At 65.2% G+C, this 57,098-nt stretch carries 56 protein-coding genes and 1 tRNA gene (1 of these 57 running past the window's edge); 21 read left to right on the top strand and 36 right to left on the bottom strand.

Annotated features, from left to right (window positions below):
* The 12 genes from FS388_RS10590 to FS388_RS10535 form a co-directional block, all read right to left on the bottom strand.
* Positions 1-1,107 carry the 5' portion of a thymidine phosphorylase gene (locus tag FS388_RS10590; RefSeq protein WP_146341386.1) on the bottom strand. Its footprint begins 210 nt before the window's first position, so 1,107 of the gene's 1,317 nt are visible here — the first part of the coding sequence; it begins with the start codon at positions 1,105-1,107; the stop codon falls past the left edge of the window.
* A complete protein-coding gene (locus FS388_RS10585; RefSeq protein ID WP_146341385.1) occupies positions 1,104-1,502 on the bottom strand; it encodes a cytidine deaminase in 399 nt (132 codons plus the stop codon). The genes FS388_RS10590 and FS388_RS10585 overlap by 4 nt, the downstream gene beginning before the upstream one ends.
* A complete protein-coding gene (locus FS388_RS10580) occupies positions 1,495-2,691 on the bottom strand; it encodes an amidohydrolase (RefSeq protein ID WP_146341384.1) in 1,197 nt (398 codons plus the stop codon). The genes FS388_RS10585 and FS388_RS10580 overlap by 8 nt, the downstream gene beginning before the upstream one ends.
* Complete coding sequence (locus tag FS388_RS10575) at positions 2,681-3,796, bottom strand: mannose-1-phosphate guanylyltransferase (RefSeq protein ID WP_146341383.1); 1,116 nt, start codon at positions 3,794-3,796, stop codon at positions 2,681-2,683. Before FS388_RS10575 ends, FS388_RS10580 begins: the two co-directional genes overlap by 11 nt.
* Positions 3,797-3,938: 142 nt before the next feature.
* A complete protein-coding gene (locus FS388_RS10570) occupies positions 3,939-4,727 on the bottom strand; it encodes a succinate dehydrogenase iron-sulfur subunit (RefSeq protein ID WP_146341382.1) in 789 nt (262 codons plus the stop codon).
* Positions 4,727-6,514, bottom strand: coding sequence for a succinate dehydrogenase flavoprotein subunit (sdhA, locus tag FS388_RS10565; RefSeq protein WP_146341381.1), 1,788 nt, complete (start codon positions 6,512-6,514; stop codon positions 4,727-4,729). The genes FS388_RS10570 and sdhA overlap by 1 nt, the downstream gene beginning before the upstream one ends.
* A gap of 58 nt (positions 6,515-6,572) precedes the next feature.
* On the bottom strand, positions 6,573-7,085 hold the full coding sequence (locus tag FS388_RS10560; protein WP_146341380.1) for a succinate dehydrogenase hydrophobic membrane anchor subunit: 513 nt from the start codon (positions 7,083-7,085) through the stop codon (positions 6,573-6,575).
* Positions 7,086-7,093: 8 nt separating this feature from the next.
* Positions 7,094-7,501: a succinate dehydrogenase, cytochrome b556 subunit gene (gene sdhC / locus FS388_RS10555; protein ID WP_256369549.1), complete on the bottom strand. Its 408-nt coding sequence runs from the start codon at positions 7,499-7,501 to the stop codon at positions 7,094-7,096.
* A gap of 168 nt (positions 7,502-7,669) precedes the next feature.
* The gene (locus FS388_RS10550; RefSeq protein WP_168198688.1) at positions 7,670-8,770 is read right to left on the bottom strand and encodes a YihY/virulence factor BrkB family protein; all 1,101 of its coding nucleotides are present in this window, start codon (positions 8,768-8,770) and stop codon (positions 7,670-7,672) included.
* 4 nt (positions 8,771-8,774) lie between these two features.
* On the bottom strand, positions 8,775-9,782 hold the full coding sequence (trpS, locus tag FS388_RS10545; RefSeq protein ID WP_146341378.1) for a tryptophan--tRNA ligase: 1,008 nt from the start codon (positions 9,780-9,782) through the stop codon (positions 8,775-8,777).
* Entirely contained in the window at positions 9,779-10,675 is an 897-nt protein-coding gene (locus FS388_RS10540) for an exodeoxyribonuclease III (protein WP_146341377.1), read from the bottom strand. Before FS388_RS10540 ends, trpS begins: the two co-directional genes overlap by 4 nt.
* On the bottom strand, positions 10,672-11,262 hold the full coding sequence (locus FS388_RS10535) for a hypothetical protein (protein WP_146341376.1): 591 nt from the start codon (positions 11,260-11,262) through the stop codon (positions 10,672-10,674). Before FS388_RS10535 ends, FS388_RS10540 begins: the two co-directional genes overlap by 4 nt.
* A 42-nt stretch (positions 11,263-11,304) precedes the next feature.
* On the opposite strand from FS388_RS10535, the gene FS388_RS10530 reads away from it, so the two are divergent.
* Positions 11,305-11,646 carry a hypothetical protein gene (locus FS388_RS10530; protein WP_146341375.1) on the top strand — a complete coding sequence of 114 codons (342 nt, stop codon included), beginning with the start codon at positions 11,305-11,307 and terminating at the stop codon, positions 11,644-11,646.
* A 31-nt stretch (positions 11,647-11,677) separates the two neighbouring features.
* Here the strand turns inward: FS388_RS10530 and FS388_RS10525 are convergent, their stop codons facing one another.
* The 4 genes from FS388_RS10525 to FS388_RS10510 are packed head-to-tail and all read right to left on the bottom strand — an operon-like array spanning position 11,678 to position 15,745.
* Complete coding sequence (locus tag FS388_RS10525; protein ID WP_146341374.1) at positions 11,678-13,105, bottom strand: MFS transporter; 1,428 nt, start codon at positions 13,103-13,105, stop codon at positions 11,678-11,680.
* Positions 13,106-13,138: 33 nt separating this feature from the next.
* Positions 13,139-13,681 carry a hypothetical protein gene (locus FS388_RS10520; RefSeq protein ID WP_146341373.1) on the bottom strand — a complete coding sequence of 181 codons (543 nt, stop codon included), beginning with the start codon at positions 13,679-13,681 and terminating at the stop codon, positions 13,139-13,141.
* Between the two features lie 37 nt (positions 13,682-13,718).
* The gene (locus FS388_RS10515; protein ID WP_246836191.1) at positions 13,719-14,999 is read right to left on the bottom strand and encodes an ABC transporter permease; all 1,281 of its coding nucleotides are present in this window, start codon (positions 14,997-14,999) and stop codon (positions 13,719-13,721) included.
* The gene (locus FS388_RS10510; RefSeq protein ID WP_146341372.1) at positions 14,996-15,745 is read right to left on the bottom strand and encodes an ABC transporter ATP-binding protein; all 750 of its coding nucleotides are present in this window, start codon (positions 15,743-15,745) and stop codon (positions 14,996-14,998) included. Before FS388_RS10510 ends, FS388_RS10515 begins: the two co-directional genes overlap by 4 nt.
* A gap of 120 nt (positions 15,746-15,865) precedes the next feature.
* On the opposite strand from FS388_RS10510, the gene FS388_RS10505 reads away from it, so the two are divergent.
* Positions 15,866-16,837, top strand: coding sequence for an ABC transporter ATP-binding protein (locus FS388_RS10505; protein ID WP_246836371.1), 972 nt, complete (start codon positions 15,866-15,868; stop codon positions 16,835-16,837).
* The gene (locus FS388_RS10500) at positions 16,830-18,593 is read left to right on the top strand and encodes an ABC transporter permease (RefSeq protein ID WP_146341370.1); all 1,764 of its coding nucleotides are present in this window, start codon (positions 16,830-16,832) and stop codon (positions 18,591-18,593) included. The genes FS388_RS10505 and FS388_RS10500 overlap by 8 nt, the downstream gene beginning before the upstream one ends.
* Positions 18,594-18,616: 23 nt before the next feature.
* Here the strand turns inward: FS388_RS10500 and FS388_RS10495 are convergent, their stop codons facing one another.
* Genes FS388_RS10495 through glyA form a run of 4 tightly spaced genes read right to left on the bottom strand, consistent with a single transcriptional unit; the run spans position 18,617 to position 23,407 of the window.
* Positions 18,617-20,122, bottom strand: a complete 1,506-nt coding sequence (locus FS388_RS10495; protein ID WP_146341369.1) for a serine hydrolase — start codon at positions 20,120-20,122, stop codon at positions 18,617-18,619.
* Between the two features lie 52 nt (positions 20,123-20,174).
* A complete protein-coding gene (locus FS388_RS10490) occupies positions 20,175-21,200 on the bottom strand; it encodes an LLM class flavin-dependent oxidoreductase (protein ID WP_146341368.1) in 1,026 nt (341 codons plus the stop codon).
* Between the two features lie 42 nt (positions 21,201-21,242).
* On the bottom strand, positions 21,243-22,124 hold the full coding sequence (locus FS388_RS10485) for a bifunctional methylenetetrahydrofolate dehydrogenase/methenyltetrahydrofolate cyclohydrolase (protein ID WP_146341367.1): 882 nt from the start codon (positions 22,122-22,124) through the stop codon (positions 21,243-21,245).
* 8 nt (positions 22,125-22,132) lie between these two features.
* Positions 22,133-23,407: a serine hydroxymethyltransferase gene (gene glyA, locus FS388_RS10480; protein ID WP_305778814.1), complete on the bottom strand. Its 1,275-nt coding sequence runs from the start codon at positions 23,405-23,407 to the stop codon at positions 22,133-22,135.
* Between the two features lie 131 nt (positions 23,408-23,538).
* On the opposite strand from glyA, the gene FS388_RS10475 reads away from it, so the two are divergent.
* On the top strand, positions 23,539-23,964 hold the full coding sequence (locus tag FS388_RS10475; protein ID WP_146341365.1) for a Fur family transcriptional regulator: 426 nt from the start codon (positions 23,539-23,541) through the stop codon (positions 23,962-23,964).
* A gap of 142 nt (positions 23,965-24,106) precedes the next feature.
* Here the strand turns inward: FS388_RS10475 and FS388_RS10470 are convergent, their stop codons facing one another.
* The 12 genes from FS388_RS10470 to FS388_RS10415 form a co-directional block, all read right to left on the bottom strand.
* Positions 24,107-24,352 carry a hypothetical protein gene (locus FS388_RS10470; RefSeq protein ID WP_146341364.1) on the bottom strand — a complete coding sequence of 82 codons (246 nt, stop codon included), beginning with the start codon at positions 24,350-24,352 and terminating at the stop codon, positions 24,107-24,109.
* Positions 24,353-24,578: 226 nt separating this feature from the next.
* Positions 24,579-25,238 carry a hypothetical protein gene (locus FS388_RS10465; RefSeq protein WP_146341363.1) on the bottom strand — a complete coding sequence of 220 codons (660 nt, stop codon included), beginning with the start codon at positions 25,236-25,238 and terminating at the stop codon, positions 24,579-24,581.
* Positions 25,235-25,528, bottom strand: coding sequence for a hypothetical protein (locus tag FS388_RS10460; protein WP_146341362.1), 294 nt, complete (start codon positions 25,526-25,528; stop codon positions 25,235-25,237). The genes FS388_RS10465 and FS388_RS10460 overlap by 4 nt, the downstream gene beginning before the upstream one ends.
* Positions 25,529-25,562: 34 nt before the next feature.
* Positions 25,563-25,805, bottom strand: coding sequence for a hypothetical protein (locus FS388_RS10455; protein ID WP_146341361.1), 243 nt, complete (start codon positions 25,803-25,805; stop codon positions 25,563-25,565).
* An 83-nt stretch (positions 25,806-25,888) separates the two neighbouring features.
* A complete protein-coding gene (locus FS388_RS10450; RefSeq protein WP_146341360.1) occupies positions 25,889-26,437 on the bottom strand; it encodes a hypothetical protein in 549 nt (182 codons plus the stop codon).
* A gap of 134 nt (positions 26,438-26,571) precedes the next feature.
* Positions 26,572-28,263 carry an alpha-amylase family protein gene (locus tag FS388_RS10445; RefSeq protein ID WP_146341359.1) on the bottom strand — a complete coding sequence of 564 codons (1,692 nt, stop codon included), beginning with the start codon at positions 28,261-28,263 and terminating at the stop codon, positions 26,572-26,574.
* Entirely contained in the window at positions 28,263-29,225 is a 963-nt protein-coding gene (locus FS388_RS10440) for a TIGR03557 family F420-dependent LLM class oxidoreductase (protein WP_146341358.1), read from the bottom strand. Before FS388_RS10440 ends, FS388_RS10445 begins: the two co-directional genes overlap by 1 nt.
* A 116-nt stretch (positions 29,226-29,341) precedes the next feature.
* Complete coding sequence (locus FS388_RS10435; RefSeq protein ID WP_146341357.1) at positions 29,342-31,561, bottom strand: NADP-dependent isocitrate dehydrogenase; 2,220 nt, start codon at positions 31,559-31,561, stop codon at positions 29,342-29,344.
* A 118-nt stretch (positions 31,562-31,679) separates the two neighbouring features.
* A complete protein-coding gene (mgtE, locus tag FS388_RS10430; RefSeq protein WP_210410187.1) occupies positions 31,680-33,017 on the bottom strand; it encodes a magnesium transporter in 1,338 nt (445 codons plus the stop codon).
* Between the two features lie 32 nt (positions 33,018-33,049).
* Positions 33,050-34,687, bottom strand: a complete 1,638-nt coding sequence (gene purH, locus FS388_RS10425) for a bifunctional phosphoribosylaminoimidazolecarboxamide formyltransferase/IMP cyclohydrolase (protein WP_146341355.1) — start codon at positions 34,685-34,687, stop codon at positions 33,050-33,052.
* A gap of 41 nt (positions 34,688-34,728) precedes the next feature.
* Positions 34,729-35,409: a response regulator transcription factor gene (locus tag FS388_RS10420; protein WP_146341354.1), complete on the bottom strand. Its 681-nt coding sequence runs from the start codon at positions 35,407-35,409 to the stop codon at positions 34,729-34,731.
* Positions 35,406-36,665, bottom strand: a complete 1,260-nt coding sequence (locus tag FS388_RS10415; protein ID WP_246836369.1) for a cell wall metabolism sensor histidine kinase WalK — start codon at positions 36,663-36,665, stop codon at positions 35,406-35,408. The genes FS388_RS10420 and FS388_RS10415 overlap by 4 nt, the downstream gene beginning before the upstream one ends.
* Before the next feature lie 181 nt (positions 36,666-36,846).
* Here FS388_RS10415 and phoU point away from each other — a divergent pair, with 181 nt between their 5' ends.
* Positions 36,847-37,494, top strand: coding sequence for a phosphate signaling complex protein PhoU (gene phoU / locus FS388_RS10410; protein WP_146341353.1), 648 nt, complete (start codon positions 36,847-36,849; stop codon positions 37,492-37,494).
* Positions 37,495-37,533: 39 nt separating this feature from the next.
* On the opposite strand, the gene FS388_RS10405 is transcribed toward phoU, so the two are convergent.
* Together FS388_RS10405 and FS388_RS10400 are read right to left on the bottom strand one after the other, a co-directional pair.
* Positions 37,534-38,277, bottom strand: a complete 744-nt coding sequence (locus tag FS388_RS10405; protein ID WP_146341352.1) for a phosphoglyceromutase — start codon at positions 38,275-38,277, stop codon at positions 37,534-37,536.
* Positions 38,278-38,320: 43 nt separating this feature from the next.
* A complete protein-coding gene (locus tag FS388_RS10400; RefSeq protein ID WP_168198687.1) occupies positions 38,321-38,653 on the bottom strand; it encodes a DUF2516 family protein in 333 nt (110 codons plus the stop codon).
* A 51-nt stretch (positions 38,654-38,704) separates the two neighbouring features.
* Here FS388_RS10400 and tmk point away from each other — a divergent pair, with 51 nt between their 5' ends.
* The 7 genes from tmk to FS388_RS10365 all read left to right on the top strand — a co-directional run bounded on the left by tmk (position 38,705) and on the right by FS388_RS10365 (position 46,313).
* A complete protein-coding gene (tmk, locus tag FS388_RS10395) occupies positions 38,705-39,373 on the top strand; it encodes a dTMP kinase (protein ID WP_371708268.1) in 669 nt (222 codons plus the stop codon).
* Positions 39,366-40,553, top strand: a complete 1,188-nt coding sequence (locus FS388_RS10390) for a DNA polymerase III subunit delta' (protein WP_146341350.1) — start codon at positions 39,366-39,368, stop codon at positions 40,551-40,553. Before tmk ends, FS388_RS10390 begins: the two co-directional genes overlap by 8 nt.
* Positions 40,546-42,138 (top strand): alpha/beta hydrolase, encoded by a 1,593-nt coding sequence (locus FS388_RS10385; RefSeq protein ID WP_146341349.1) that lies wholly within the window; start codon positions 40,546-40,548, stop codon positions 42,136-42,138. Before FS388_RS10390 ends, FS388_RS10385 begins: the two co-directional genes overlap by 8 nt.
* 197 nt (positions 42,139-42,335) lie before the next feature.
* Positions 42,336-43,349 (top strand): universal stress protein, encoded by a 1,014-nt coding sequence (locus tag FS388_RS10380; RefSeq protein WP_246836190.1) that lies wholly within the window; start codon positions 42,336-42,338, stop codon positions 43,347-43,349.
* An 80-nt stretch (positions 43,350-43,429) separates the two neighbouring features.
* Positions 43,430-43,505, top strand: a tRNA-Thr gene (locus tag FS388_RS10375).
* 459 nt (positions 43,506-43,964) lie between these two features.
* Complete coding sequence (locus FS388_RS10370) at positions 43,965-45,230, top strand: FAD-dependent oxidoreductase (RefSeq protein WP_246836189.1); 1,266 nt, start codon at positions 43,965-43,967, stop codon at positions 45,228-45,230.
* Positions 45,231-45,371: 141 nt separating this feature from the next.
* Entirely contained in the window at positions 45,372-46,313 is a 942-nt protein-coding gene (locus tag FS388_RS10365; protein WP_146341347.1) for a cation diffusion facilitator family transporter, read from the top strand.
* Between the two features lie 22 nt (positions 46,314-46,335).
* Here FS388_RS10365 and FS388_RS10360 read toward each other — a convergent pair whose 3' ends face one another.
* Positions 46,336-46,707 (bottom strand): ArsR/SmtB family transcription factor, encoded by a 372-nt coding sequence (locus tag FS388_RS10360; protein WP_371708779.1) that lies wholly within the window; start codon positions 46,705-46,707, stop codon positions 46,336-46,338.
* 418 nt (positions 46,708-47,125) lie between these two features.
* On the opposite strand from FS388_RS10360, the gene FS388_RS10355 reads away from it, so the two are divergent.
* The 9 genes from FS388_RS10355 (at position 47,126) to FS388_RS10315 (ending at position 55,972) form a co-directional block, all read left to right on the top strand.
* Positions 47,126-48,217 (top strand): ABC transporter substrate-binding protein, encoded by a 1,092-nt coding sequence (locus FS388_RS10355; protein WP_146341345.1) that lies wholly within the window; start codon positions 47,126-47,128, stop codon positions 48,215-48,217.
* Between the two features lie 79 nt (positions 48,218-48,296).
* A complete protein-coding gene (locus FS388_RS10350; protein WP_146341344.1) occupies positions 48,297-49,130 on the top strand; it encodes an ABC transporter ATP-binding protein in 834 nt (277 codons plus the stop codon).
* A gap of 3 nt (positions 49,131-49,133) precedes the next feature.
* Entirely contained in the window at positions 49,134-49,934 is an 801-nt protein-coding gene (locus FS388_RS10345) for an ABC transporter permease (protein WP_146341343.1), read from the top strand.
* Between the two features lie 11 nt (positions 49,935-49,945).
* Complete coding sequence (locus FS388_RS10340; RefSeq protein WP_146341342.1) at positions 49,946-50,779, top strand: IclR family transcriptional regulator; 834 nt, start codon at positions 49,946-49,948, stop codon at positions 50,777-50,779.
* Positions 50,780-50,928: 149 nt separating this feature from the next.
* Complete coding sequence (locus FS388_RS10335; protein WP_146341341.1) at positions 50,929-51,468, top strand: UGSC family (seleno)protein; 540 nt, start codon at positions 50,929-50,931, stop codon at positions 51,466-51,468.
* 1 nt (position 51,469) lies between these two features.
* Entirely contained in the window at positions 51,470-52,579 is a 1,110-nt protein-coding gene (locus FS388_RS10330; RefSeq protein WP_146341340.1) for a hypothetical protein, read from the top strand.
* Complete coding sequence (locus FS388_RS13280) at positions 52,576-52,863, top strand: hypothetical protein (protein WP_146341339.1); 288 nt, start codon at positions 52,576-52,578, stop codon at positions 52,861-52,863. The genes FS388_RS10330 and FS388_RS13280 overlap by 4 nt, the downstream gene beginning before the upstream one ends.
* Before the next feature lie 32 nt (positions 52,864-52,895).
* Complete coding sequence (locus tag FS388_RS10320; RefSeq protein ID WP_146341338.1) at positions 52,896-54,638, top strand: dihydroxy-acid dehydratase; 1,743 nt, start codon at positions 52,896-52,898, stop codon at positions 54,636-54,638.
* On the top strand, positions 54,635-55,972 hold the full coding sequence (locus FS388_RS10315) for an FAD-dependent oxidoreductase (protein ID WP_146341337.1): 1,338 nt from the start codon (positions 54,635-54,637) through the stop codon (positions 55,970-55,972). Before FS388_RS10320 ends, FS388_RS10315 begins: the two co-directional genes overlap by 4 nt.
* Positions 55,973-56,027: 55 nt before the next feature.
* Here FS388_RS10315 and FS388_RS10310 read toward each other — a convergent pair whose 3' ends face one another.
* Positions 56,028-57,071 (bottom strand): universal stress protein, encoded by a 1,044-nt coding sequence (locus FS388_RS10310; protein WP_146341336.1) that lies wholly within the window; start codon positions 57,069-57,071, stop codon positions 56,028-56,030.
* Between the last annotated feature and the right edge of the window lie 27 nt (positions 57,072-57,098).

The raw sequence follows: 57,098 nt of genomic DNA, 5'->3' as shown, positions 1-57,098 counted from the left end.
CTCCTTGCGGGCTCTCCCGGCGCCGAGCCTCCAGGCTGCAACGCCCACGGAGTAGGCGTCGAGGCGCGCCAACACCCCTGACTCTGAGGCGGTGACGGTGTGGGAATGCTTGGCCTGCGGCAGCGGGCTCTCCGGGTCGCCTCCCTGAGCGCGGATCATCTGCTTCCAGGAATCCATGGCCCGGCCGTTGAAGAGGTGCTCCGCAGGATCCGCGTCGACTCCCGCGCTCAGCAGCATCTCTCGGGCCAGTGCGAGCGTGAGCTCCACGACATCTGCCGGCCCTCCCCCGGCGAGCACCTCGACGGACTCCTCCACCTCCACGGCGTTGCCGGCGGTCAGGCCCAGAGGCGTGTCCATGCGCGTGATCAGGGCAGTGGTTCTCACGCCGGCATCGGTGCCCAGCGCGACCATCGTGCGTGCGAGCTCCTGCGCGTCGTCGCGAGTCTTCATGAACGCTCCAGCTCCGGTCTTCACGTCCAGGACCAGAGCATCCGTGCCCTCGGCGATCTTCTTGGACATGATGGAGCTGGCGATCAGTGGGATCGACTCTACGGTGCCGGTGACGTCGCGGAGGGCGTAGAGCTTCTTGTCCGCTGGAGCCAGGCCTGAGCCTGCGGCGCAGATGACCGCACCCACCTGATCCAGCTGATCGTTGATCTCCTCGTTGGTCAGGTGGGCCCGCCACCCGGGAATGGACTCCAGCTTGTCCAGAGTGCCTCCGGTGTGGCCGAGCCCGCGCCCGGAGAGCTGCGGGACAGGAACGCCGAAGCTGGCGACCAGCGGGGCCAGGGGCAGTGTGATCTTGTCCCCTACGCCGCCGGTGGAGTGCTTGTCGGCGGTGAGCCGACGTGTGCCGTCGGCCGCCCGCAGTCCGCTGAAGTCCATACGCTCGCCGGACGCGATCATGGCGCCGGTCCACTGGGATATCTCAGCGCGGCTCATCCCGCGCAGCAGGACGGCCATGGCTAGGGCGCTCATCTGCTCATCCGCCACCGTCCCGTCGGTGTATGCGCGGATCAGCCAGCTGATCTGCTCGCCGGTCAGGGTGCCGCCGTCGCGTTTGGCGCGGATCAGGTCAACAGCGTCGTGCTGATCGTGGGCAGTCAATGCGTCTCCTCCAGGTCTGCGGGGCCGAACGGCTGGGGCAGGACCTGCTCCCAGGAGCGCACTCCCCGCGGGGTAAGAATGCGCAGGCTGGGCGCGGCGAACTCATTGAGGAGCTGCCTGCACCGCCCGCACGGCATGATGATCTCTCCGGCGCTGTTGACGCAGACGAAGGCGACGATCCTTCCGCCGCCGCTGAGCTGGAGCTGACCGACCAGGGTGCACTCGGCGCACAGACCGACGCCGTAGCTGGCGTTCTCCACGTTGCAGCCCGTCACCACCTGGCCGCTGTCGGTCAGGGCTGCGGCTCCGACCGGGTAGCGCGAGTAGGGGGCGTAGGCGGCGCTCATCGCTTCTTGGGCGGCTTGGACCAGGCCCTCAAACTCCACGTCAGCCACGATCCTGCTCCTCCATGGAGGCCTGAGCGGCTCCGACCATGACGCGCAGGCCCGCTCCGATGGCCCGCTCATCGGGGGCGTAGTCCCCGCGGTGGAGGTCGTAGAGCTCGCCCTCGGGAGTCATGGTGCCCAGCCTGAACATGGATCCGGGGACGGCTTGGGTCATCCATCCGAAGTCTTCCCCTCCCATGGACTGTTCGGCGAGGGTGAGTCCGGCGTCTCCGAGGACCTCTTTGGCGACGCGGTCCAGCAGCGCCGTCTCCGCCTCAGCGTTCTGCACGGGCGGGACGCCGCGGACGTGATCGAGGGAGACGTCCACGCCATAGGCCGCGGCGGCCTGCTGCACGATGGAGGCCAGCACACCGCCGGCCTCCCGCCAGGCCTCGACGTCCAGAATTCTCATCGTTCCGTGGAGGGCGCCGGTGGAGGGGATGGCGTTGGCCGCGCTGCCCGCTTCGATATGGCCCCACACCAGGGAGACCCCGGATCGGATGTCGATGCGTCGTGACAGCACGGCGGGCACGACGGTGGCGATGTGCCCGAGCGCCCCGATGACATCTTCGGTCAGGTGCGGACGTGAGGTGTGCCCTCCACGGCCTGAGACTTCGATGCGCACCAGATCCCCGGCTGAGGTGATGGGACCGATTCTGGTGCCGATGGCGCCCACCGTCAGCTTCGGGTCGCAGTGCAGGGCGAAGATGCGAGGAAGCGGCTCCAGCAGACCCTGCTTGACGATCTCCTGGGCTCCGCCGGGGAACTTCTCCTCGGCGGGCTGGAACAGCACCCGCACGCGGTGGGTGAGGCGGTCCTCGGCGTGGAGGCGCTTCAGGGCGAGGGCCAGGCCCACCATGACGGTGGCATGGATATCGTGCCCGCACGCGTGGGCGACGCCGTCCTCGGCAGAAGCGTAGGGCAGCTTGGTGGCCTCGGTGATGGGCAGCGCGTCGATGTCGCCGCGGAAGCCTGCGGCAAAGGGAGCGTCCGCGGGCCCGACGTCCACGTAGAGCCCGGTGGTCTCCGGCAGGAGCTGCGGGGAGAGACCTGCCGCCTCGAGCGTTCCGCGAATCTGGGCAGTGGTGCGCACTTCCTTCCACGACAGCTCCGGGTGGGCATGGAGGTCCCGGCGAAAGCTGATGAGCTGCGGCTCGAGCTCCTCGATGATCGCTTCGGCGCTGGTCTCAGAGGACATCGGAGTCTCCCTTGTCCTTGAGCGCCTGCACTGCTTGCTTCACGTTCTGCGCATGGCTGGTGTTCGTCACAAGGAGGGCATCGCCGGTGTCGACCACGACGATGTCCTCCACCCCGATGAGGGCGACGACCCGGTTGGTGTCCGCCACCACGATCCCGGTGGAGTCCTCGGAGTAGACCCGGGCCTTGGCGCCGATCACTGTCATGCCCTCTTGGTGGCTGGCGGGGTTCAGGCGGGCGATGGCCGCGAAGTCCCCCACGTCGTCCCAGGTGAAGTCTCCGGGGATGACCGCCACGTCGCCGGCGGCGGAGGCCGGTTCGGCGACGGCATAGTCGATGGCGATCTTCGGCAGTGTGGGCCAGACCCGGGCGAGGGCGAGGTCCTGGGCTTCGGTGTTCCACGCTGCGGCGATGCGCGTCAGCCCTGCGTGCAGCTCAGGCTCGGCATCCTTCAGGTGCTGCAGCAGCAGACCGACCGGCGCCACAAACATGCCGGCGTTCCAGAGGTAGTCCCCGGAGGCTACGTACTCATCGGCGAGATGCTGCTCGGGCTTCTCCACGAATTCCGCCACATGGTGGGCGTGAGGGGCTCCCTCCACTGGGTAGGCGGGTCCCTGACGGATGTATCCGAAGCCTGTTGAGGGGTGGGTGGGCTTGATCCCGATGGTGACGATCTTTCCCGTGGCTGCCGTCGTCACCGCCTCGCGCACTGCGTCCTGGAAGTCATCGACCGGGGCGATGACCTGGTCTGCGGCGAAGGAGCCCATGATGATGTTGGGATCGCGCTGGGCGAGGATCGCTGCGGCGAGGCCGATGGCGGCCGCGGAGTCTTTGGGCTCAGGCTCCAGCACCAGATCGTTGCTCTGCAGCTCCGGAATCTGGCGGGTGACGGCCTCGGCGTGCTTGAGCCCGGTGACGACCATGACCCGGTCTTTCGCCAATGGGCTCAGCCGCTCGTAGGTGGAGCGGATGAGCGTGGTTCCGGAGCCGGTCAGGTCGTGGAGGAACTTGGGCGCGTCCGCCCGAGAGAGCGGCCACAGCCGTGTGCCCACCCCGCCGGCGGGGATCACGGCATGGAACCGGGAGAGAGGATCTGTCGAAGTCACGCCCACTAGCGTATCCCCCGAGACGGCTCCCCGATGCAGATGAAGGGGAGCACCTCCGGCGAGGTGCTCCCCTTCATCTGTGCTTCACGCGCTCTGCAGCTCGGATGCGGCGATCAGGCGGTGTCGCAGCCTGCTGCCGTGACTAGAGGCTCCTGGTGATGACGGCGGTCTTCACCTCTTGGATCGCTTTGGTCACTTCGATGCCGCGAGGACATGCGTCCGTGCAGTTGAACGTGGTGCGGCAGCGCCACACGCCCTCTTTGTCGTTGAGGACCTCGAGGCGCATATCGCCGGCGTCGTCGCGAGAGTCGAAGATGAATCGGTGCGCATTCACGATCGCTGCGGGGCCGAAGTACTGGCCGTCGGTCCAGAACACAGGGCAGGAGCTCGTGCAGGCGGCGCAGAGGATGCACTTGGTGGTGTCGTCGAAGCGCTGACGCTCTTCGGGCGACTGCAGGCGCTCCGCCGTGGGCGCGGGGGTGTTCGCCACCAGGAAGGGCATGACCTCGCGGTAGGACTGGAAGAAGGGCTCCATGTCCACGATCAGGTCCTTCTCCACCGGGAGGCCCTTGATGGGCTCCACGATGACCGGCTTGGACGTGTCGAGATCCTTCAGAAGGGTCTTGCACGCCAGCCGGTTGCGTCCGTTGATCCGCATGGCGTCGGATCCGCAGATGCCGTGGGCGCATGAGCGGCGGAACGTCAGCGAACCGTCGATCTCCCACTTGACCTTGTGGAGGGCGTCCAGCACACGGTCGGTGCCGTGCATGGTGACTTCCCAGGTGTCCCAACGGGCATCCTCTGAGAATTCGGGGTCGTAGCGGCGGACTTGAAGGTTGACGGTGAACGATTCGACGGCACCAGCGCCGCCGGCGGATTCGCCGAGCTCTACCTTGCTTGCTGGTTCCTGCTCAACAGTGGGAGTGCTCATCAGTACTTACGCTCCATCGGCTCATAGCGGGTGAAGGTCACGGGTTTGGTGTCGAAGCGCATGCCCTTGACTCCCTCGGTCTCAGCCTCGGGATCCTTGTAGAGCATGGTGTGCTTCATGAAGTTGTCGTCGTCGCGCTCGGGAAAGTCTTCGCGGTAGTGGCCGCCGCGGGACTCCTTGCGGTGCAGCGCCGCCACGGCCGTGACCTCGGCCATGTCGAGCAGGAAGCCAAGCTCCAGGGCCTCGAGGAGGTCGAGGTTGAACCGGCGTCCCTTGTCCTGCACGGTGATGCGCTCGTAGCGCTCCCTGAGCTTCACGATGTCCGCAAGAGCCGTCTTGATGGTGTCCTCGGACCGGAACACCTGAAGGTTCGCGTCCATGGTCTCCTGGAGCTCGGAGCGGATCGCTGCGACCCGTTCCGTCCCGCTGGAGTCGCGGAGCATGCTCAGCTGATCCGTCACGAAGGTCTCCGGAGTCTCCGGCAGCTCGACGAAGTCGGCTCCGCTTGCGTACTCAGCTGCGTAGAGGCCGGCGCGCTTTCCGAAGACGTTGATGTCCAGCAGGGAGTTCGTGCCGAGGCGGTTTGAGCCGTGGACCGAGACGCAGGCAACCTCACCGGCGGCGTAGAGGCCAGGGACGATGGTGTCGTTGTCCTGGAGGACCTCCGCCTTGATGTTGGTGGGGATGCCGCCCATGGCGTAGTGGCAGGTCGGGAAGACCGGCACAGGCTCGGTGTAGGGCTCAACGCCGAGATACGTGCGAGCGAACTCCGTGATGTCCGGGAGCTTCGCGTCGATGTGCTCCGGCTCGAGGTGGGTGAGGTCCAGGTAGACGTAGTCCTTGTTCGGACCCGCGCCTCGTCCCTCCCGCACCTCGTTGGCCATGGATCGGGCGACGATGTCGCGCGGCGCGAGGTCCTTGATGGTGGGGGCGTAGCGCTCCATGAACCGCTCACCCTCGCTGTTGCGCAGGATGCCGCCTTCGCCTCGCGCAGCCTCCGACAGCAGGATTCCCAGCCCGGCGAGGCCGGTGGGATGGAATTGGACGAACTCCATGTCCTCGAGCGGAATGCCGGCGCGGTAGGCGATGGCCATGCCGTCGGCGGTGAGGGTGTGGGCGTTGGACGTGGTCTTGTAGATCTTGCCCAGGCCGCCGGTGGCGAAGACCACGGACTTGGCCTGGAAGATGTGAATCTCACCTGAGGCGAGGTCGTAGGTGACGACGCCTGCAACGCGCTTCTGCTTGTAGGAGGTGCCATCCTCGCGGACTGCGTCCTCCTCGACGGTGATGAGGTCCAGCACGTAGTACTCGTTGTAGAACTCGACGTTGTGCTTCACGCAGTTCTGGTACAGCGTCTGGAGAATCATGTGACCGGTGCGGTCAGCGGCGTAGCAGGAGCGGCGCACGGCGGCCTTGCCGTGGTCTCGAGTGTGCCCGCCGAAGCGCCTCTGGTCGATCTTCCCCTCGGGCGTCCGGTTGAACGGCAGGCCCATCTTCTCGAGGTCCAGGACCGCGTCGATGGCTTCTTTGGCCATCACCTCAGCTGCGTCCTGGTCGACCAGGTAGTCACCGCCCTTGACGGTGTCGAAGGTGTGCCATTCCCAGTTGTCCTCCTCCACGTTCGCCAGCGCGGCGCACATGCCGCCCTGGGCGGCGCCGGTGTGGGAGCGGGTGGGGTAGAGCTTGGTCAGGACTGCGGTGTGCGCCCGCTGGCCCGATTCGATGGCAGCGCGCATGCCGGCGCCGCCGGCGCCGACGATGACGACGTCGTACTTATGAACCTGCATAGTGAGGCTGGCTCTCTTTTCGTGGTGCGTAGGTGATCAGGGATGCGTGCGCAGTCGGTCAGTTCACGACGTTCTGGCAGAAGCTCGGAGCGTGCTCCAGCAGCTGGCCCGAGTCGTCGACCAGGCAGGGCTCGAAGGTGAAGATCACCATGGTGCCCAGAATGATGATGACCGTGGTGGAGACATACAGGATGGACTTCAGCCACATGCGAGTGGTGTCCTTCTCCGCATAGTCGTTCACGATGGTGCGCATTCCGTTGGTGCCGTGGAGCATGGCCAGCCAGAGCATGGTCAGGTCCCAGAACTGCCAAACGGGGTTGGCCCACTTTCCGGCGACGAAGGCGAAGTCGATCTGGTGGATCCCCTGACCGACCATCAGGTTGGTGTAGAGGTGCACGAAGATCAGAACGACCAGTGCCACGCCGGAGACGCGCATGAAGACCCATGTGACCATCTCGAAGTTGCCGCGCGAGGAGCCCTTGCGCAGATACTTCGGGTCGACCTTGCCGGAGCGCGGCGCTTCGATGCCCTGCGCCGGGAGGATTGCTTCAGAGTTAGGTGCTGCGGTCATTGGCGCATTCACTCCCCACCGATGAAAAGCATGAGGTGGCGAGCGGAGAACGCCACCATGGTCACGAGCCAGAGGACCAGCACCACATACAGCATCTGCTTGTGGTAACGGGTCCCCTGCTTCCAGAAGTCCACCAGTATGATGCGCAGGCCGTTGAACGCGTGGAAGACGATCGCTCCGACGAGTCCGATCTCACCGGCAATCATGATCGGGTGCTTGTACGCTCCGATCACCGCGTTGTACGCCTCAGGAGAGACGCGCACCAAGGAGGTGTCGAGGACGTGGACCAGAAGGAAGAAGAAGATCCCGACGCCGGTGATGCGGTGACCGACCCAAGACCACATCCCCTCACGTCCCTTGTAGAGGGTGCCTCGCTTGGCGAGCGCCCCCCCTTTCGTTTCAGCTGTCTGTGTCACCGGTGGTGAACCTCCATGGATGACGCGGCGACGTCTCTGTCGCGTGCTTGGGTGCGAAATGTTTCCTGCTCATCTTAGCTGTAATTCATCTGCAAGGACGAATAGTTAACTTCTACACGCTGTAGAAAAAGACGGTTCGTGCGCAGTGCTGATGAGCCTTCCGGCAGCTCACGCCAGGCGCCTCCTGCGCTCGGCATGCTCAGCCGCCGCAATGGCCCCCCAGCTTGCGGCCAGGAGATAGACGAGGCTGAAGAGATAGAAGTAGAAGAACAGTCCGACGACGGTGGCGAACGGGCCCAGGAGCGGGTTCTCCGCCTCGCCTCCCAGCGCAATGAGCTCGGCGGCGCCAAGACGCAGCACAGACGCACCGATGCCGGCGATGAGCATTGACTGCCACAGCACCCCCACCGGAATGACAAGCCGCGAAGCGACCCGCATCAGAAGAAATGCGACGACCATGTCGAGTCCGAACACGATGGCGAGTGTGGCTCCGCGGGAAAGCCAATACGTGGCGCCCGCGGCGTCCCAGTCCAGAACGTCGAAGATCTCGTCGATGAAGCCGTGGCTGATGACGCCGATCACCGCCGAGGAGAGAACGACGACGACAAGGAGGATCATCATGCCCAGATCACGAATCTTGACCAGCACGACGTTTTCCGCCATGATCGGCCGGTCCCAGATGCTTCGTATCCCTGCCCGCAGTCCGTGCACCCAGGACAGCGAAGTGACGACCGCCGCCAGCAGAGAGAGCGTCACGGCGACATTCAGACCTTCGGTGCTGAAGAGCTCCGCGGGAGCAGCGAGCCCGCCCTCTCCCGTGTCGAGTACGCCCGGAACCGCATTGTCGACGCCGCGGACGATCAGCTCCTGATACTCCTCGTTGCCTCCGATGACGAGTCCGGCGATGCCGAAGCCTGCGAAGAGAACGGCAGCCACCGAGAAGAACATCATGTAGGCGGCCCCGGCGGCCATGACCGTGCCGTAGTGGAAGAGGAAGAGATTCAGACACCGCATGAGCCGTGTTCGCTCAAGCACCGCGAGCCTCCACACGGCCCACAGCCCTGCACGGGTCAGGACTCCCGAGGAGCGCTTGGCGCCGATGTACGCCGCACGCGCCCTCAGTTCGTCCTTCTTCAGCGCCTCGAGGTCGATCGGGTCGATCTTAGGCGTTGCCTCCTCGCCCTCATCGAGCTTGGTGACCTTCTTACGTGCGGCGTCCAGCAGCGAGGAGACGTGCGACGCTTCACTGCGGTCGTCGGAGGATGCCATCTCGCTAACCCGGGGCGGCGGGAAGGAACCCCACCTTCTGGTACACCTCGGCGAGGACCGGCTCAGCGGCCGAGCGCGCCTTCTGCGCCCCGCGGGCGAGGAGAGCATCCAGCTCCCCCGGATCCTCGAGAAGCTCCAGGGCGCGGTCACGAACGGGGCCGAGCCGCTCGACGACGAGCTCGGCCAGCTCCACTTTGAGGTGGCCGTACATTCTGCCGGCGTACTCCTCCTCAAGCTCCGAGGGAGCCTTCCCGGACAGGGCCGAATGAATGCTCAGCAGATTGGAGATTCCGGGCTTGGCTGCACGGTCGAACCGGATCTCGGAACCGTCATCGGTGACCGCGGACCTGATCTTCTTCGCCATCTTCTTATCGGTGTCCATGAGGTTGAGCAGACCGTTGGGCGACTCCCCGGACTTCGACATCTTCGCGGTGGGGTTCTGAAGATCATAGATCCTTGCCCCGGACGCAGGCACAGCGAGCTCAGGCACACGAAAGGTCTCCCCATACCGGTGGTTGAACCGCTGAGCAAGATTTCGAGTGAGCTCGACGTGCTGCTTCTGGTCCTCGCCGACCGGCACCGAGTGCGGCTGGTACAGCAGAATGTCCGCAGCCTGCAGCATGGGGTATGTGAAGAGCCCGACCCCGGCGTGCTCGCTGCCGGACTTGGCGGCCTTGTCCTTGAACTGCGTCATGCGGCCGGCCTCACCCATGCCGGTCTGGCAGATCATCACCCATGCGAGCTGGGCATGCTGCGGCACGTGCGACTGCACGAAGAGGGTGGACCGCTCCGGATCGATTCCGCACGCAATGTACTGCGCAGCCGTCCGGCGCACCCGCTCAGCCAGATCGGCAGGATCCTGGGCCACCGTGATCGCATGCATGTCCGGGATGAAGAAGAAGGCGTCGTAGGACTCCTGCAGCTGAACCCAGTTGACCATCGCACCGAGATAGTTGCCCAGGTGCAGCGAATCGGCAGAAGGCTGCATGCCTGACAGCACGCGCTCAGTCATTTCGGCTCCTTGTAGTCGATGATCAGCGGGGCATGGTCCGACCACCGCAGCGAGTAGTCGGACGCCCGGTCCACCGCGGCCTTCTCCGCTCGATCCGCCAGGCTTGGGGTGGTCATCTGATAGTCGATGCGCCAGCCGGTGTCATTGTCGAAGGCCTTTCCGCGGTAGGACCACCACGTGTACGGCCCCTCGACCTCTCCCGCGAGGCGGCGGGCGACATCGACGTATCCCGCCTCTCCGAAGAACTGGTCGAAGAAGGCGCGCTCCTCCGGAAGGAAGCCGGAGTTCTTCCGGTTGCCCTTCCAATTCTTGATGTCGAGCTCAGTGTGGCCCACGTTGAGGTCGCCCAGCACAGCCACGTGGTCGCTGCGCTCAGCCAGTCGGGGCAGATATTCGAGCATGTCCTGCAGGAAGCGCATCTTGTGATCCTGGCGCTCCGTGCCGACCTCCCCGGAGTGCACGTACACGCTGACGACGGTCAGTGTGGTTCCATCGGCGAGCTCGTAGTCTGCCTCCAGCCACCGGCCCTCGTCCTCCGGGCGACCCTCCCCGATGCCTGTGCGCGTGGCCGTCGGAGCGTGGCGGGAGAGGATGGCAACCCCTGCCCGGCCCTTCTGGGCGGCTTCGTGCTCGTGAATGTGCCAGGCCGACTCTGGGTCCGCCTCACCGGCCTCCTCCGCCATCTTGCGGACGACCTTGGTGAGCGTGTCCGGGTCCGCCCGGACCTCCTGCAGAGCGAGGATGTCGATCTCTCGGTGGGCGAGCCACTCCCCCATCCCCTTGCGCTCGGCAGCACGGATGCCGTTGACGTTGACGCTTCCGATCCGCAGGGCCCCAGCCGCTTTGGAGTCAGTGATGATGTGGGGGCTCTGGGCCTCTTCCGCGGCGCTCATCGGATCACGTCCCCCTCGATGGTTCCTGGGTTCTCGTCCGAGGCGCCGCGGCCGCCGTCCGGGGACCCCTCGTCGGGCTGCCTGCCCGTCACATCGGAGAGCATGTCGCGACCGTTGTGCGCTGTGAACTGGATGGTCTGCAGGGCGCGGTCGACGATCTCCATGTCAGCCTGCTCTCCGCGGGAGATCTTTCCGATCTCGGCGGCCACCACGCGACGCTGCACCTGCACGATCTTGAAGGAGTGGTCCAGCTTCAGGTTGCGGGAGTGAGTGTCCTCATCGACCACAGCCGTGCCGCCTGCAGCCTCGGAGTTCCTTGCCGCAGCGTCGGCCCGGGCCGAGTCGACCGCGTCCCCGAACTTCTGGGCGCCGCGGCGGAAGGTCACGATGAGGATGATGGCGAGGAGGAGCCACGCCGAAGAGATCGCCACCAGAATCCATCCGATGATGTCGTTCTCGTTGGCTGCGAAGAGGAGGGCCACCAGCAGGACAGTCACCATGACGGCGAAGACGATGCCGGTGCCGCGCCGGCCGGCATTGGCCATGGCGGCCTCGGCGCGAGTCGAGGAGGGCAGAGATTGGCTCATGATCCTCGATTGTGTCAGAGCCTCGGGAGTAGCATGAAACCCATGACTGAGCTTCCTGAGGGCATTGCGCCGGACACCGCCAAGGACCGCACGACGTGGATGCGCCGCTACACGCTTGAGCCGGCGCTCGCCGAGCAGTTCGTAGAGTTTCTGCGCACCAAGGTCATTCCGGCTCGGGAGGACCGAGGATTCACGGTGGAGTCCATGTGGCTCGACGATGAGAAGACCGAGCTCACCTGGTTCGTCTCACGCCCCGGGAGCGCGGAGGACTTCGCCGCTGCGGAGAGGGAGTGGGAGGCCTCCGATGAACGGGCCGAGATCTTCGCAGGCACTCCGAACTACGTCACCTCCAAGGACCTGCGGCAGGTCACGCGCCTGCGCTGACGCAGCTCCCGGCCCGGACCTCCGGGCCGGGCTATGTGCGGGACGCGCGGCGCGCGGCGAAGGCGGCGGCAAGCAGCGCTGCCGTCATGAGCGCGGTGAGGGCCGCAGCCGCTGCGAGCAGGCCGGCCTCCTGATCCCGCGCCGCCGCGACGGCGTAGTAGACGCCGGTGACACCGGCCAGGCCGATGGCGGTGACGATGCGCTGCGCGGTCTGGGTCACTCCTGCTGAGGCGCCGGCCACGTGCTCAGGCACCTCCTGCATAGACAGCGTCTGAGCAGACGGGATGATGAGCGCCTGGGCGAGCCCGTTGATCGTCATCCCGGCCACGATCCACCACACGGAGGAGACGGGTGTGCCCATCAGCAGCGCCGCCCCCATGAGTGCGGCCGCAGAGACGACCGCGGCCGTCGTGCCGGCGACCATCATGCGCGGCCCGAGCCGCTCCACCCGACGGCCCACCTGAGTGGACAGCGCCATGACCAGCACAGCCGACGGAAGCGTGACGAGTCCCGCGACCAGCGCGCTGTGGCCCATGCCCTGCTGGACATACACAGCGACCACCGCGCCCATAGCGGGCATTCCGGCGAAGTAGAGGATCAGCACCGAGGAGTTCCAGGTGAAGCTGGGAATGGCGAACAGCCGCAGATCCACCATAGGTGCGGCGGGATTCCGCTGAGCCATTCGTCTCTCCCACAGCACCCACACGCCCAGCAGCCCGAGGCCTGCGAGGGCCAGTGCCACACCTGCAGGACTCTGGAACTGGATGAAGGGCAGAAGGATCAGCAGGATCGACCCGGTGAGCAGGAGCGCCCCGACAGGATCCAGACGTGCTATTCCTCTGAGCTGCTGCTCCGAGGACGAACCGGAGGCGTCGCCCGCCGGGACCGGCAGCCACAGGTAGGCCAGCACCAGCGCCACCGCAACCACCGGGACGTTCACCGCCATGACGAGCCTCCAGGCGAAGTGATCGTCGCCCAGCTCCAGAAGCACTCCGGCCAGCAGGGGGCCGAGAGCCAGCCCGAGCCCGATGACGGTGCTCATCATGCCGTAGGCCCGCCCCCTGGCAGCGCCCGTGAAGAGCTGCTGGATGATTCCGATGACCTGCGGCACCAGCAGTGATGAGCCGAACCCCATGATGAACCGCATGAGGTTCAGCACCAGAGGGCTCGGCGCCAGAGCAGCGCCCAAGGAGGCGCACCCGAAGACGGCGACGCCCATGAGGAACATGCGGCGCCTGCCCCAGATGTCGCCGGCTCGCCCCGCAGGGACCATGCCCACGCCGAAGGCGAGCGCGTAGCCGGAGAGAACCCACTGGAGGTCCGATGGGGTGGCACCGAGGCCCTCTTCGATGGCGGGCAGAGCCACCATCACCGATGAGATGCTCAGCAGCGAGCCGAACATCGGCAGCATCAGTGCCGCCAGCACTCGCCGGTCAGGCGCTGCTGCTGGTTCAGTCACCTGCTCACACTAGCGCAGTCGACGGTGAGGCCTTCAGGCAAATCGGAGGTAGTGGGAGACCTCACGGCGGAAGGAGAGGACGAGCCACCACACGACGAGGACTGCGTGGAGCGCATACAGCCCCACGCTCAGCGCAAGGAGCGGGTCCAGGTCGAAGTACGGCACGAGCATCAGGCTGAACAGGCCCGTGGCCGCAGCCGAGACGATGCCGATGATGGCAAAGACGATGCCCAGGATCCGAGCCCAGTTTCGCTCGGCTCTGAGTCCGAAGTAGACGACGAGGTAGAGCCCAGCCATCAGTGCCGCGGAGACGATGGCACCTGCAGCTCCCCCTGCGCCGTCGGCAGCGGCTTCGGCCTCGTCTGCGGGGAGGCCGAAGTCCTCATACATGGCCAGCACCCCGTCGAGGTAGGCGTCGCTGAGCATCCATACCGTCATCAGTGCGTAGCTGGCCAGGCTCAGGGCCAGCATGGCCAGCACCAGCACCCTCAGGGTGCGCACCGCGTTCGGCTCGGTGAGGGCGCCGGTGCCGTAGGCGGCGTCGGGGTCATAGGGCTCAGTTCCGTATTTGCTCATGTCTCCCTCTCGTTGTGTCGTCATCCGGCCGGTGGGACTACTCGTAGCGAAGCGCCTCGATCGGGTCCTTGCGGGCGGCTCGCATGGCAGGAAGCGTCCCTGCGAGGAATGCGATCGCGATGATCAGGGCGAAGATGCCTCCGACCGCCATGAAGTTCAGGCCGAAGAGGCTCAGCTCGGCGAAGTCCCCCAGCGGTGGGTCCTCTCCTCCGGTCAGGGCAGCGTCGAGGGCGAACCCGACCACTAGGCCGGAGGCGATGCCGATGATGGATCCCATGAGGCCGATGACGACGGCTTCGAGCGAGAACAGGCCGAATACGCGCCCTGAAGACATGCCGAGCGCCTTCATCAGGCCGATCTCGCGGGTGCGCTCCTGGACGCTCATCAGAAGCGTGTTGACGATGCCGAAGCTCGCGGCGAGCAGGGCGATGAGGGCGAAGGCCGAAAGCACCCAGGTCACGGTGTCGATCACGGCTTCGAACATGGCGATCTGATCCTCGACGGTCAGGCCCATCATGCCCTCCTCGTCGAGCGCATCCTTGATGTCCTGCTCGTATGCCTCCAGGTCCGAGATCTGCAGCGCGGCCATCATGTAGCCCTCGGGCTGCTCTCCCTCGTAGCCTTCGGCGTTGATGTCAGCGATCTGCTCGGTGAGCTCCACGGAGGGGATGGGGGTGAACCCGACGCCTGCGAGGGAGCCCTGCGTGACGCCGACGATCTCCGCCTCGACATCCGACTGCTCGCCGATGGCGCTGCTGGCTGCGATCAGGACCGTCTGCCCGATGGCGTCCTCCGGAGAGTCGGTGTCGAAGATCGTCAGCCAGTCCTCGGGGATCGTGATCTCCGCTTCGTCGGAGGCTGGGATACTGCCTGCGGCGAGCTCGACCAGCGGGGCGTTGAGCGCGTCGTCCAGCTGCAGCTGGTACTGGTCTCCGCCCTGCGTCTCGAGGTAGTCGGCGTCTGCCGCGATGGAGGCGTCCACCCCAGTGACCCCGTCGAGGTCCTCGACGTATTCCATGTCCTCCCCCGTGAGGAGGCCCGAGCCGAACCCGGTGTCGGTGGCGGCGTCGGGGTCGTACTCAGCGGGGCCGTCCTGCTCCTCGGCATCCGCTTCGAAGGAGGGAATGACATAGATCGCGTCGTCTTCGCCGAAGCCCGCCACGATGCGATCGAGGGTCTGGTTGATCCCCGCTCCCAGACCCGAGGTCAGGGTGAGGGTGAAGGCGCCGATGACGATGGCGACGACGGTCAGGCCGGTGCGCATCTTGGCGCGGAGCGTGTTGCCGAAGGCTGCTCTGATCAGGTCGAAAGTCTTCACGCTGCTGCCTCCTGGGCGGTTCGGCCGGTCTCTTCGCGGACGATCTCGCCGTCCTGCATCATCAGCCGCCGCTGACACTTGGCTGCGAGGTCCTCGTCGTGGGTCACCAGCACCAGAGTGATGCCGTGGTCGCGGTGGAGTCCGAAGAGGATGTCTTCGACGACGTCGCCTGTGGCTGAGTCGAGGTTGCCCGTGGGCTCATCGGCGAAGAGCACGCTGGGGCTGTTGATGAGGGCCCGTGCGATGCAGGCGCGCTGCTTCTGACCGCCCGACAGCGTGGTGGCCCTGTTCTTGGCCTTGGCGCCCATGTCCAGCTGCTCGAGGACGCGCATCCCCTGCTCGTTGCGCTCAGCTTTGCCCACTCCTGCGATCTTCAGGGGAAGGGTCACATTCTCGAGCACCGTCTGATGGGGGTTGAGGAAGAACTGCTGGAAGACGAAGCCGAAGGTTCTGTTCCTCAGCTGGGAAACCTCCTTGGCCTTGAGGCCGCTGACGGGCTCGCCGCGCAGGGCAACGACTCCCGCGCTGGGCTGGTCCAGCAGCGCCAGCAGGTGCATCAGGGTGGACTTGCCGGAGCCGGACTTGCCGACGATGGCGACGGACTCGCCCTGCTGAATGCCGAAGGTCAGGCCTTTCAGGGCGTCGAAGCGAGTCTCGCCGCGGCCGTACACCTTGACCAGATTCTCTGTTTCCAGGATGGGTTCGCCGTCTCGTGCGGAGTCGGTTCCAGGGAGGGTTTGCGTCATGCCTGTCAGTCTTCCGGATGAGGACCCTCTGCACATCACCCTCAAGGATGAACGTCCGCGACCGCTCCGCATATGAAGACGTCCTCCTCGCGACAGTGTCCCTCGGCCCTGCGCGCTAAGCTGGCGGGCGTGCCAGACTCAGCCTTCCCGTCGCCAGCCATCGCCGCCGAGAACCTGGTGAAGCGCTACGGCGACTTCACCGCAGTGGACGGCATCAGCTTCTCCGTGGCATCCGGCGAGTCATTCGGGCTCCTCGGTCCCAACGGAGCAGGGAAGTCCACCACCATGCGCATGATCGCCGCAGTGGCCTCCCGAACCTCCGGGTCCATGACGGTCGCCGGACTCGATCCGCAGCGTGAGGGCCCGCAGGTGCGGGCGCGCCTGGGCGTGATTCCCCAGCAGGACAACCTGGACGAGGAGCTGACGGTCCGAGAGAACATCATCATGTACGGCAGGTTCTTCGGACTGCCGCGCCGATACCTGACCTCCAAGGCGGACGAGCTGCTCGAGTTCGCCCAGCTCACGCGCAAAGCATCGTCCCGGGTCGAGGATCTCTCGGGAGGGATGAAGCGCCGCCTCACCATCGCCCGAGCACTGGTGAACGACCCCGACATCCTTCTGCTCGATGAGCCGACGACCGGCCTGGACCCGCAGGCGCGGCACGTGCTCTGGGACCGGCTCTTCCGGCTTCGCGAACGTGGGACCACCCTGGTGCTCACCACGCATCATATGGAGGAGGCGGAGCAGCTCTGCGAACGGCTCATCGTGGTGGACCACGGCCAGATCATGGCCGAGGGCTCCCCGCAGGGCCTCATCAGAGAGCATTCGACGCGAGAGGTCCTCGAGCTGCGGTTCGGCATGGATCGGAACAGCGAGCTCGCGGCCGAGCTCGAGCCCGTCCTGACGGACGCTGCGATCGGCTTCAGCCACATCGAAGTGCTCCCCGACCGCCTGCTGGCCTACGCCGCCGATGCGGAGGCTGCCCTCGAACGGATCCACAGCACCGGGCGCAGACCCGTGACCTCATTGATCCGACGGTCATCGCTGGAGGATGTCTTCCTGCGCCTGACGGGAAGGACGCTCGTTGACTGAGCGGCCGGTCCGGCCCCGCCAGGCTGAGCCGTCCCCGGCCGCGGACAAGGACGCCCTCGGCCGCGCCGCCTCGGTGCGCGGGGTGCTGTTCATGACCGAACGGGTGCTGCGTTCGATGCGGGCCTATGCGAGCGTGATCCTGTTCGCCTCCGTCGCCAACCCCATCATCTACATCGTTGCCATGGGCCTGGGGCTCGGCGCTCTGGTGGGCCAGGGAACCAGCTTCGCCGAATACGGCGCCGACTCCTATCTGATGTACATCGCACCGGGGATCCTCGCCGCCACGCTGATGATGTCCGGTGCCATCGAGATGACCTTCCCGGTGATGGAGGGGTTCAAGTGGCGCCGCGGGTACTACGCCGCGCAGGCTACTCCGCTCACTCCCCGTCAGATCGCCGCCGGCCACATCTGCGCCGTCTGCGTGAGGTTCCTGCTGCACTCGGCGGTGTTCCTGACTGTCATGCTCGCCTTCGGGGTGCTGGCCTCCCCGTGGGCATTCCTTCAGGTGCTGACCGCATCCATGGGCGGTCTGGCCCTCGGGCTGCCGATCATGGCCTACGTGGCGGCCCTTCGCGACGACAGGGGACGCATCGCACTCATTCAGCGCTTCGTCGTGATGCCGCTGTTCCTCTTCTCGGGAACGTTCTACCCGCTGACCAACCTGCCGCTGCCCCTTCAGATGCTGGGATGGCTCTCTCCCCTGTGGCATGCCAACGAGCTGGGACGGGTCCTGTCCTTCGGGCAGCCCACACCGGTGTGGCTCATCGTCGTCCACGCCGCGTACCTCGTCGTCATGATCCTGCTGGGCTGGCTGATCGTCCAGCGGGTCTACACCGCCCGCCTCGGCTACGACGAGTGGCGCGGCAGGGTCCCGGGGGCCGGCGCGGACGCCAAGCGTGAGGCCAAGGTCGCAGCCCAGGACCGGAGGGAGCAGGAGACCGGCGCAGCACCGACGGTCACCGTCCGCACCGGCTTCGCCTCCAACCTGTACTCCGGCAACGTCAGGGCGGTCTTCGAGCGGGGCCTCTCAGCCATCAGGAGCGGCCGGAAGCTGATCTTCTTCGCAGGCTTCCTCGAGCCGGTGCTCTTCCTGACCTCCTTCGGCCTCGGGGTCTCCCCGATGCTCGGCGAAGGGTTCGAGGTCAACGGGGAGACCGTCTCCTACGCCGCGTTCATCGCTCCCGCCCTGCTGGCGGTGTCAGCCATGAACGGCGCTGTGTTCGACTCGACGGTGAACGTGTTCTTCAAGCTTCGGATCACCAAGCTGTACCGGACCATGATCGCCACGTCCTTGGGCCCGCTGGACCTCACCCTGGGCGAGATTCTGCTCGCCCTGTTCCGGGGGGCGATCTACGCCGGCGGGTTCCTGGCGGTGCTGCTGGTCGCCGGGCTGGTCGATCCTCTGGCGGCGGTGCTGATGCTCGCAGCGTCGCTGCTCATCGCCCTCGGGTTCGCCGCTGTGGGCATGGCGGTCACCACCTTCATGACCCGCTTCCAGCAGCTCGACTGGCTCATGGTCCTCATGCTGCCCATGTTCCTATTCTCCGCAACCCTCTTCCCCATTGAGGTGTACCCGGAGCTCGCCCAGCGGCTCATCCAGGTGCTTCCGCTCTGGCACGGCGTGGAACTGATGCGCCACATCGCCTTCTGGGACTTCGGCCCCATGAGCCTGGTGCACGTGGGCTACTACCTGGCGATGATCGGGGTGGGGCTCACCGTGACGACCTACCGAATGCAGAAGCTCTTCCTGCGCTGAGCGGGGCCGCCTCAGGCTGAGGGTCAGTCCTGGTCCCCCTCATCCTCCTCATCCTCACCGTCAGGGTCCTCGGAGTCCGTGCCGATGGTCAGAGCGTCTTGGGCGAGCTGGAAGAACTCGCCGCGGTGCTCCCCGAGCGCCTCATCGTGCTGGGCGAGAAGGACAACCGTCCGGGTGGTTCCGTCCTCAGCCTCCGCGTGCCAGCTGCCGGTGAGCACTCCCGGCAGGCCGCCGCCCTTAAAGGCAAGGCTCTCCCACCATGGGTCCTCCACGGGTCCTGCCAGGCCCGGATTAGTGCCGAGAACAGGCCCCAGCTGCGGCTGCTGCTCGGCCAGGTCGGCCAGTTCCTCGTGCACCGCAGCGATGTCGTAGGCGCTGGCATGCCAGTCCACGTCGACGTCGACATCCTCGGGACCTGTGTCCTCGTAGGAGATGTCCAGCTCCTCGCCCTCGAGCTCTGCGAGCCGCTCCCGCTGATCCGCCTCGTCGAGAGATCCCCACCCCTCGCCGAGGTCGGGGAGCTGCCAGCGGAGCTGGAAGAGCTCCCGGGTGGTGAGGAACGGCTGGAGAAGCTCCGGCTGGGTGTGCCCGGAGTCGGCCACGGCATCCTCGACCGCGTCGCGCCCCAGCAGATCGATGAGCATATCCGTGCCCGTGTTGTCGGAGACTTCGATGGTCCGCTGCGCCACGTCGCTGATGGTCGTGGTGTACCCCGCGGGCTGATCCTGGAGCGTGCCGGAGGGGAGGCTCCGCAGATCCTCAGTGAGCTCGATCTCGTCGCCCCATTCCAGGCTCTCGTCCTCCTCGATGGCCTGGCCCAGGGCAAGCACCACGTACAGCTTGGACGTGGAGGCCAGCGGGGAGGCCTCGTGGGGACGGCCCAGCTCGAGGAGCGGCTCCCCGTCCTCCAGGACCAGCCCGTGCATCTCACCCGGAATCTCTCCCAGCCGCTCGGCGACCTCCTCGAACCCGTCGGCCGGCTCCGCCGGCTCAAAGGGCTCGGCGAAGAGCACCGTCTCAATCGTCTCTCCGTCATCCGAGAGCGCCACCTGAAGGTCCAGCTCGGCGCTGGGCGACTCCAGGCGGGTCGTCGACGACGTCTCGTCCCCCTCATAGTCTGCCGCGACCCACGGAGCGGACGGACGGAGATCCTCATTGAGGACCTCCGCGAAGTCGTCCGCGTCCACCTGGGAGGCGAACGTGTCGCTGAGCCGGCCCTCCCACTGCGAGGCCTCGGCGTCGCCCTCCGCATTGAGCGCCTCGACGATCTCCTCGGCAAGCTCACCGGCAGGGTCTTCTGGGAAGTCGATGTGCGGCGCCGGCGGGCCGGCATCCTGGGAATCGGCCTCGGCCTCTTGGGCCTCGTAGCCGTCGCCTCCATCCAGGGGCGTGGGCGGGCCCTCTCCAACCTCGCCTCCGCCGTTGTCCATGCAGGCAGTGAGGGTGAGGAGCCCTGCGCCGAGTGCGCCCAGGGCCGGGCGCATCAGGGACGTATGGGGGCGCGGCGATTCAGGCGCAGTGTGAGGCACGGATGAGATTGTGCCAGACAGCACCAACCCGAGGTGGGCACATTTCGTCCCTCTATTTCCACCCGAGGGGCTTCGCGACGTGCTCCATGATGCTCTCCAGCACGTGCGCGTTGTATTCGACGCCCAGCTGGTTGGGCACAGTGACCAGGAGGGTGTCGGCCTCTGCGACCGCGGTGTCCTCAGCGAGCGCCGTGACCAGCTGGTCCGGCTCCGCAGTGTAGGAGCGGCCGAAGACAGCGCGGGTCTTCTCATCGATCATTCCGAACTTGTCCTCAGAGTCTCGCTGGCCCAGGAAGTAGGCCCGATCCTGATCGTTGACGATCGGGATGATGGATCGGGACACGGAGACCCGAGGCTCGAAGCCGTGATGGTGCTGGGCGAATTCCTGGCGGAACTTCTGGATCTGGCGGGTCTGCTGCACATGCAGGGGCTCCCCCGACTCGTCGTCCTTGAGGGTGGAGCTCATCAGGTTCATGCCCATCCTGCCTGCCCACTCAGCGGTGGCGTCAGAGCCTGCGCCCCACCAGATCCGCTGACGCAGACCCTCGGAGTAGGGCTCGATGCGCAGCATGCCGGGCGGGTTGGGGAACATGGGGCGCGGATTGGGCTCCGCGAACTGACGGCCCTCCAGGACCTGCAGAGCCACCTCAGTGTGCTTGCGGGCCATATCCGCCGAGGTCTCCCCCTCGCCGGGCTGGTAGCCGAAGTACGTGAAGCCGTCGATGACCTGCTCGGGGGATCCCCGGGAGATGCCCAGCTGCAGACGCCCCTGCGCAATCAGATCAGCTGCGCCTGCATCCTCGGCGAAGTACATGGGGTTCTCGTACCGCATGTCGATGACGCCGGTGCCGATCTCAATGCTGCGGGTCCGAGCGCCCACCGCCGCAAGGAGCGGGAATGGACTGGCCAGCTGCCGGGCGAAGTGATGAATGCGGAAGTATGCGCCGTCCACCCCGAGCTCCTCCGCCGCGACGGAGAGGTCGATGCTCTGCAGCAGCGCGTCCTGCCCCGACTGGGTGTGCGAGTGCGGTGAGGGTGTCCAGTGGCCGAAGGAGAGGAAGCCGATCTTTTTCGCCATGCTCGGCTCAACTGATCATCGAGCCTTCGCATTCCGTCAGGATCAGCCGGCGGCGCGCTCCGCTGACTCCACCACGTTGGCGAGGAGCTCGACGCGCGTCATCGGCCCCACTCCCCCCGGATTGGGCGAGTAGTGGCTGGCGACCTCCTCGATGCCGGGACCGATGTCGCCGAAGATCGTGGCCTTGCCGGTCTGGGGGTCCACCTCACGGGTGACGCCCACATCGAGCACCACGACTCCCTGCTTCAGGTCAGCCGGGTCGATCATGTGCTTCACTCCCGCAGCCGCGACGACGACGTCAGCCTTCTTCAGGTGCGATGCGGTGTCCTTGGTGCCGGTGTGGCAGAGGGTCACCGTTGCGTTGACGTTCCGCCTCGTGAGCAGCAGGCCGATGGGCCGGCCGATCGTGACGCCGCGCCCCACCACCACGACGTGCTTGCCGTTGAGGTCGAGGCCGTAGTGCGTCAGCAGGTCCACACATCCTTTGGGAGTGCATGGAAGCGGCGAGGTGAGATCACCGGAGGTCGATGCGACCAGCCGCCCGAGGTTCATCGGGTGCAGACCATCGGCATCCTTGTTGGGATCGATGGCCTCCAGCACGGCCTGAGTGTCCAGGTGCTTCGGCAGGGGAAGCTGAACGATGTAGCCGGTGCACGCAGGGTCGCTGTTGAGCTTCTCCAGCTCAGCGAGCAGCTCCTCCTGCGTGATGCTCTCATCGAGCTGCACCTGGATGGAGTTGATGCCCACCTCGGAGCAGTCGCGGTGCTTGCCGGCCACGTAGGATTCGCTCGCCGGGTCGGAGCCGACGAGGACCGTCGCGAGGCCGGGCGTCACGCCTCGCTCCTTGAGCGCGGAGACCCGCTGAGCGAGGTCCTCCCTCATGGCCTTGGCGGTGGCCTTTCCGTCCAGTATCTGCGCTGTCATCGCTTCACTCACCAATCTTCCAGACCCTCATACAGCGGGAAGTCCGCTGCGAGCTTCTTGACCCGTTCTTCCAGCGCCTCCACATTCGGCTCCGGCTTCAGCGCCGCGGCGATGATGTCTGCCACTTCGCGGAACTCCTCGTCGCCGAATCCTCGCGACGCCAGCGCGGGGGTGCCGATGCGCAGTCCGGAGGTCGTCATGGGCGGGCGCGGGTCGTTCGGCACGGAGTTGCGGTTCACCGTGATGCCGATCTCGTGGAGGAGATCCTCGGCCTGCTTGCCGTCCAGATCCGAATTCCGCAGATCCACCAGCACCAGGTGGACGTCGGTTCCGCCGGTGAGCACCGAAACGCCGTGCTCGGTGACATCGTCGGCCACGAGCCGCTCAGCGAGGATTCGGGCGCCGGCCACGGTGCGACGCTGCTTCTCCTGGAAGTCCTCGGATCCGGCGATCTTGAAGGCAATCGCCTTGGCCGCGATGACGTGCATCAGAGGTCCGCCCTGCTGCCCTGGGAACACGGCCGAATTGATCTTCTTCCGGTGCTCCTCCTTGCAGAGGATGAGTCCCGAGCGTGGGCCCGCCAGGGTCTTGTGCACGGTGGTGGTGACCACATCGGCATACGGCACGGGGTTGGCGTGGAGTCCGGCGGCCACCAGGCCGGCGAAGTGAGCCATGTCGACCCACAGGAGCGCGCCCACCTCGTCTGCGATCTCGCGGAAGCGGACGAAGTCGAGCTCGCGGGGGTAGGCCGACCATCCCGCGACGATCATCTTCGGCTTCTCCTCATGGGCAATCCGGCGCACCTCGTCCATGTCGATGGAGCCGGTCTCAGGATCCACCTCATAGGCGGCGATCTCATAGAACTTGCCGGAGTGGTTGAGCTTCATGCCGTGGGTGAGGTGCCCTCCGTGGGCGAGCGAGAGGCCCATCAGCTTGTCCCCGGGCTGCATGAAGGCCGTCATCACGGCCACGTTGGCCTGTGCGCCGGAGTGGGGCTGAACATTGGCGTGATCGGCTCCGAAGAGCTGCTTGGCCCGCTCGATGGCGAGGTTCTCCGCCACATCGACGAATTCGCAGCCGCCGTAGTAGCGACGGCCGGGATAGCCCTCTGCATACTTGTTGGTCAGCACAGAGCCCTGCGCCTCAAGCACCGCACGAGGCACGAAGTTTTCGCTGGCGATCATCTCAAGGGTGCCTCGCTGGCGGCCCAGCTCATCGGCTATCGCCTGGGCGATCTCCGGGTCCACATCTGCCAAAGGTGCAGTATTGATGTCAGCGCTCACAGGGGCTCCTCGTCTCCGGTCATCGTGCCGGGCCAAGTCTACGCGCCGGTCGGCCGCACCCAAGGCTCTGTGAAGAGCATCACCCATGGGCTTTTTATGAGAACCTCATAACTGCTGGCATGATATAGGGAATGAAAGAGCAGGATTGGCCCTCCCAGCTGCGCCAGCGGGGCATGCGCGTCACGCGCCAGCGCCTCGCCGTGCTTGAGGCCGTCGGCTCTCAGCCCCATCAGCCTGCCGAGGGCGTTCACGCAGCAGTGGCCGAGACTCTGCCCGAGATCACCGTGCAGTCGATCTATACGGTCCTGCACGACCTCACCGCCAAGGAGCTCATCAGGCGCTTCGACCCGCCCGGGGCCGCGGCGTGCTACGAGACGCGCACCGAGGACAACCACCACCACGCCATCTGCACCAGCTGCGGACGTATCGAAGACGTCGACTGCGTCCACGGCGAGGCGCCCTGCCTGGAGGCCCCTGCCTCCTTGGGCATGCAGATCGATGTTGCCGATGTGGTCTTCCGCGGCGTCTGCGCCGACTGCCGACACAGACCGGCCTGAGCTTTCACCACATATTCCTGTGAGCAGAATCTGCTTTCACGACAGATGGATTCATGGCAGACAGAAAGGCTCCCTGCGCAATGCGCAGGGAGCCTTTCCTGAATCAACGGTTCATTGAACCGAAGTGCTGATCAGAATTCGATCAGCCTTCGTCGTCCATGCCGTCGTCATCCATGCCGTCGTCCTCGACGGCTGCGTCGTCGTCCATGGCGTCGTCTTCTGCGGCGCCATCGTCTTCCATGCCGTCGCCGTTGTCCTCGACAGCTGGGTCTTCAGTGCCGGTGTCGTCGGCGCCGTCGTCGCATGCTGCCAGGCCGAACATGGCGATGGAGCCGATGCCAACGATGCCTGCAATGCTGCGGAGCTTGGAGTTTTCGGTAGTAGCCATACGTGGTTACCTCCGTGTGATCCTGCATCGATGTGATGCGTGGCGGAATTTCCGCCGTCATCGCCGGGAAATGGCTTCCCCGGCGAACTGGTTCCATACCATCAGACGAGGCGGCGGAAAGAAAGCGAAAATGGGCCGTTAGGGCGAATTCGGAGAAGACTCTTAGGGGGTGTCCAGGTTCGGGCGCACAGGACCAAAGCTTTCCTAGCTCCCGTCCAGGAAACCGTCACCCAGTGGCCTCCATCACCGCCTCCTCGAGCTCAGAGAATTCGATGATCACGTCCTCGTCCGGCTCCTCCGCGTCATCCGTCTCATCCCAGTGCTCGAACGAGACGGCCACTTCGGCCGCCTCATAGCCGACAAGGTAGGGGTCATCCTCTTCGGCGGCGACCATGAAGGTGGCGTTCTCGATCTCGTAGACCCAGACGTTCTCACCGTTGACCGTGTCGACTTCTCCCTCGGCGTCCTCCTCGGACACAGCCGACTCGAAGCCCTCCCTGAGGTTCATGATGAACGCCTCCGGGGTCTCGATCATCTCCAGGTCCACGACCTCGGTCACGTGGACCCACTCGCCGCGCTCCTGCAGCCAATCCTCGAGCTCGTCGGGCTGAAGGCCCTCCGCATCCTCAGGACGCGACTCCTCATATGTTGAGACGAAGAACTCGTTGGACTGCAGCACCCTCTCCCCATCGTCGAAGAGACGCTGCTCGCCGAAGGGCGACTCGTGCAGGGAACCGTCGCCGGTCATGCTGCCTGCGATGACCATCTCGTCTCCGGGACCGAGCTCGGCGTCGTCCTCGCCGTCCGCCGGCTCCTCAGCGGCGTCGATCTCAGGCACCTCCTCAGCGTCCTCGTCGTCCTCTTCGACGAGGACGGTGATAGTCACGCTCTCGTGATCGAGGGAGCTGTCCCAGATGTCCTCCCGAATCTGAGCGAAGCTGGGCGGGTCCATCGTGTCGTCGTCAGGAGCGACCCCGCCCTCATCCTCCGGGTCCTCCCCGCGATCTCCTCGGGCTGGTCGCCCTGCTCCTCAGCACCGTCGGGGTCCTGACCCTCGGTTCCGCCGCCGTCCTCCTCATCGGTCTGGTCATCGGCCGGGACGCCCTCATCGCCGCAGGCGGTCAGCGCCAGCAGTGCAACACCCAGCAGTCCAGCGGTCCTGTACAGCGTGCTCATCTCTTCAATCTCCTTACCGGCCGCCTGCTGCGGCTCATTGACTGTTCACGGCGGCCTCAAGCAGGCTGCTGCTCTCGGCGACGTCTGATTCGGGCTGCGGCGCAGCCCCTGCCTCCTCGAGGATCTCCTCGATGGTGATCACGTCATCCGGCGCCTCAGGGGCTTCGGACTCGCCCCATTCGGCGAAGGAGTAGGTGTTCTCGCCGTCGTTGATCTCCATGATCAGCGGCTCCTCAGCGGAGGACACGACGAACGTGAAGTCGTCCTCCTCAAACACCCAGACCTCCTCGCCGCCGCGGGTGCTCTCCTCGGCCTCGAGCTCGTCATACTCGCCGTCCTCGAGCTCCGAGCGCCACGTGGTCAGCAGCTCCTCAGCCGAATAGACGGCCTCGGCCTCCGGGAACTGGACCCAGGAGTCGCCGATGATCTCTGAGAGCTCCTCGGACGAGACAGCGGCCTCGTCGTCCTCGGGGACGCTGCCTCGTCCTCGTCCTCGTCAACGTCGTCCTCGTCGTTGAGCTCTGCGGCCAGCAGCTGCGCGAACTCCTCGCCGGCGAAGTACTCGTCGCCCTCGACGACCCTGTGGGTGAAGCTCGTGGTGCCCGCACTGAAGCTCATCTGGGAGGCGGTTCCGTCCAACGCACCGAGAATCTCGAGCTGCCCGGAGTCCTCCTCGTCGATCTCGCCGAAGAGTTCGTCCAGCTCGGCCTCGCCCGCCTCCATCTCGCCTGTCACGGTCACCGACTCCGCGGCCAGCGACGAGTCGAAGGCTTCCTGGCGAATATCGCCGAAGACCGGCGCGGACTCGGGCGCCGCGGCGTCGTGCTGGTCGGTGGCATCCACCGGGTAGGGACCGCAGGCGCTGAGCACCAGGGCCCCGGACGCCGCCAGAGCAGGCGCGGCTGCCATATATGGGGTCCTCAGGGGTCGCATCATCAGAGTGGGTGCCTCCTCATTCAGGCCGTTCATTGAAGGTACTCAGCGAGTCTGAGTGTTGGCTAGGCTGCGATCAAGCAGCGCGCGCAGGCGTTCCGGGCCGGGGATCAGACGAGGCGCGGGTCGCCCTCGCGCTTGATCCGCAGCCACCGTGATCCGAAGCCGTCCAGCCGAGCCTCCGTCGACGATTCGCCGTCGAGCTCGAAGGTGTCATCCACCATCAGGTCCATCAGGAGCGTTCCAGGGCCCTCATCCGACAGTGCGAACGGCACTTGGACGGGTTCGGAGGCGAGGTTGTGCAGAAGCACCAGGGTGTGGTCCTCCCACACCATCCGGTAGGCCAGGACGCAGCGGTGCGGCTGTTCGATGATGTTCGCATCGCCCCAGCCGATCTCGGGGGATTCGCGGTAGCGCTTCGCCAACCGCGTGATCCAGTGCAGGAGCGAATCCTGCTCCCGGCGCGAGATGCCCGCGTTGACGTGCTCCGGTCCGTAGGAGCCCTCTGTGACGGCGCGCGCCACCTTTGACGGGCTGGCGGAGGAGAACCCTGCGTTCTTCTCGCTGGACCACTGCATGGGAGTGCGGACGGCCTCCCTGCCCGGCACGTCCAGGTTCTCGCCCATGCTGATCTCCTCCCCGTAGTAGAGCACCGGAGTGCCGGGGAGGCTGAAGAGGAGGCTGTATGCGAGCTTCAGACGTCGGGGGTCGCCCTCGAACATGGTGGGCAGGCGACGCCGGATGCCGCGTCCTGCGAACCGGTGCTCCTCGTCGGGGGCGAAGGTGTCGAGAACTTCGTTCCTCTCGTCCTCAGTGAGCAGGTCCAGCGTCAGCTCGTCGTGGTTGCGGAGGAAGTTCGCGTACTGCACCTCTTCGTTCAGGTCAGTGGGGCGGGACTTCAGCGCCTCTTCGATGGGAGCTGCGTCCTGACGCGCGAACGACAGGAACATCTTTTGGTTGGTGAAGAAGTCGAACTGCATCGACAGCTGATCACCGTCCGATCCCCCGAAGAAGGCCCTCTGCTCCTCATGGGGCAGGTTCACCTCACCCAGCATGATGGCAGCGCCCTGTCCGCTGGCGCGCCGCTGCATGAATGACCGCAGCGCGCGCAGGTAGTCGTGCGGCTCGGCCATCTCGTCGTCGTCGATCTCGATCAGGGTGGTCTGATTGATGGCGAACGGCACAGCGTCGACGCGGAAGCCGTCCACTCCCAGCTGGAGCCAGAATCCCATGATCTTTGAGATCTCGTCACGCACCTGCGGGTTGGCAGTGTTCAGGTCCGGCTGCGTGTGCAGGAAGTGGTGCAGGTACCACTCCCCCGTCTTCTCATCCTGCGTCCAGATTCCGTCCTCGGAGTCGGGGAACATCGTCTGGTCGGACGTGTCGGGCGGGGTGTCGCCGCGCCACACGTAGTAGTCGCGGTAGGGGTTGTCCGTCGAGGCGCGGGACCTGCGGAACCAGTAGTGCTGATCGCTGGTGTGGTTGATGACCAGGTCGATGATCACCCGGATTCCCCGGTCGTGGGCGGTGCGGATGAGCTCCACGATGTCGCCGTGGTCCCCGTAGCGCTGGTCCACGCCGTAGAAGTCGGCGATGTCGTACCCGCTGTCGCGCCGGGGCGAGGGGTAGAAGGGCATGAGCCAGATGCAGGTCACGCCGATCTCGGCAAGGTAGTCGATCCGTTGGCACATGCCGTCGATGTCACCGATGCCATCGTTGTTGGAGTCCAGGTAGACCTCCATATCGATGCAGTAGATGAAGGCGTTCTTGTACCAGAGGTCGGCGGTCTCGGTGATGCGCATCAGGTGCCTTTCAGCTGGGGCAGGACCTTCTCGCCGAACGTATCGATGAACGGCTTCTGGTGCTGCCCCACATGGTGGATGTATACGGCGTCGAAGTCCTCGGCTGCGGCGGAGAGCCACTCGACGTGCTGGTCCGGCTCCGCCGAGGTCCAGACGGCGTCGAGGACCGTCTCCGCCGAGACTTCCCCGGCGGCGGTGTCGAAGTGCGCCGGCGTGGCGAGGTCCTGGTCCAGGGGCGGCCCGAAGACGTTGGCGGACCATTGGTGGCGCGCCGTCTCCACTGCCTGCTTGTAGGTGTCGGCCCAGGAGAGGTGCACCTGCAGGAACGCGGATCCCCGCCCGCCAGCGTCCCGATAGGCCTTCAGGGTGTCGCGGTGGGCGCCGCCGGGCTGGTTGAGCGTGATCATGCCCTCAGCCCAGCCGGCTGCACGGCGCGCGGACTCGGGAGTGATGCACGTCGCCAGCAGCGGAACCCCTTGGGCCGGACGGTCGTAGAGGTATGCGTCCTCGACCTCGACGTATCCAGAATGCCGGCTGATCCATTCGCCCTGGTGCAGGCGTCGAATGATGTCCACCGCCTCTTCGAGCCTGTCGCGCCGCTGCTCCAGCGGCAGCCATTTGTCGGCGGTGACGTGCTCGTTCATGTTCTGGCCCGCGCCGAGGGCCACCCAGTAGCGCTCGGGGAACATCTCACCGAGCGTCGCGGTGGCCTGGGCGATCAGGGCCGGGTGATAGCGCTGGCCGGGGGCGCAGACCGAGCCGATGGGAAAGGTGGTCTGCGCCAAGGCTGCTCCGAGCCAGGAGAGGGTGAATCCCGAGTGGCCCTGATTCTCGGACCAGGGCATGAAGTGGTCCGAGCTCATGGCCGCGTCGAAGCCTGCCTGCTCGGCATGCTTCACATCGGCCAGAAGCTGGGACGGAGCGATCTGCTCCTGAGAGCAGTGGAAGCCGAAAAGTGTCATAGTGCAAACCACCCAGGTGAGGTTGTCGGTGCGTCTCTCGTGGTCAGAGACTGTATCGACACCCACCTGGGCGGTTGCTGAATGCTGGCCGCAGGACGGCCTGCCTCATTCGGGAATCAGCCGGCCAGACCGTCGATGATCTCGTTCAGCGTCGACGAGGGCCGCATGACCTTGAACGCCTTCTTCTCATCGGGCCGGTAGTAGCCCCCGACATCGGCGGGGCTGCCCTGGACCGCTGTGAGCTCCTCGAGGATCTTGTCCTCGTTCTTGGTCAGCGCCTCGGCGACGGGCGCGAACGTGTCGGCGAGGTCCGAGTCCTCGGTCTGCGCGGCAAGCTCCTGGGCCCAGTACTGGGCGAGGTAGAAGTGGGAGCCGCGGTTGTCGAGGCCGCCCGGCTTCCGCCCCGGTGAGCGGTCCTCCATCAGGAACGTGGCGGTCGCCCGGTCCAGTGCGGAGGCGAGCACCTTTGCCTTCGGCGCTGAACCTTGCTCCGCGTACTTCTGCAGGGAAGGGACCAGTGCGAAGAACTCTCCGAGGGAGTCCCAGCGAAGGAAGTTCTCCTCGGTGAGCTGCTGGACGTGCTTGGGAGCGGAGCCGCCGGCTCCGGTCTCGTAGAGGCCCCCGCCTGCCATGAGAGGCACGATCGAGAGCATCTTTGCGGAGGTTCCCAGCTCGAGGATGGGGAACAGGTCCGTGAGGTAGTCACGGAGGACGTTTCCGGTCACGGAGATGGTGTCCTCGCCGTCGCGGAGGCGCTCGACCGTGTACTTGGTGGCCTCGACGGGGTTGAGGATCTTGATCTCCAGGCCCTCGGTATCGTGATCGTCCAAGTAGTGCACCACCTTGGTGATGAGCTTCGCGTCGTGCGCACGCTGCTCGTCCAGCCAGAACACGGCGGGGGCGTTGGCTTCGCGGGCCCGGGCCACGGCCAGCTTCACCCAGTCCTGGATGGGGTCGTCCTTGGTCTGGCAGGCCCTCCAGATGTCGCCGGGCTCCACGGTGTGCTCGATGACGACATCGCCTGCAGCGGTGACCACCTGCACGGTGCCTTCGGCTTCGATCTCGAAGGTCTTGTCGTGCGAGCCGTACTCCTCGGCCTTCTGGGCCATCAGTCCCACATTGGGGACGGTTCCCATGGTGGTGGGGTCGAAGGCGCCGTGCGCGCGGCAGTCCTCGATCACGGCCTGGTAGACCCCGGCGTAGGAGGAGTCAGGGATGACGGCCAGGGTGTCGTCGGTCTCGCCGCTGGGGCCCCACAGCTTGCCGCCGTTGCGGATCATGGCGGGCATGGAGGCGTCGACGATCACGTCCGAGGGAACGTGCAGCCCGGTGATGCCCTTGGAGTCATCGACCATGGACATCCGGGGGCCGTTCTCCAGGCCCTTCCGGTACTCCTCCTGGATGCCTTCGCAGGCTTTGCCGAGCTTCTCTGCTCCCTTGAGGATGGAGGCCAGCCCGTCGTTCGCCGAGAGTCCGGCCGCGGCGAGGTCATCCCCGTACTTCTCGAAGATGGAGGGGAAGAACGCCTTCACGATGTGGCCGAAAATGATCGGGTCGGAGACCTTCATCATGGTCGCCTTGAGGTGGGCGGAGAAGAGAACGTCCGCCTCCTTGGCCGCCTGGACCTGCTCGGTGAGGAATGCGTCCAGGGCGCGCGCGGACATGAAGGTGCCGTCGAGGACCTCGCCGGTCTGCACCGTGAGCCCCTCTTTGAGCGTGGTGACGGTGCCGTCGCCGGCCACGTGCTGGATGGTCACGGCGTCCTCGCGCTCGAAGACCACTGACTGCTCGTTGGACGCGAAGTCGTCCTCGCCCATGGTGGCCACGTTCGTGGTGGACTCGGAGGACCACTGGCCCATGCGGTGAGGGTTGGCACGCACGTACTTCTTGATGGACTCGGGCGCGCGACGGTCTGAGTTGCCCTCGCGCAGCACGGGGTTCACGGCCGAGCCCTTGACCTTGTCGTACCGAGCTCGGATGTCCTGCTCCTCCTCGGAGGAGGGCGACTCGGGGTAGTCGGGCAGCTTGTAGCCCTGCGACTGCAGCTCGGCGATGGCTGCCTTCAGCTGCGGCACGGACGCGGAGATGTTCGGAAGCTTCACAATGTTCGCATCGGGGCTCTTGGCCAGCTGGCCGAGCTCGGCGAGGGCGTCCGCCTCCGCCTTGTCCTCACCGACGTGGTCGGGGAACTGCGAGATGATGCGTCCTGCCAGGGAGATGTCCCGGGTCTCGACCTCGACTCCCGCAGTGGAGGCGAAGGCCTCGACAATGGGCTTCAGGGAGAAGGTCGCCAGCATGGGCGCTTCGTCAGTGTTCGTGTAGATGATCTTTGCCATGGGTGTGGGTTTCCCTCGAGGTCGCTCGTGATGACGTCGTTCAGATGTCCGGTGTGTTGGTCACAACCTATCAAGTCTGCGCCTGCGCCCGAGCGTTCGCGCGGGCGGCGCCGGGGCCTCAGATGCCGAGGACGGTCATCGCAATGAGGAAGTAGACGATGAGGCCTGCCGCGTCGACGAACGTTGCGATGAACGGGTTGGCGAAGACGGCGGGATCGGCTCCGATCGATTTGCCCAGCAGCGGCATGAGCCCTCCTGCGGAGGCCGCCATGGTGCAGACGACGAGCATCGTCAGGCCGATGACCAGGCCGATGTCCCAGCCGTAGACCCCGCCGGTGATCACGAGAGCGAGCACACCGAGGGACGAGCCGAGCGTCAGCCCCACTCGCACCTCTCGCCACAGCACTTTGATCGCGTCCCTGGTGCGCACGTCGCCGAGTGCAAGAGCGCGGGTGACTGTGGTGGCTGCCTGGTTGCCGACGTTTCCGCCGGTGCCGATCAGCAGGGGAACGAAGAGCGCAAGTGCCACCACGGCTTCCAGCTGGTCCTCGAATGCGTCGAGCACCGACACCGTCAGCGTGGCGCCGACGGCCAGGACCAGCAGCCAGACGATGCGCGATTTCATAATGGTCAGCACAGGCGTGGAGAGGTAGGGCCGGTTCAGCGGCTCGGCACCGCCGTGCCGAGCCGCATCCTCATTCTCAGCCCGCTCGATGATGTCCAGCGCGTCATCCACGGTGAAGATTCCGACGACGCGGTGCTCTTTGTCGGTGACCGGCATGGCGAGGTGCTTGCGGTCGGCGCACCGGCGCGCTGCGTCCTCCGCGTCGTGGTCGGCGTCCACGGAGTCGGCCTCCGCCATCAGCTCGCCGACCACGGCTGCGCTGTCGGCCTTCAGCAGGTCGCGGAGCGAGACCACTCCCTGCAGCATCCGGCTCGCGTCGACCACGGGAACGGTGTAGATCGTCTCGGCGTCCTCGGCCTGGGCGCGCACCTTCTGCAGCGCCTCCGCCACGGTCAGCTCCTGGCGCAGGGCGACAAACTCGGGGCTCATGTGGCGGCCGATCGTGCCCAGGTCGTAGCCGAGCACGATGTTCGTGAGATTCCGCTCACGCTCGTCGAGGTGACGCATCATCTGCCGGGCGACCGAGGCTGGCATCTCGTCCATCAGCCGGACTCGGTCGTCCGGATCCAGGGACTCGAAGAAGTGGGCGACGTCGTGGTCCTTCAGGCCCTCGAGAAGCTCATGCTGGAGCGCCTCATCCAGGAGGTCGAAAGCCTCGACCGCCACGTCTTTGGGCAGGAGCCGGAACGCGACGGCGCGATCCTTGACCCCCAGTCGCTCCAGGAAGTCCACGACGTCGCCGGGGTTCGAGTCGCTCAGCGCCTGGCGAAGCTCGCGGAGCCTTTCCTCACGGATGAGCTCGGTCAGCTCATCGAGCAGCTCTTCAGTCACGGCGTTCTGCCCTATCTCTTCGGTCGCTCAGGTCAGTGTGCGAAGTGCCGGGTGCCGGTGAAGTACATCGTCAGACCGGCGTCCTGGGCAGCGGCGATGACTTCCTCGTCGCGCTGGGATCCGCCCGGCTGCACCACGGCGGTCACGCCGGCGGCGATGAGGATTGCCAGCCCGTCGGCGAATGGGAAGAACGCATCGGATGCGGCCACGGCGCCGCGGGCGCGCTCCACGCCCTCGCCTCCGAGGGTGTTGGCCCGCTGAACAGCCAGACGGCAGGAGTCGAGCCGGTTGACCTGGCCCATGCCGATGCCGACCGCTGCCTGATGCTTGGCCAGCAGGATGGCGTTGGACTTCACCCCGCGCACCGCTCGCCACGAGAAGGCCAGGTCCGTCAGCACCTGCTCCTCGGCGGCAGGGCCTGCCACCAGCTTCCAGTTCGAGGGGTCGTCGCCGTCTGCGTCGAGAGCGTCGGAGGCTTGGAGAAGCATGCCGCCGGAGATCTGGCGATACTCGACCGTCTCCCGGTGGTGGCCCTCGGCCAGCTGCAGCAGCCGGACGTTCTTCTTCTGCCTCAGGATCTCCAGCGCCTCATCTGAGAAGGAGGGCGCCGCCACCACCTCGGTGAAGACCTCCGATACGGCCTGGGCCATCTCTGCGCTGACCTCTCGGTTCGCGGCGATGACCCCTCCGAAGGCGGAGAGGGGATCCGTGGCGTGCGCCGCACTGTGGGCGGCAGCGACGCTGTCAGCCTGCGCGATTCCGCACGGGTTGGCGTGCTTGATGATCGCAACAGCAGGACGTGAGAAGTCGAACGCGGCGCGGACGGCCGCGTCGGCGTCCACGTAGTTGTTGAAGCTCATGGCTTTGCCGTGGAGCACCTGTGCCTGCGCCAGCCCTGGGGCGGCGTGCGGCTCGGTGTAGACGGCTGCCGGCTGGTGGGAGTTCTCGCCGTACCGCAGGGAGGCCACGCGTTCCAGTGCGAGGCCGGCATAGGGCGGGAAGTGTGCCTTGCGGCGCGATTCGCTGACCACCGGAGGGGCGGGCAGGTCTGCGGCGTCGAAGTCGGTGTCGAACTCCTGGGCCGTCCACCGTGCCACGGCGGTGTCGTATGCAGCAGTGTGCGCGAAGGCAAGAGCGGCCAGGCGCTTGCGCTGAGCCAGGGTGAATCCGCCCTGCCCTGCGGCGGCGATCGTCTCGCCGTACCTGAGCGGGTCGACGACGACGGCCACTGAGGCGTGGTTCTTCGCAGCGGCGCGCACCATCGAGGGGCCGCCGATGTCGATCTTTTCCACGATCTCCTGCTCGGAGGCGTCTGAGGCCGCCGTCTCGGCGAAGGGGTAGAGGTTGGCGATCACCAGATCGATGGGGGCGATGCCGTGGCCCTCCAGGGTGCTGACGTGCTCCGGGTTGCGACGATCGGCGAGGATGCCTCCGTGGATGCGCGGGTGGAGCGTCTTCACCCGCCCGTCGAGCATCTCGGGGAATCCGGTGACGTCCTCCACCTGGGTCACCGGTATTCCGGCGTCGGCGATGCGGGAGGCCGTGGAGCCGGTGGATACGAGCTCCACACCCGCATCGTGGAGTCCCTGCGCGAGCTCAGTGAGACCTGTCTTGTCGAAGACGCTGATCAGTGCTCTCCGGATGGGCTGGGTGGTGTCCTTGTCGCTCATGCAACCTCCGCCGTCGTCGTATGCCTGGACCAGCGGACAGTCTAGCCGTCGAACTTATAGCCGAGGCCTCGCACGGTCACCAGAAGCCGAGGCTTGGCGGGGTCGGACTCGATCTTCGAGCGGAGGCGCTTCACATGCACGTCCAGGGTCTTGGTGTCTCCCACATAGTCGGAGCCCCACACCCTGTCGATGATCTGCCCGCGGGTCAGCACGCGTCCAGCATTGCGGATGAGGATCTCGAGGAGCTCGAACTCCTTCAGGGGAAGGCTGACCTTGCGGCCGGCGAGCTCGACGATATGGCGCTCAATGTCCATGCGCACGGGTCCGGCTGAGATGGTGGAGGAGTCTTCGAACTCAGGCTCGACGTTGCGCCGCAGGACCGCTCGCACTCGAGCCAGAAGCTCGCGGGAGGAGTAGGGCTTGGTGACGTAGTCGTCGGCCCCCAGCTCCAGTCCGACCACCTTGTCGATCTCCGAGTCCTTCGCTGTCAGCATGATCACCGGGACGTTCGAGCGGAGCCGGATCTGCCTGCACACCTCGGTGCCGGGCTGGCCGGGGAGCTGGAGGTCCAGCAGCACCAGGTCTGCCCCTTCGCGGTCGAAGAGATCGACCGCCTCGAGCCCGTCGGCGGCCACCAGTGCGTCGTAGCCCTCCTTCTCCAGGGTGTATGAGAGGGCGTCCGAGAACGACTCCTCGTCCTCAACGATCAGGATCCTGGTCACGCGTCTCCTCCTTCGCCGGCGCGGGGCGCTGCCGGCGGCTTCTTCGGTGCGATGGTGGGCTCTTCTGCGGTCAGCTCACGCTGCCCCGCGCGGTGGGTCAGGGTCTCGTCGACGCCGGTGAGGCCCCTGAGGGAGTCCAGACCTTCGTCGATCTCCGGAAGCCGCACGGTGAAGGTGGATCCCTTGCCCTGCTGGGACCACAGCGACACCTCTCCCCCGTGGTTTCCGATCACGTGCTTGACGATGCTCAGCCCCAGGCCTGTGCCGCCGGTCTGGCGGGACCTGGCCGCATCGACGCGGTAGAAGCGCTCGAAGATTCGCTCCTGGTTCTCGGGTGCGATGCCCATCCCCTGGTCGGTGATGGCCACCTCGGCGACCCCGTCCGCCGACGCCAGGCCGACCCCCACCCGGGTGTTGGGGGGCGAGTACCGAAGCGCGTTGTCGATGAGGTTTCGGACGGCCATGGTCAGCTGCTCCTGGTCGCCGTGGACGCGCCTGGGCAGGTTCCCGCCGACCTTGATCTGGATGTGCCGCTCCTCAGCTGTGAGCCGGGAGCGGTCCACGGCTTCGTCGATCACAGCCTGAAGGTCGACGGGCCTGCCGGCGTGCACCACGTTCTTGCCCTGCACGCGGGAGAGCTCGATGATGTCCTGCACGAGCGCGGCGAGGCGGACGGACTCCTTGTGCAGGCGCTTGGAGAACCGTCGGACGGCGTCCTCGTCCTCGGCGGCATCTTCGATGGTTTCGGCGAGCAGGCTGATGGCGCCGACGGGGGTCTTCAGCTCGTGGGAGACGTTGGCGACGAAGTCGTTGCGCACCGCCTCGGTGCGGGAGACCTCAGTGCGGTCGTCGGCGAGGACGAGGATGTACTCGTCGCCCAGGGGTGCGACCCGCAGGTTGGCGACGATGCTGGCTTCGCCCTGCAGGCCGCGAGGCAGCTCGAGCTGCTCCTCGATGATCACTCCGTCGCCGCGGACCCGTGCGGTGAGGGCCAGAACTTCGCGGTGCACCACTGTGTGGCCGCGGACGAGCCCGAAGGCGTATGCGGCGGGGTTGGCCCGGACCACTCCGTCGACGGTGTCGACGACGATGTACCCCAGGCCCAGGGAGGCTAGGACCTCTGTGGCGCCTGCCGGCATCGAGGGCTCGTCGACGTCCACGTCGGCGGCACGCTGCCGCTCGGAGACCCGGAAGGCGTACATGCACGCAACGCCCAGCGCGACGCCGACGATCAGCGCTGTAGCCGCAACGAGCAGGGAGTCCACAACGTCCCAGCTTAGGGCCCCGCCGGAGCCTGTGCTGTCCGCGTGTCGCCGCGCAGACAGATGTTCACCAGAAGTTCACCTCTGCGTCAGCCGCCATCCTGAGCCGTGTCACCTGGGGCGACCACTGTGGACAGGCACCCCGTTGAACGCAGGCCAATAAGGACATGACTCGATGCGCAAGCTCTTCCAGGAAGACCTCCACAATCTCGGCGACAAGCTGCATGAGGTGGCGGTCCTGGTCCATCAGGCGATGGGCAAGGCCTATCGGGCATTCGAGACCGCGAACGTGCACTTGGCTGAGGAGGTGATCGCCGACGACGTGCAGATCGACAGACTCCAGGCCATGCTGGATGAGAAGGCGGTCGAGCTGCTGGCGCTCCAGGGGCCGGTGGCGTCGGATCTTCGGCTGGTGGTGGGTGCGCTGCGCATGTCCACCTCGATGGAGCGCATGGGCGATCTGGCGCGGCACATCGCCCAGCTTGTTCGTCTGCGATACCCCGAGCACGTCGCTGAGCACTCGCTGCGGCGCGTGTACCAGGAGATGGCAGAGAAGGACATTCTGATTGCGAAGAAGCTCGTGGAGCTGCTCCTGACCCGGGACCCTCAGCTCATCAGCGAGATCGAGTCGCTCAATGAGCAGATCAACGACCTGCACGCCGGAGTCTTCATCACGATCGCTGGAGACCAGTGGACGGCAGGCGGGGCCGCCAGCGCCGATGCTGCGCTGACGTCGCGCTACTTCGAACGGTTCGCCGACCACGGCGTGTCCGTGGCGCGCAAGGTCGGCTACCTTCACACGGGCGAGCTCAACGCCCGATAGGGCCGCCGGCCGCCGAGCAGGCGGTCCTATCGGCTCCGACTATTTCTTGCCCTGGTTCGCGACCGCCTGGATCGCGTCCTTCGCGGCGTCGGGGTCCAGGTAGGTGCCGCCGGCAGTCACGGGGCTGAGGCTTTCGTCCAGCTCGTAGTGCAGGGGGATGCCGGTGGGGATGTTCACTCCTGCGATGTCCTCGTCGCTGATGCCGTCGAGGTACTTCACCAGGGCCCTGAGCGAGTTGCCGTGCGCGGCGAGCAGAACTGTCTTGCCAGCCTTGAGGTCTGGAACCACCGACTCCTCCCAGTAGGGCAGGAAGCGGTCGACGACGTCGGCGAGGCACTCCGTCCTGGGCGGGGACTGGAGGTCGGCGTAGCGCGGATCCCCCGCCTGCGAGTAAGGGTCTGCGTCGTCGATCTCAGGGGGCGGGGTGTCGAAGGAGCGGCGCCACATCATGAACTGCTCGTCGCCGTAGGTCTCGCGGATCTCGGCTTTGTCCTTGCCTTGGAGGGCACCGTAGTGACGCTCATTGAGGCGCCAGTCCCGCTTCACCGGGATCCACAGCCGGTCCGCCGCCTCGAGAGCGAGGTGGGAGGTGGTGATGGCCCGCTGGAGCAGCGAGGTGTGGACGACGTCCGGGAGAAGGTCGTTCTCGGCCAGCAGCTCTCCGCCGCGTGAAGCCTCGGCGCGGCCGGTGTCGGTGAGCTTCACATCAACCCAGCCGGTGAAGAGGTTCTTCTCGTTCCACTCTGACTGGCCGTGGCGCAGCAGAATCAGGTTGTAGGCCATTGCGAGGGCTCCTTGCCGTTCGAGGGTTTCGGGTCGCGCCCGATCAGGACACTTCCGGGTTGACGTCTGCCAGATAGACGGTGGCCATCACCGCTGCAGCCACTGGGAACAGCAGCGTGAAGGGGCCGAAGCCCAGCAGGCCCAGCAGCGCGAGCATGCAGGCGCCGCCGGTCATGGCGAGCCAGAACTGTTTGGTGCGTTTGAACGCGATCTCGAATCGCTGGGAGTCCTTGCTCAGGCATTTGACCAGCGCCGCGATCGCCACCACGAGGATGACGAGGGCGAAGAGCTGGTAGAGCAGGCCTTGGATGGTCGTCACCCAGATCCACACGGGGGCGACGGCGAGCTGGCTTGTCAGCGCGAGGGCATCAGTCATGATGGGGCCTATCCTATCCATGCCTGAGGCGACGGCGGATAGGCTGTCCGCGTGACGGACATTCCCCCCACTTCTTCCGCACCGGCGCGCCCGGGCCTATTTCTCGCATTCGAAGGCGGAGAGGGCGCAGGCAAGAGCACCCAGGTCGGCCTGCTGCGCGAATGGCTGTCCGCAGCCGGCCGTGACGTGATTGTGACGCGCGAGCCCGGGGGCACTGACATCGGCGAGCGCGTCCGGACCATCCTTCTGGAGCACGGGCAGGGTGAGGTCGATCCGCGCACCGAGGCGCTGCTGTTTGCGGCCTCGCGCGCCGCGCACGTGGTCCAGAAGATCCGCCCGGCGATCGAGGCCGGGCAGGTCGTGGTGTCTGACCGGTTCGTGGACTCCTCGTTGGCCTACCAGGGCGCCGGACGTGAGCTGGGCGTCGAAGCCGTCGCGGACCTCAACGACTGGGCCACCGAGGGCATGGTGCCGGATCTGACCGTGCTGCTCGATGTGGCGCCCGCGATCTCCAAGGCCCGCCGTGAGGCGCGGGATCTGGGCGCGCCGGGGGACCGCATCGAGTCTGCAGAGGAGACGTTCCACGCACGGCTTAGGGACGCGTTCCTGGGCCGGGCCGCCCAGGCGCCGGAGCGCTATCTGGTGCTGGATGGGACGCTTCCCGCACCTGAGGTGCACGCGCGGATCCGCGAGGCGCTGGAGCCGATGCTGAATGTCTGAGCAGGTGGAGGCCGACGCCCCGTCCTCAGGCGTCTTCGGCGAGCTGGTGGGGCAGGAGAAGGTGGTGGAGCAGCTGCAGACGGCTGTGGCTTCGACGCCTGCGCACGCCTGGCTCTTCACGGGCCCGCCCGGCTCGGGCCGGTCCAATGCGGCGCGCGCCTTCGCGGCCGCCCTGAACTGCGAGGCCGGGGACGGCTGCGGAGCCTGCCGGACCTGCGAGCTGATTCTGAGCGGCACGCACCCTGCGGTGTCCATGGTCTCGACGGAGAACGTCACCTACCGCATCGAGGATGTCCGTGAGCTGGTCACGACTGCCCAGGACCGGCCCCAGGGCGCCGAGTGGCGAGTGATTGTCATTGAGGATGCCGACCGGATGACGGAGCGGGCGACGAACGTGCTCCTGAAGGCGATCGAGGAGCCTCCCCCGCGCACGATCTGGGTGCTGTGCGCCCCCTCCCCCGCGGATGTGCTCATCACCATCCGTTCGAGGTGCCGGCTGGTCAGTCTGCGCATTCCTCCGGCTGAGGCGGTGGCTCAGCTGCTGATCGAGCGGGATGGGCTGAATCCCGAGCAGGCGGCTTTCGCGGCTCGGGTGTCCCAGAACCATGTGGGCGTCGCGCGCCGACTGGCGCGGGATCCCGAAGCTCGCCGACGTCGCGAGCATGTGGTCTCCCTGCCCCTTCGGGTCGGCAGCGCCTCCACTGCCGTGCTCGCCGCGGGTGAGCTGGTCAGCATCGCCCAGACGGAGGCGGAGGCCGAGTCGGATGCGCGGCTGAGCGATGAGACGGCGTCTCTGCGCCGCTCTCTGGGCTTGGATCCGGAGGAGAAGGTCCCGCCGAAGCTGCGCGGACAGTTCAAGCGGCTCGAGGAGGACTCCACGCGCCGCGCGAAGCGGTCCGTCCATGATGCCCTGGACCGAACCCTGATCGATCTGACGGCTGTGTTCCGCGATGTCCTTGCGGTGAAGCTGGGCGGGGAGAACGGTGCGATGGAGCTGATCAATGATCATCTTCGTGAGCAGCTCATCGACTATGCCGATCGGCTCACCTCGGAGCAGACTCTCGAGTGCCTCAAGGCGCTGAACGCGGCTCGCGACCGCATCAGCAGGAACGTTCCCCCGCAGCTGGCGATGGAGGCCATGATGATGCAGCTCATCCCACGAAAGGCCTCGAATGCCTGAGCTTCACTCCCGCGCGGCACGGTGGACGGTTCCCCTGATCGTGGCGGCTCTGGGCCTCTCAGCCTGCGCAGAGCCGGAGGACGACGCCGCCGGCGAATCCACCGCGGAGACGCCGCCTGCTGCTGAGGATGCGCCCGAGTCGGCCCAGGACACGCAGGGGGACGGGGAGGCCGACGAGCGCCTCGCGGACTTCTACGCTCAGGAGCCGGACTGGGAGGACTGCGCAGCCGCGATGCATTGCACGGACATCACCGTCCCCGTCGACTACGACGATCCGGAGGGCGACCCGCTGGAGATCGCCCTCATCGCGGACTCCGTCTCCCCTGACGACGACTTCGTCCTGACCAATCCGGGCGGGCCGGGCGAGTCGGGCGTGGACATGGTCGGTGAGCAGCTCAACGGCGTCGTGAGCGCGGAGGTGCGGGAGGAGCTGAACATTGTCGGATTCGACCCCCGCGGAGTCCACCGGTCGGACGGCGTGGAATGCATGACCGACGAAGAGATGGACGCCTACCGGGAGGAGGAGGCGGACCCTGAGCTGAATCCGGATGAGGAGTTCGCTCAGGCGCGGGAGCAGGCGGAGGAGCTCGGTGCGCAGTGCGCCGATCGCACCGGTGAGCTGCTGGGCCACGTCGACACGTTCTCGGCTGCCCGCGATATGGACATCATTCGGGGCGCTCTGGGCCAGGACGAGCTGCACTATATGGGCTTCTCGTATGGGACGAAGCTGGGCATGGCTTACGCGGAGCTGTTCCCGGATCTCGTGGGCCGCTTCGCTCTGGACGCGATGATGGATGTGACCAACGGCGCCCACGATCTGACGGTTGCCCAGGCGGTGGGCTTCGAGGAGGCGCTGCGGGGCTTCGCGGAATGGTGCGCTGCGGAGGCGGAGTGCACGATCGCGGAGACCCCGGACGAGGTGGTGGAGGCGGTGCGGCAGCTGTTCGCCCAGGTGGATGAGCAGCCGGTGACGGTGGAGCCTGCGGGGCGGACCCTGAACGTCTCGATGCTGGTGAGCGGCTTCATCACCCCGATGTATTCGCCGGAGGGGTGGGAGTTCCTCGCCGAAGCGCTGACGCTGGCGCTGGAGGAGGGCGACTACTACGCATTCATGTTCTGGGCTGATCAGCAGGCAGGACGGGCCCCGTCGGGAGAGTACGAGTGGATGTCGTCGTGGGCCTTCCGCTCAGTCATGTGCTTGGACTACAGCATGGCCTCAGACCAGGAAAGCATCGAGGCCGAGTTCGAGGAGCTCACGGAGCGCGCACCCACGTTCGGGCCTTACCTGGGCCACTCTGGGGTGCTGTGCGCTGAGTGGCCCCATGAGCCTGTCTCGGACGGTTGGGAGCCGGGATCCATTGCGGATCAGGAGCTGCCGCCGATGCTGATGGTGGGCACCACGGGTGACCCCGCCACGCCGGTGCAGTGGGCTGAGAGCATGCACGACGCGGTGCCCAGCTCGTCGCTGATCGTCTACGAGGGTGAGGGGCACGTCGCCTACCGGCCGGGCAATGACTGCGTGACCGATCTGGTGGACGCGTGGCTGGTCGACGGTGAGCTCGAGGAGGGCCGCTTCGCCTGCTGATCAGGCAGAACGTGCCTCATGCGAAGGTCGCGCGACCGTCCGCCCCCGTGGACCTACCGCTCCTGAAATTCTTCTACAGCCTGTAGAAAAGTGATCTGCGTCGCATTAGAATGGGTATTGCCGGTACGGCGACGCTGCCTCGAGGGAGGGGCCGTGTCCGAAGCCGGCGCATACAGCCCCGAGCCGCAGGAGGAAGCATGAGCAATTCGGAGACCGGCACACAGTCCGGCATGACGTCGTATGGCCTGGATGACCGCCCATTGGGGGTTCTGGTCGGGTTCGACGGGTCCGAGCAGGCCCGGCTTGCGCTGCACTATGCCGCCCGCGCGGCGCAGCGGCGCAATGCTCCGCTGACCGTGGTGCACGCGTTCAAGCTGCCCTCGGCCATCTACACCACGCTTCCGGCCATTCCTGAGGTTCCCGAGGACAGCGCCACCCGCAAGGCCGCTCAGGAGACTCTCGGCCAGGCCCGCGACTACCTCGAGGAGTACCCGGGAGAGGTGACCTATCGCGCCGAGCACGGGGACGCGGCCGGCATCCTCGTGGAGCTCTCCTCCTCGGCCCACCTCGTCGTCCTCGGCGGACGCGGACGGGGCGGCTTCCTGGGGCGCATTCTCGGCTCCGTCTCCTCGGCCGTCCCGGGCCACGCCCACACGCCAACCGTTGTGGTCCCCAAGTCCTATGCCGAGACGGTGAAGGACCTGGACGACCCCTTCGCGCCGATGAAGGACGAAGGCGCACCGGTGGTGGTCGGACTCGACGGCTCGAAGCAGTCGCGCGTGGCAGCCCTGCAGGCGGCCGAGGCCGCTGATGCCCGCCGCAGCCGGCTGCACATGATCCTCACCCTGCCGCCCCTGGGCGACACCCTGGAGTGGTACCCCGGTGTGGGCCCCAGCGACAGCACGTCGGTGCAGCGTCGGGTGAATGAGCTGAAGAAGCACATGGAGCGCGAGGCTGAGTGGATCCGCGGGCACTTCCCGCACCTGGAGGTCACCGTCGGCGTGGAGTCAGGCACCCCTGTGGGCACCCTGGCGCTCGCCAGCGAGAAGGCCCAGCTGACGGTGGTCGGCACACGCGGCCGCGGCGCGGTGGCCAGCACGCTGATGGGCTCCACGTCACGAGGTGTGCTGCTGTCCGCGCAGGGCCCTGTCATGGTGGTACCGGAGATGGACGACGAGCGGCTTTCGGACCAGCCGACGTCCGCCCTCTGAGGCGCCGCCCAGCCCTGATGAGCGAAAGTGCCGCGTGGTGAGCTAGGATGATTCACCGCGCGGCGCTTTCGCGCCCGCAGGCCTCCATAGCTCAGCTGGTAGAGCGTTCCACTCGTAATGGAAAGGTCACCGGTTCAAATCCGGTTGGAGGCTCCACTTGGGCCTGCGCAATAAGCGGGGAACGCAGGCCAATCGGCAGCCCCGACCGGGTGATGAGCACCCCAGGGCACTGCAGCTCCTCGAGCATGCTGCGTCGCCGGTCAGCCACCGTGCCTTTCAGCCATAGGAAAGGCCTCACCGAATAATGAAGGCCCTTTGTCGTGAGGTTCGCCTAAAGGTGCCCCGTAGGCGTATCAATCGACCGGCAATGCGCGTAGCGTTAGAAGTGACTCACTGGCCGCCGAGCACCGATCGGAGCTGTCGAATGTCTACGGAATCCAAGAAGGAGCGGGCAGAGCAGGACCGCCTACGAGCAGCGAAAAGCAAAGGTTCATCTCGCCTCGACCGATGGAACGACGAGGGTGGCGCGTACGAGCCCCAGGACGATGATGCTGCAGGCAAAGGTGACCGTCGGTCCTGAGAGGGACCACTGTCCACCTGCCTGTTGAAGAGCCCGTGAGCGAACGCACCCGAACGTGCGTCATCGCCGGCGGAGGCCCTGCCGGCATGATTGCTGGGCTGCTGCTGGCCCGTGGAGGCGTCGACGTCCTCGTGCTGGAGAAGCACGGTGACTTCCTCCGCGACTTTCGCGGAGACACAATCCACCCCAGCACCCTGACGCTGCTCGATGACTTGGGCCTGATGGATGAGTTCGAGAAGATCGCTCATCAGAAGGTGGAGAGAGTACAACTCCTCGCCTCCGACGGCGAGCAGGTCACAGTGGCGGACTTCGGCCGCCTGAAGCAGCCCCACCCGTACGTGGCTATGGCCCCGCAGTGGGATTTCCTGAATCTGCTTGCAGAGGCAGGGCGTCGTGAGCCCCACTTCGAACTGCGCATGAACACCGCGGTGAGCGGTCTCCTCTGGTCGGACCCTCAGGGCTCCGCAGACCTTCCGGGCGCGAAGGTCACCGGCGTGAAGACCCTCGGACCGGACGGAGCGGAGGACATCTCAGCCCTGCTGACTATCGCCGCCGACGGGCGTGACTCCGCCATCCGTGAGGAGGCGCGACTGCCGGCCGTTTCCTTCTCCGTCCCCCTGGACGTGTGGTGGTTCCGGCTGGATGCTCCGGGCGCCAAGACCGCCAGCCGTGCCGCACTGTTCCCTCGGGTCAGCACCGAGCATCCCGTGCTGCCGATCCCCCGCGGCGACTACATCCAAGCTGCGATGCTCATCCCCAAGAGTTCCGACCCAGCCCTGCGGGCACGAGGTGAAGAAACCCTCCGCAGGGAGATCGCCGCTGCCATCCCCGAGGACGCGGAGGCCGCTCAGCGACTGGCCCTTGCAGACGTCAAGCTCTTGGACGTGAAGATGCAACGCTTGACGCGTTGGTGGCGCTCCGAGCTTCTGTGCATCGGCGACGCGGCGCACGCCATGTCACCCGTAGGAGGCGTAGGGGTCAACGTGGCAGTCCAGGACGGAGTTGCCGCCGCCCGGATGCTGGCCCGTCCCCTGCGCGACGGCACGATCAACGATCGGGCAGCGGCGGCGGTCCAGCGTCGACGGATGATGCCGACCCGCCTCACTCAGGCCTTCCAGCGGGGTGTCCATCGCGGCGTGGTGCGAGTGTTCACCAGCACTGGACCGGTGCGTGTTCCACGGGTCATCGCTCACACGTTGCGAAGGGTTCCCGCCCTCTCCGGCGTCCTGCCGCGCATCATCGGGGTCGGCGTGCGGCCCGAACCCGCCCCCGCCTGGGCCAGGCGTCCTCCCCTCGACTGAAGGAACCCCCAACGGGCCCACGGCTTGCTGATAACGCAACGTGTTCGCACCTTTGGATGATATTGAAGCGGAGGCATAACATCGCCATAGGGCGATCCTTTCGCCCTCGAGGCTCTGCGGACACGGGAGGAGGAGATCACCATGGGCGCTGGACATCATCACGGCTCCGCGCCCGCGCAGGCGGCGGAGGCCCCCGACTATCGTCGACGATTAGGGATCGCTCTCGGTCTGGTACTCGGCATCGTCGTCGCCCAGGCTATTGGGGCGTGGATGACCGGCAGCCTGGCGCTGCTGGTGGACCTGGTCCACTCCCTCACCGACTCAACGGGCCTGCTCGTGGCTCTGGTCGCGGCCTTTCTCATGGTTCGGCCTCCCAGCGCCAAACGGACGTGGGGATTCCGGCGGGTCGAGGTTCTGGCCGCCCTCGGTCAGGGCCTTCTGCTTCTCGGTGTGAGCGTGTATGCGGTCATTGAGGGTATAGACCGTTGGAACAGCCCGCCCGAGGTTCTCGCCGGGGAGCTGCTCTGGTTCGGGATCATCGGCTTGGTCCTGAACCTCGCCGCCGTCGCCGTTCTGTCTTCCGGCCGCAGCGCCAACTTCAACATGAGAGCCGCGTTCCTGGAAGTTCTCATGGACGCTCTCGGGACTATTGCGGTGATCATCTCAGCCATCGTGATGATGACTACCGGGTACAGCCGAGCTGACACGATCGCGGCGTTCGTCATTGCCCTGATGATCGTCCCGCGTGCGGCCATCATCACGCGGGAGACGCTGGGTGTGCTGATGGAGTTCACGCCCAAAGGCCTCGACCTCGACGACGTCCGGCAGCACATCATGGACCTGGAGCACGTCAGAGATGTTCACGACCTGCACGCTTCCACTGTGGCGACAGGGCTTCCCACCATCTCCGGCCATGTTGTCCTCGAGGATGCCTGCTTCTACGACGGGCACGCCCCCGCCGTCCTCGAAACCATACGAAAGTGTGTGAGCGAGCACTTCGAGGTCTCCATCGACCACGCGACGTTCCAGCTCGAAACGGAGGACCACAGCCGCTGCGGACCCGGAGGCGCAGATCACCCATAAGGCCGAGGCATCGTGGGTGCCTCTATCGCTGTGGTGCGTCCTGACGCAGGGGGCACAAGGTGACGGCATCTCCGGTACGCGACAGGACCGATTCGGCTGACGCGAGCAGCTGCATGACGGCCTCCGCGTGATTCAGCGAGTAGACGGAAGCGCGCCCCTGTGCACGTGAGCTCACCAGCCCGCACTCCCGTAAGCACGCGAGGTGCTTCGACACAGTGCTCTGCGAGAGGCCCAGATGCTCCGTCAGGTCCACGACTCGATGTTCGCCCAGCTGGAGGTGCTGAAGGATCACGAGTCTCGAGGAATCGCCGAGGGCCCCGAACAACGAGGACGCAGCGTCCACCGCACGCACCTCGCCCACATCGCCGTGCGCCTCCTGAGCTGCCTTCGGCATCGCCATACATCGATGCTACAGGGTGACCCTCCGCTGCCCTCAGACCTCCCGGGAGGGCGGACTGCTCCCCCGCAGATTCGACCGGTGGCTGAACTCAGCGCGGGTCGCGTACCGGCTCCGGAGGCAGCGAGTCTCCCTGCTCAGGGACTAGGAGCGTTTTCACCAGATGAAAAGTGGAGTGGGGGCGTCACCCGGGCTCTGCCACGAATGGCGTCTCGCTCTCCCGGAAAATAGCCGCTAGAGCACGACCTGGATCTCTGAAGTCCCAACATCTCGTCAGATCCCGCCGAAATAGTGTTTCACTCATCGAAAAGTTGCTAGGCCGTTTGTGTGACATGGATCACGATGTAGGTATGCCCCCCGGGGCCCGCACGATCAGCAAGGTTGAGTCACAGAACCCCCCGTCAAGGAGCCTGACATGACAGAAGCAACCCACACTCCGTTCATCTCCCGCCGGAAGCGCATGGCCAGTGCCGGAGTTTCACTGCTTGCAACCGGCGCGCTTGTTCTGGCCGGCTGCGCGCAGGAGGAATCCGAAGCCGATGAAGCGAGCGGCGAACAGTCGGAAGACCTCACAGAGGTCACCGTGGTGACCTTTCTTCCGCTCGAATCCCTTACGTTCACCCCTGAGATGTATGCCGAAGCCGGAGGCTACTTCGAAGAACATGGTCTCGACGTGACACTCGAGCCGGTGCAGGGCACACCGGCCGCCGTGCAGGCGACCATCGGAGGGGCGGGGCTCATGACGCGCGTCGACACCACCGACGTTATGCCCAGCATGGAGGATGGACAGCCCCTGACAGCTGTCGGAACTATGACCTACGCATCAAGCTTGCGAATGGTTTCAAGCATGGAGAACCCGATCGAAAGTGCCGAGGACATCGAGGGGCTGACGATCGGGATGGGCTCAGTCGGCGGCACCAGCGAGACAACGCTCGACCTCGCCCTGCAGGACGCCGATGTCCCTGGAGACTCGGTAGATCGACAGGCGACCCAGGTAAGTGCCGCGACCCTTGAACTCGTGCGGCAGGGCACCCTGAACGGCTACATCGCCAGCCTCGACACTGCCATGAGCCTTGATCAGCAGAACGACGACATGATGATCGCAAGTGCAGGGCTGACCGACGCACCTACCCAGCAGACATGGGTCACAGCCAGCTCGGCGCTGGATGACCCGGAGTCCGTCGAGCAGATCGAGGCCGTACTTGCCGCTGTGCAGGAGGCAGTGAATGACGTTGCCGCCGACGAAGAGAACGATTTTGAGAACGTAATTGAGGTGCTCCGTGGGGAGTACTCATTCCCGGCACTGGATGACGACGAGGCTGCACAGGCAGCACTGGAGGCTTACACCAACGAGATCTGGGTAGACCCCTCGGGCCAGGTCGATCGGATCGAAAACGACCTCGACGGTTGGAGCAGCATCTACGAGGACTATACGACCGCCGGTCTCGTTGAGGGCGATGGAGACCCGGACACGTGGATCACCAACGATCATGTGCCAGGCAACTGAAGATCTGGCCAAGAACTATTCCAAGCGGCCAGAGAGGCGCTGGCCGACGAATACCTGGTGACGGGAGCCCCAGACCATCATGAATGATCACACACTCACTCGCAGCAACGCCGCTGCGGAAAAGCACGACGAAGATGCACGCTTAGTTATAAAGGGACTCGGACGTGAGTTCCGAACAAAATCGGCAGTCACGCAAGCGGTCTCGGATATCGACCTGTCTATAAGTCGAGGCGAGTTCATTACGCTTGTGGGACGCTCCGGCTGCGGAAAGACCACTCTGCTGAGAATGCTGGGGGGCTTGCTCAGTCCCACCTCGGGTTCAATCGTGGTGGACGACAGACAGCTGTGGAACGGCGACCGAGTGGACAGCTCGGCGCTCGCCAAACTCGGTTTCGTATTTCAGGAAAGCAACCTCTTTCCGTGGTTCTCCGTGCTTGACAACATCGCATTGCCTCTGAAGCTGCGAGGTGTCGGCAAGTCCGCCCGCCGCGCCCGTGCGACGGAGTTGGCGGAACTAGTGGGGCTCGGAGGCTTTGAGCAGTCGTATCCCCGAGAACTGTCCGGCGGGATGCGCCAGCGCGCTGCCATCGCGCGAGCGTTGAGCACGGAACCTGATCTTCTGCTGATGGACGAACCGTTTGGCGCCTTGGATGCCCTCACGAGAGAAAAAATGAACATCGAACTTCAGAGGATCGTTTTAGCGACAAAATCTACGGTCGTATTCGTGACCCACGATATTCCGGAGGCCGTCTTCCTCGCCGATCGAGTGGTGCATATGACACCGCGCCCCGGGCGCATAGAGCAGATCGTGCCAATCAATTTCTCGAAGCCGCGCGATGTTGAACTGCAAACAGAAACAGAGTTCAACGAGGTTGTACGGGACTTGCGGCGTGAGCTGGAAAAGGGGGATTGACATATGTCGCACGCACGACTGATGAAACTTCTTCCGTGGATCGTGACACCAGGGCTGATCCTGCTCATACTTGCTGGGTGGCATGCCTGGGTAACAGCACGGAATGTAAATCCACTGGTCATGCCGTCCCCCATCGCAGTCGGGGAGTCCGTCTTTGAGATTCTCGGCGAACCGAACATGTGGGTCCAGGCCGGTGTCACGCTTACGGAGGTGCTCGCTGGTTTCGCGATTGGTGTCGCCGTGGGCGTGGTGCTGGGTGTCGTGCTCGGCAAACTTCCATGGCTCGAGATCAGTGCTCGACCGATCATTATCATCGCGCAAGTGGCGCCTAAGGTCGCCTTCATCCCCCTGTTCGTCATCTGGTTCGGCTTCGGAATGACGTCCAAGATCGTACTGGCGGCGATTCTTGCGTTCTTCCCGGTGATGCTGAACGTACTTCTGGCGGTTCGCTCTGTTGAAAGAGGGCAGCGGGAAGTGATGACGAGCTTCAATGCGACGCGCGCTCAGACCTTCACCCAGCTCGAGATGCGGAGCCTGCTCCCCTACCTTTTTGCCGGCATGGAGGTGGCCATCACATTGGCCACGACTGGTGCCATCGTCGGTGAGTTTCTAGGGGGCAACAGTGGTCTCGGCGCCATGGTGATGAGCTCCATGAACTCCCTAGAAACCGATCGAACGTTCGCCCTGATCCTCCTGCTTTCCCTGATGGGACTAGTGCTGTACCTGATCGTCAACGAGGCTAAACGCTTCGTGATCCCTTGGCACGAGTCCGTGTACGCACTTCGCGAAAAGGCCCCGGTGTGAGTGAGGCTGCCATGACTGCTCACGAGGCACTTGGGCAACGGGACAAAGAGGACGACCTATCGGGAGAAGAGAGCGTCCCGGCCGGCACACCTCGTTCAGTCGTGGATCGCGCCCTTATCGTTCTAGGCACCTTCCAGAACAGGCGAGAGCGTCAGACCCTTTCGGAGATCAGTCGACGCGCGAATCTTCCCATCGCGACCTGCTACCGCATTGTGCAGCAGTTCACGGCTTGGGGGGCGCTGGAGAAGGGAGCCGACGGCCGCTACTCGGTGGGCCTGCGCTTGTGGGAGGTCGCCAGCTTCGCTCCGCGACCAACAAGCTTGCAGTACATTGCGCGACCACACATCGAAGAGCTGTTCAAGACCACCGGGTTCGCGGCTCATCTCGCCATACGCCAAGGGCTTGAACTGGTGACAATCGAGCGTTTTCATCCGGGACGTCGCCCTGAACGCGGCCCCACGGTTGGAGGCAGGTCTCCCATGCACGCGAGTGCAATAGGGCAGGTGCTGCTCGCCTACGCGCCCATCACTGTGCGGGAACAGATCCTCTCGGCAGGGCTCAAGCGCTTTACGAGTCGCACGCCGAGCACGCGTGCCGAACTGGAAGCCGTTCTCGATCATGTGGTTCGCGTCGGGTATGCGATCAGCGACGGTCAAGTCATTGAAACCGTGTGCAGCGTGGCCGTCCCGTTGATGGGGTACCGGGATACGCCGGTCGGGGCCATTTCTCTCGCTTTCGAAGACCGCAATGTCGTAGAGACGACTCAGGTCGACAAGCTGCGAATTGCAGCTGCTCGACTGTCTAAGGCGCTTCGAGAGGTTCGATATGAAGGTTTGACGGAATGATCGTGATGTTCAGATCCCAGAGAAGGGGACCGTCATAGGCCTATTTTGTGGAGAATTTCGTTTCACCCCGTGAAGGGTCTCATTAACGATTTTCAGGTTCGCAAACATCCTTAAGTGACAGAAGGAATTATTTTTTAGGAGTATAGATCATGACACAGGAGAAGTTACTCGATCCCACGGGGATGGCTGAACGAGAGATTGACAACTCTCTCTCTCCTCGGCCCGTCACCCTCCGAGGCACAGTGCTCGGATTGGTCGACAACACTAAGACAAGCGCCGAAAGCCTTCTGAAGGAGATCGGCCAGGAACTGCGCCGTTCGCATGGTGTTGAACAGACGAAGCTCTACACCAAGGATTACTTCGGGACTCCCATCTCCGAGTCATTGCGAGATCAGATTGCCAATGAAGTCGACATCGTGATCACAGCGGTGGGTGACTGCGGCTCATGCAGCGCAGCGACGGTCGCTGACGGCATTCTCTTCGAACGTGCTGGCATTCCAGCGGTGAGCATCACCTCAGATTCCTTCTATCCCTCCGGCCGCGCGATGGCAAGGGTGCAGGGATTCCCGGGCTTCGAATTCTGTGCGGTGCAGCATCCGGTTGCGAGCCTGAACCTCGATCAGCTGCGTGAGCGTGTGTCTGCAGTCATGCCCTCACTGCTACGAATTCTCGGAGTGGAGGAGAACTGATATGACCGCCACAGACGCAACCAACGACATGGTCATCGACGGGCAGCCACACGCCGCACTCGACTACTACAACAGCAACGAATGGGCGGATGGGCTCCCTGTGGTGCCGGTCACGGAGTCTTACCTCGCACCATTTTTAGCAGCGTCAGCCCGCGACTCCGAGGACGTGCTGTTCCACATCCCACATCTGAATCGGTCGATGACTGTTCGATTGGCCGCTATCAACGCCGCACTGGCAGGATGCCGCCCTGAGTACTTCCCCGTCGTGATTGCTGCTTGGGAGGCCATCGCCAAAGAGCCGCACCCGGCGCGCGGCATCTGGCAGAGCACGACTGGTACGGCCCCGTTCCTTGTAGTCAACGGTCCGATTCGCAATGAAATCGGACTGAACTACCAAGGCGATATCTACGGCTCGGGGTTCCGCGCGAACGCGACGATCGGCCGTGCCATCCGTCTCGGATGCTACAACGTCTTCGGTTTGCGGCCCCACGGTTTGGATCAGGCTACCCAAGGCACCCCCGCCAAGTATTCGGCGTGCATTGGGGAAAATGAAGAGCAGAGCCCCTGGGAGCCGGGGCACGTGGCTAATGGGTTTGCTGCTGAGGACAGCGTCGTGACCGCCTACGTGATCCGGTCGGTGATGCACATCGAGGCGCGCCACTCGATGCGCCCTGAGCAGTTGGCAGAAGACTTCGCAGACAGCATTCGGCGGACCGGTGCGCTCATCCATGAATACACAAGTGCTCTGCTCGTGCTCGTGCCCGAGCACGCGAACCTCTTCGCCGCAGAAGGTTGGAGCAAGGATGACTTGCGGGAGGCAGTCTTCGAACGCGTAAAGCGCACTCGCACGGAGCTTGCCGCCGCGGGGAAAGATGCCATATCGAAGAAGAGTCGGTGGCGTCTGCCCTCGGCACATCCGGACGCCACAGCAGACGTTGCGACCGAATCGAAGATGCCGGAAACGGTGCCCCTCCTGAGCGCTCCGTCGTCGATACAGGTCATGGTCGCTGGAGCCAACAATGCAGGGGTCTCATCCGTGGTCGAGATATTCACTCTCAATCCGCCCCGGCTGCTGCCGTTCTCCTGCGCGAGCATCGGAGACCCCTCGTGAGCAGTGACATGAACGCCAATGATGTGGACAACGCACTGCAGGAGTTCCGGGATGTCATGAGCGCCGATGGCTACCTGCTCCGGTGGGAACCGACCGACCAGGGTCGCGTCGTAGTCACGATCGAGGCCGGAGAGGGGGCATGCGCGGACTGTCTCGTGCCCAAGGCGGTCATGGAAGCAATGATGGCCGCAGCTCTCGAACCCACTGCATTCGGCTTGGACCACGTGGTGATGCCTGGGTCACAGGAGACGAATTCCCTCGCTCCCGGCGACCAGCAACGATAAAGGCGACCAAAGTCGCCACTAAGGAGACAGACATGGTAGACCTGCGAAGCAACTTTTCGCCCTCATCCGCCCTCGGCATTGCCAGACGAGCCGAATGGCGCCCGCTCGGAATCTCCGCGAAGGAGTTGGACCGACCAAAGGTAGCTATCGTCAACAGCTCGTCCGACCTGGCGTCCTGCTTCGCCCACTTGGACGACATCGTCCCGGTGCTCAAGAAGGAGCTGCGCTCCCTGGGCGTGCTTCCGTTCGAAATCCATACAGCAGCGCCCTCCGACTTCATCACGAGTGCAGGGAGCGGGGGAAGCTACGTCCTGTCCAGTCGCGACCTGATGGTGAACGATGTGGAAGTTGCCGTGGAGGGTGCGCAGCTCGATGCGATCATTGCACTCAGCTCGTGCGACAAGACCACGCCCGCTCATCTGATGGCAGCCGGCCGTCTCAATGTGCCGACCGTGATCATCCCCTGCGGCTACCAGCACAGTGGACTGGCCGAAGGGCGCGAAGCTGACGTGGAGGAGATCTTCTTGCAGGCAGCGATGGCTGCCGTCACAAAGGAGCCCACGGATCACTTGCAGGAGCTTGCCGACGACGCCATCCTGGGCCCCGGCGTATGCGCAGGATTGGCCACAGCCAATTCAATGCACATCGCGGCGGAGGCCCTGGGCATGGCCGTCCCGGGAGCCGCTCCCGTTCGCGCGAACAGCCCACGCATGTGGGACAGCGTTCGCCGTTCGGCGGCCGCGCTGGTGGACATGATCCACCGCGACGTGCGACCACGCGACATCATCACCACTGAATCCATTCGGAACGCCGTTCGCGCCATGCTGGCCATCGGCGGCTCGACCACCACGATCAAGCACCTTCAAGCCGTCGCGGTGGAGGCGGGGCTCGACGTCGATGTATGGGAGGCGTTCCGTGCTCTGGGACCAACCACTCCGGTCCTGTGCTCAGTAAGGCCGAATGGGTCGACGCTGACGGAAGAATTCGAGGACGCAGGGGGCGGTGCGACCATACTTCGTGAGCTGATGCCGCTGCTCGAAGGCGACGCGCTGACCGTTACGGGCAAGACTTTGGCCGAGAACGCCGAGGCAGCGTCTCCCGCAGATGGTGAAGCCATCCGCGGGATCGCGACACCATTCAGCACCGACCCGGCAATCGTCGTACTGCGCGGTTCACTCGCACCCGGAGGCGGGGTGGCCAAGCGCCCCGTGCCAGACCCCGGACCTAAGCAGTTCACCGGACCCGCCCGCGTCTTCACCAGTCGTGAGGACGCGATCGAAGGGATCTCAGATGGAAGGCTGCGACCTGGCGATGTTGCCATTATTCGCGGCATCGGTGCGGTGGGGGGACCAGCGCTCGGATTCACCTCGTCATTCATCTTTGCCTTGAACGCTCGCGGTCTGGCTGACCAAGTTGCTTTCGTCACCGACGGTCAGTTCAGCGGTCTGGTCAACCAGGGCGTGACCGTCGGTGAAGTCTCACCAGAGGGCATCGTCGACGGCCCTCTGGGTCGAGTGCGCGACGACGACGTCATCGAAATCGACATCGCTGAAGGCAGGCTTGACCTTCTCGTCGCCGACGATGAGCTTGCCGCGCGGGAAACCTATGTACCAGCCGATCAGCAGGACACAGGCAACGGCTACCTGACGCAGTACCGCAAACTCGTTCGTCCACTCTCATGCGGCGCGGTTCTCTCTTGCCACGCCACCGGGTCGTGTACGAAAGCTGACGAACAAGAAGACGTTGAGGCACCCACTACGGAGGTAAATTCATGAGCCGCACTATCAATCTGCCAGAGCGGACCGCACCCGTTGTGGGCGAATACGACGTAGTCGTTATTGGCGGCGGCCCCTCGGGCCTGATGGCCGCCACGGCCGCTTCCCGTGCTGGTCGGTCAGTTGTCCTCATCGAGCGGTACGGCTTTCTCGGTGGAGCGGGAACGATGGGCGGGCTCTCAACCTTCTGCGGGCTGCATGCTCGCATTCACGGCGAGGATGTGCGCGTCGTGCGGGGGTATGCTGACGAACTTCTGGACCGCCTCGAAGCACTCGAAGGGCTCAGTGAACCTCACCTCTCAGTGGACAATCGGATCATGGCCCAGGCTTTCGACATCTCGGCCTACAAGATCGCTGCCGATGAGCTCGTGCTCGCGGGCGGCACCGAGCTGATTTTCCACGCTACAGCGACTGGTGTGGTGATGGCGGATGACGGTGCGCTGGACGGAGTCATCATCGAGTCAAAGTCTGGTCCGGGCGTGGTGCGAGGACGTTTCTTCATCGACGCGTCCGGTGACGCGGATATTGCAGCATGGTCGGGCGCTGCGTATGAGAAATCGGAGCAGCTGCTCTACCCATCGCTTATGTTCCGAATAAATGGTGTGGACCCAGCAGCAGCAGGCAGCGCCTGGGTCACGGTACGTCGGCTGATGGAGGAGGCTGAAGCTGCAGGCACCCACACGTTCCCGCGTAAGAAGCCAATTGTGCGTCCGCAGCGCAACCCGCTCGAATGGCGCTCGAATCTAACTCAGCTGAGCAACCAAGATGGTGCCGCCGTTGACGGCACCGACGTTCGCCAACTCACTCACGGAGAGATTCAGGGTCGCCAGCAGGTGAAGGATGCATTCGCGTTCATTCAGGAGCGCACACCCGGCTTTGAGGACTCCTACATTGTCGACATCGCCCCGCAAATCGGAATCCGCGAGACCCGTCGCATAGTCGGTCCGTACCAGCTGACCGAAGCAGATGTTCTTGAGTGCGCCGACATGGCCGACACCATCGGCGTCAACGGATGGCCCGTCGAAGCGCACGTACACGGCGACGTGGAATTCCGCTTCGCAAACCGTGACTCTCGGGGTTTCAATCAATTGCCCTATCGCATGCTCGTCCCCGAGGGAGCAGACAATCTTCTCGTTGCCGGGAGGTGCGCATCGATGACACAAATCGGACAGTCCTCTGGTCGGGTGACCGGCCCTTGCTTCGTCATGGGTCAAGCTGCAGGAACTGCTGCGGATCTTGCACTCAAGTCCGACGTAGGCGCCAGCGACGTGAATGTTGCAGAACTGCAGAAGCGACTGGAGGCAAGTGGGGCGTATCTGGGCACCGACTGGTAACGGACTGACGCCTCAAACGAACGCGCGGCGCTGACTTAAGTGCAGGCCCTGACCGTCAGTCCTTGTGGGTGGGCACCACGAGCACGGGGCATGCTGAGCGGTTGAGCACGGACTGGCTGACCGATCCGAGCAGCAGCCCGGCGAAGCCTCCGCGGCCGCGGGTGCCGATCACCACCAGCCCCGCGGTCCGGGAGGCCTCGGAGACTGCCCCGGACGCTGACCCGTCGATGAACTGCCACCGCACGGCCACATCCGGGAACTTCTCAGCCACGTACTGGGCCATCTTCTGCAGGTGATCGGTGTAGTAGCGGCGCAGGCTGGGCAGCTCAAGGTTGTACTCCACCGTGTTGGGATACCAATGCACACCATCCAACGGAGCCGCAGAGAGCAGCGTCAGAGGCCGCTCCCACAGCTGAGCCGCCTGCGCGGCCGCATCCACCACGTCGGTGGAGGCGCTGTCGACGTCGACGCCTGCCACGACCTCTGAGTCGAAGTTGAAGTCATGGGAGACGTTGGAGAACCTCCGGCGTGTATGCCTTCGAGGCGCCGACTCCTCCATTGCGGTCATCGGCTCCTCCGGGACCCCCTCGGCGCTGGCGTGCTCCTGGGCCGGAGCGAGAAGCTCCTCCGTGGCTCCTGCTTCCCACTTAGCCGGTATGACAAGCGTCGGACAGTGGCTGTGCGCGGCCAGCTTCGCCGAGACGCTGCCCAGCATGCGCCCGGTGAACCTGTTCCGACCGCGCTTGCCGACCACCGCCACCTCAGCGGAGCGGCTCTCCCTGACCAGCGCTGCTGCCGGGTCGCTCTCCACAGCCAGGGTGGAGACCTCAACTCCGACTTCCTCCGCCTGCGCTGCGTACCCGTCGAGCACCTTCTGGGTCTCCCCCACCACAATGTCGAGGAACTCGATCATCGACGGCACATAGAAGGCATCCGTCACCACCGGGTACGCGAAAGTTCCCACCAGCCGCAGGGGAAGTCCCCGCTTCTCCGCGATCCGCAGCGCTGCGCGGAATGCTCGCTCGCTGTCGGGTGAGCCGTCCAGGCCCACCAGAACACCGGGGGTACGGCCCTCATGCACTTCGTTCGAAGGATTCATAGCCTGACCGTAGACCTCATGTCGGCC

It is taken from the genome of Nesterenkonia sp. NBAIMH1 (assembly GCF_007922635.1).
In the GTDB taxonomy this organism is placed as follows: Bacteria; Actinomycetota; Actinomycetes; order Actinomycetales; family Micrococcaceae; genus Nesterenkonia; species Nesterenkonia pannonica.
This window is presented reverse-complemented; position numbering and strand designations above follow the sequence as displayed.

Coding starts and splice junctions, on each gene's coding strand:
- FS388_RS10580 (WP_146341384.1), bottom strand. CDS start 2,691: ATGTCCTCTGAGACCAGCGCCGAAGCGATCATCGAGGAGCTCGAGCCG.
- FS388_RS10570 (WP_146341382.1), bottom strand. CDS start 4,727: ATGAGCACTCCCACTGTTGAGCAGGAACCAGCAAGCAAGGTAGAGCTC.
- sdhA (WP_146341381.1), bottom strand. CDS start 6,514: ATGCAGGTTCATAAGTACGACGTCGTCATCGTCGGCGCCGGCGGCGCC.
- FS388_RS10560 (WP_146341380.1), bottom strand. CDS start 7,085: ATGACCGCAGCACCTAACTCTGAAGCAATCCTCCCGGCGCAGGGCATC.
- FS388_RS10550 (WP_168198688.1), bottom strand. CDS start 8,770: ATGGCATCCTCCGACGACCGCAGTGAAGCGTCGCACGTCTCCTCGCTG.
- trpS (WP_146341378.1), bottom strand. CDS start 9,782: ATGACTGAGCGCGTGCTGTCAGGCATGCAGCCTTCTGCCGATTCGCTG.
- FS388_RS10540 (WP_146341377.1), bottom strand. CDS start 10,675: ATGAGCGCCGCGGAAGAGGCCCAGAGCCCCCACATCATCACTGACTCC.
- FS388_RS10535 (WP_146341376.1), bottom strand. CDS start 11,262: ATGAGCCAATCTCTGCCCTCCTCGACTCGCGCCGAGGCCGCCATGGCC.
- FS388_RS10530 (WP_146341375.1), top strand. CDS start 11,305: ATGACTGAGCTTCCTGAGGGCATTGCGCCGGACACCGCCAAGGACCGC.
- FS388_RS10520 (WP_146341373.1), bottom strand. CDS start 13,681: ATGAGCAAATACGGAACTGAGCCCTATGACCCCGACGCCGCCTACGGC.
- FS388_RS10510 (WP_146341372.1), bottom strand. CDS start 15,745: ATGACGCAAACCCTCCCTGGAACCGACTCCGCACGAGACGGCGAACCC.
- FS388_RS10490 (WP_146341368.1), bottom strand. CDS start 21,200: ATGGCGAAAAAGATCGGCTTCCTCTCCTTCGGCCACTGGACACCCTCA.
- FS388_RS10485 (WP_146341367.1), bottom strand. CDS start 22,124: ATGACAGCGCAGATACTGGACGGAAAGGCCACCGCCAAGGCCATGAGG.
- FS388_RS10475 (WP_146341365.1), top strand. CDS start 23,539: ATGAAAGAGCAGGATTGGCCCTCCCAGCTGCGCCAGCGGGGCATGCGC.
- FS388_RS10470 (WP_146341364.1), bottom strand. CDS start 24,352: ATGGCTACTACCGAAAACTCCAAGCTCCGCAGCATTGCAGGCATCGTT.
- FS388_RS10460 (WP_146341362.1), bottom strand. CDS start 25,528: ATGAGCACGCTGTACAGGACCGCTGGACTGCTGGGTGTTGCACTGCTG.
- FS388_RS10450 (WP_146341360.1), bottom strand. CDS start 26,437: ATGGCAGCCGCGCCTGCTCTGGCGGCGTCCGGGGCCCTGGTGCTCAGC.
- FS388_RS10445 (WP_146341359.1), bottom strand. CDS start 28,263: ATGCGCATCACCGAGACCGCCGACCTCTGGTACAAGAACGCCTTCATC.
- FS388_RS10440 (WP_146341358.1), bottom strand. CDS start 29,225: ATGACACTTTTCGGCTTCCACTGCTCTCAGGAGCAGATCGCTCCGTCC.
- FS388_RS10435 (WP_146341357.1), bottom strand. CDS start 31,561: ATGGCAAAGATCATCTACACGAACACTGACGAAGCGCCCATGCTGGCG.
- purH (WP_146341355.1), bottom strand. CDS start 34,687: ATGAGCGACAAGGACACCACCCAGCCCATCCGGAGAGCACTGATCAGC.
- phoU (WP_146341353.1), top strand. CDS start 36,847: ATGCGCAAGCTCTTCCAGGAAGACCTCCACAATCTCGGCGACAAGCTG.
- FS388_RS10405 (WP_146341352.1), bottom strand. CDS start 38,277: ATGGCCTACAACCTGATTCTGCTGCGCCACGGCCAGTCAGAGTGGAAC.
- FS388_RS10400 (WP_168198687.1), bottom strand. CDS start 38,653: ATGACTGATGCCCTCGCGCTGACAAGCCAGCTCGCCGTCGCCCCCGTG.
- FS388_RS10390 (WP_146341350.1), top strand. CDS start 39,366: ATGTCTGAGCAGGTGGAGGCCGACGCCCCGTCCTCAGGCGTCTTCGGC.
- FS388_RS10385 (WP_146341349.1), top strand. CDS start 40,546: ATGCCTGAGCTTCACTCCCGCGCGGCACGGTGGACGGTTCCCCTGATC.
- FS388_RS10380 (WP_246836190.1), top strand. CDS start 42,336: ATGAGCAATTCGGAGACCGGCACACAGTCCGGCATGACGTCGTATGGC.
- FS388_RS10365 (WP_146341347.1), top strand. CDS start 45,372: ATGGGCGCTGGACATCATCACGGCTCCGCGCCCGCGCAGGCGGCGGAG.
- FS388_RS10360 (WP_371708779.1), bottom strand. CDS start 46,707: ATGCCGAAGGCAGCTCAGGAGGCGCACGGCGATGTGGGCGAGGTGCGT.
- FS388_RS10355 (WP_146341345.1), top strand. CDS start 47,126: ATGACAGAAGCAACCCACACTCCGTTCATCTCCCGCCGGAAGCGCATG.
- FS388_RS10350 (WP_146341344.1), top strand. CDS start 48,297: ATGAATGATCACACACTCACTCGCAGCAACGCCGCTGCGGAAAAGCAC.
- FS388_RS10345 (WP_146341343.1), top strand. CDS start 49,134: ATGTCGCACGCACGACTGATGAAACTTCTTCCGTGGATCGTGACACCA.
- FS388_RS10340 (WP_146341342.1), top strand. CDS start 49,946: ATGACTGCTCACGAGGCACTTGGGCAACGGGACAAAGAGGACGACCTA.
- FS388_RS10335 (WP_146341341.1), top strand. CDS start 50,929: ATGACACAGGAGAAGTTACTCGATCCCACGGGGATGGCTGAACGAGAG.
- FS388_RS10330 (WP_146341340.1), top strand. CDS start 51,470: ATGACCGCCACAGACGCAACCAACGACATGGTCATCGACGGGCAGCCA.
- FS388_RS10320 (WP_146341338.1), top strand. CDS start 52,896: ATGGTAGACCTGCGAAGCAACTTTTCGCCCTCATCCGCCCTCGGCATT.
- FS388_RS10315 (WP_146341337.1), top strand. CDS start 54,635: ATGAGCCGCACTATCAATCTGCCAGAGCGGACCGCACCCGTTGTGGGC.
- FS388_RS10310 (WP_146341336.1), bottom strand. CDS start 57,071: ATGAATCCTTCGAACGAAGTGCATGAGGGCCGTACCCCCGGTGTTCTG.